The following is a 56,362-nucleotide window of genomic DNA, read 5'->3' as shown; positions in this document are numbered from 1 at the left end:
GTGCAGGAGCTGCTCGCCCGGGGAGCGCTTCCCGACCTGGTGGCGATCGCCGAATCGAAGGCGCAGGCGCCCGAAATGGCCGCGTGTTTGCGGGCGGTGCCGGCCGATCGCATCCTCTTCCTCTCCGACGCCCTGTGCACCCAGCTCTCCGATCTGGCGGCGCCCCCCGGCGTGCTCGCCGTCGCAGCGCCTCCCCGACCGCGCCTGCGGCGGGATCCCCCCGGCTTCCTGCTCCTGCTGGAAGACCTTCAGGACCCGGGCAACGTGGGCTCCATCTTCCGCACCGCCGCGGCGGCGGGCGTGGACTTGGCGGCGCTGTCGCCCGGTTGCGCCGATCCTTGGTCCCTCAAGGTGTTGCGGGCCGCCATGGGCGCCCATTTCCTGCTGCCCATACGGGAGCGGGCGGATTTGCTGGAGGCGGCACGCTCGTTTCCCGGCCAGGTGATCGCCACCAGCGCCGACGCCCGCTTAAGCCTTTTCGATCTGGACCTCACCGGTCCCACCGCCTTCGTCATCGGCAACGAAGGGACGGGGGTCTCGCGGCGCTTACGCGAGACGGCCCACGCGGTGGTCCGGCTCCCCATGCCCGGAGGCATGGAATCCCTCAACGCCGCGGCCGCGGCGGCCGTGTGCCTATACGAGCGGTTGCGGCAGCTGCAGGCGGTTGAGCGCCTTAGTAGATATGGCGGGTGAGATTGGCCTGGTGCAGGATGGTGGTGGCCATCTCCTCCACCGACATGGACGTGGCGTCGATGTAGGGTACCCCTTCCTGGCGCATGAGGGCCTCCGCTTCCCGCACCTCGAATTCGCAGTTGGCGAGATCGGCGTACTTGCTGCCCGGGCGCCGCTCGCTGCGAATCAGGTGCAGCCGCTCCGGATTGATGGTGAGACCGAAGAGCTTGCTGCGGTAAGAGGCGAGGGGCGCCGGCAGGCGCATGGAACCGAAGTCCTCGGGGGTCAACGGGTAGTTGGCCGCCCAGACGCCGAACTGCAGCGCCAGGTAGAGGGTGGTGGGCGTCTTGCCGCTGCGCGAGACCCCGATCAACACCACGTCCGCCTGGTGCAGGTCCCGGGTGGACACCCCGTCGTCGTGGGCCAGGGCGAAATTCACCGCTTCGATCCGGCGATGGTAGTCCACCACGTCCCGGGCGCTATGGGAGCGGCCCACCGTGTGGCTCGACTTCACCCCCAGCTCTTGCTCCATGGGGGTGATGAACACGTCCATGCAGTCCAGCACCAAGGCGTTGGCCTGGGCCACGATGCGGTTGATCTCGGGGTTTACCAGGGTGCTGAAGACCAAGGGGCGGGCACCGTCCTGCTCGGCGGCCCGGTTGATCTGCTCCACCGCCGACCGGGCCTTTTCGACCGTGTCCACGTAGGGCAGAGTGCGCTCGTTGAACTTGACCGTCTCGAACTGGGTGAGCAGGCTGTGGCCCAGCATCTCGGCGGTGATGCCGGTGCGGTCGGAGACGAAGAACGCCGTGCGCCTCATGGAACGACCTATAAAAAGGAACGGTCCGGCTGCGGGAACCGTGGTGACCGGTTAAAATAATCGCTTTTTGTTGCGATTACAATTCAGTGCGCGACGAGGCCGGGAAATGAGCGAACGGTACGTGCTGTGGTTCGACGAGGTGGGCTTGAAGGACGTGGAACGCGTGGGGGGCAAAAACGCTTCCCTCGGCGAGATGATCGGCCATCTCGCCCACGCCGGCGTGCGGGTGCCAGGCGGCTTCGCCACCACCGCCCAGGCGTACCGGGACTTCCTCGCCCAGGGCGGGCTCGACCGGCGCATCCGGGACGCCCTTGCCCGCCTCGACGTGGACGACATCGCCGCCCTCACCCGTACCGGCGCCCAGATCCGGGGCTGGGTCACGGAGGCACCGTTCCCGCCGGCCCTCGAAGCGCAGATCGCCGAGGCCTACCAGCGCCTGGCCGAGGAGGGCGGGCCGGAGCTTTCGGTGGCGGTCCGCTCCTCCGCCACCGCCGAGGATCTGCCGGATGCTTCCTTTGCCGGCCAGCAGGAGACCTTCCTCAATATCCACGGCCTGGATCGGGTCCTGGAAGCGGTCAAGCACGTGTTCGCCTCCCTGTTCAACGACCGGGCCATCGCCTATCGGGTCCACCAGGGCTTCGATCACGCCCGGGTGGCCCTGTCCGCGGGGGTACAGCGCATGGTGCGCAGCGACCTGGCCTCGAGCGGGGTGATGTTCACCCTGGACACCGAGTCGGGTTTCGACCAGGTGGTGTTCATCACCTCCGCCTACGGCCTGGGCGAGACGGTGGTCCAGGGCCAGGTGAACCCGGACGAATTCTACGTCTACAAGCGGGGCCTCAAAGAAGGACGCCCGGCCATCCTGCGCCGGACGCGGGGCTCCAAGGCCATCAAGATGGTGTTCGCGGACACCCGGGAGGCGGGCCGCTCGGTGCGCACCGTGGACGTGCCCGAGGAGGAGCGGCTGCGTTTTTCCCTCGATGATGACAATGTGATGGAGCTGGCCCGCTATGCCCTGGCGATCGAGGCCCACTACGGCCGCCCCATGGACATCGAGTGGGGCAAGGACGGGATCGACGGCAAGCTCTACATCCTTCAGGCGCGGCCCGAGACGGTGAAGGCGCGGGCCTCCCTGGATCGGATGCAGCGCTACCGGCTCAAGCGGCGCTCCCAGGTGCTGGTGTCCGGGCGGGCCATCGGACAGAAGGTGGGCTCCGGACCGGTGCGGCTGGTCAAGGACGCCTCGGAGATGCAGCGGGTCCAGCCGGGGGACGTGCTGGTCACCGACATGACCGATCCGGACTGGGAGCCGGTGATGAAGCGGGCGGCCGCCATCGTCACCAACCGGGGCGGGCGCACCTGCCACGCGGCCATCGTCGCCCGGGAGCTGGGCATTCCGGCGGTGGTGGGCACGGGGGACGCGACCCGGGTGCTGCGGGACGGCCAGGCGGTGACCGTCTCCTGCGCGGAAGGGGATACCGGCCACGTCTACGAAGGGGTGTTGGAGGTGGAAGTGGTGGATCTGGCGCCCCAGTCCATGCCGCCTTGCCCGGTGAAGATCGCCATGAACGTGGGCAACCCGGATCTCGCCTTCGAGTTCCAGCGGCTGCCCAACGACGGCGTGGGGCTCGCCCGGCTGGAGTTCATCATCGCCCGCATGATCGGCGTGCACCCGAAAGCCGCCCTGGAATATCCCCGCCTGCCGGCCGAGGTGAAGCAGGCCGTGGAGCGCCAGAGCGCGGGCTACGGGAGCCCGGCGGCGTTCTACGTGGAAAAGCTGACCGAAGGCATCGCCACCCTGGGGGCCGCCTTCTGGCCCAAGCCGGTCATCGTGCGCTTGTCGGACTTCAAGTCGAACGAGTACTCGAGCCTGATCGGGGGCGACCGCTACGAGCCGAAAGAGGAAAACCCGATGCTGGGTTTCCGCGGCGCTTCCCGTTACGTGGCGCCCTCGTTCCGGGACTGCTTCGAGATGGAATGCCGGGCGTTGAAGCGGGTGCGCGACGAGATGGGGCTCACCAACGTGGAGATCATGGTGCCCTTCGTGCGTACCCTGGAGGAGGCGCGTCGGGTGCTGGCGCTGCTCGCCGAGCACGGGCTCAAGCGGGGCGAGAACGGGCTGCGCATCATCATGATGTGCGAGATTCCCTCCAACGCCCTGCTGGCGGAACAGTTCCTGGAATACTTCGACGGGTTCTCCATCGGCTCCAACGACATGACCCAACTGACCCTCGCCCTGGATCGGGACTCCGGTTTGGTCGCCGAACTGTTCGACGAGCGCGATCCCGCGGTGAAGACCATGCTGCGCATGGCGATCCAGGCATGCCGGCGGGCGGGGAAATACGTGGGCATCTGCGGCCAGGGACCCTCGGACCACCCCGATCTCGCCCGCTGGCTCATGGAAGAGGGAATCGAAAGCCTGTCCCTCAATCCGGACACGGTGGTCGAGACCTGGCTCTACCTCGCGAACCAGGCGAAAAGCCCGAGCCCCGCCGCCGCTTGAAAGGCCGCCGTTCCCGGGATCTCGGCGGCCGAAAGTCCCTGCAAGGATGCGCCAGTCCGCAGGAGACGCGCGCTCGCAAGCTGTTGTCCCCAGGCGTTTTGAGCTATCATAGACTTCCATGACAAAGTTTGTCTTCGTCACCGGTGGCGTCGTCTCCTCCCTGGGTAAAGGCACCGCCTCCGCGTCCCTGGCAGCGCTTCTCGAATCTCGCGGCATCCGAGTCACCCTGATCAAGCTGGACCCGTACATCAACGTGGATCCGGGCACCATGAGCCCGTTCCAGCACGGCGAGGTGTTCGTGACCGAGGACGGGGCGGAAACCGATCTGGACCTGGGTCACTACGAGCGCTTCAGCCAGGCCAGGATGACCCGCCGCAACAACTTCACCACCGGCCAGATCTACGAAAGCGTCATCAAGAAAGAGCGGCGCGGCGACTACCTGGGCGGCACGGTGCAGGTGATCCCCCACATCACCGACGAGATCAAGAGCTTCATCCGTGCGGGGGCGGGCGATGCGGAAGTGGCCATCGTGGAGATCGGGGGCACGGTGGGCGACATCGAATCCCTGCCTTTCCTCGAAGCGGTGCGCCAGATGGCGATCCAGATGGACCGGCAAGACACCTGCTTCATCCATCTGACCCTGGTGCCCTACATCCCGTCGGCGGGGGAGATCAAGACCAAGCCGACCCAGCATTCGGTCAAGGAGCTGCGCGAGATCGGGATCCAGCCCGACGTCATCCTGTGCCGGGCGGACCGGCCGCTGCCGCCGGAAGAGCGCCGCAAGATCGCCCTGTTCACCAACGTGCCCGAGGAGGCGGTGATCTCGGCGGTGGACGTGGACAGCATCTACAAGATTCCCGCCATGCTCCATCGGCAGAAGCTGGACGACATCGTCTGCCGCCGCCTGGGATTGTCGGTACCGCCTGCCGACCTGAGCGATTGGGACAGATTGGTGGAGGCTCTCGAGCATCCCCTGGGGGAGGTGGACGTCGCGCTGGTGGGGAAGTACGTCAACCTCACCGAGTCGTACAAGTCGCTTTCCGAAGCGTTGATCCATGCCGGGATCCACACCCGCTCCCGGGTGCGCATCCACTACATCGATTCGGAGGCGATCGAGCGGGAAGGTACCGGGTGCCTGCGGGGCATGGACGCTATCCTGGTGCCCGGCGGCTTCGGCAAGCGGGGCGTCGAAGGGAAAATCCAGGCCATTCGCTACGCCCGGGAGAACAAGATTCCTTACCTGGGCATCTGCCTGGGGCTGCAGCTCGCAGTCATCGAGTTCGCCCGCCACGTGGCGGGCTTCGCCGGCGCCCATAGCACCGAGTTCGACCCGAATACGCCCCATCCCGTGATCGCCCTGATCAGCGAGTGGGTAAACCGCGATGGATCCCTGGAGCGGCGCAGCGCCCAGTCCGACCTGGGCGGTACCATGCGCCTGGGCGGCCAGGAGTGCGAGCTGCGGGAAGGCACGCTGGCGCGCAGGATTTACAATGCGCCCCGGATCGTGGAGCGCCACCGGCACCGCTACGAGGTCAACGATAACTACGTGCCCCAGCTCGAAGCCGCGGGGCTGCGGGTGAGCGGCCTGTCCGCCGCCGAGAGGCTGGTGGAAATGATCGAGCTTCCGGACCATCCCTGGTTCGTGGCAAGCCAGTTCCACCCGGAGTTCACTTCCACGCCGCGCGGCGGTCATCCTTTGTTCAATGCCTTCGTCCAGGCTGCTCTGGCATACAGGCGCCGCATGCGGGGCATCCCGGAGGAGCGGGCATCCGAGGCGCCGGTCGGGGTGGGCAGCGCGGTCTGAGATGGCATCCTCCATCGTGAAGCTCTGCGGTTTCGAAGTCGGCCTCGGCCAGCCTTGCTTCCTGATCGTGGGGGCGCCCGGACGCGGCGGCGCGGAGCGCCCGGGGCGGGGAGGGCGCCGGAGGGGCCCGCGTTGGGAGCGGAGGCGCTCGTGAAGCTCTGCGGTTTCGAAGTCGGCCTCGGCCAGCCTTGCTTCCTGATCGCGGGGGCGCCCGGACGCGGCGGCGCGGAGCGCCCGGGGCGGGGAGGGCGCCGGAGGGGCCCGCGTTGGGAGCGGAGGCGCTTGTGAAGCTCTGCGGTTTCGAAGTCGGCCTCGGCCAGCCTTGCTTCCTGATCGCGGGCCCCTGCGTCGTCGAGTCGCTGGCGCTCGCCATCGACACCGCCGGGCGTTTGAAGGAAATCTGCGGCAAGCTGGGCATTCCTTTCATCTACAAATCCTCTTACGACAAAGCGAACCGCAGCTCAGGCAAATCGTTCCGCGGATTGGGGATCGAGCAGGGCTTGAAGGTGCTTTCGGAGGTCAGGAGGCAGGTGGGCGTGCCGGTGCTCACCGACGTGCACACCGAGGGCGAGGTCCCCCTCGCGGCGGCGGCGGTGGACGTGCTGCAGACGCCTGCCTTCCTGTGCCGCCAGACGGACTTCATCCGCGTCGTGGCCTCCGCCGGCCGGCCGGTGAACATCAAGAAGGGACAGTTCCTGAGTCCCTGGGAGATGAAGAACGTGGTGGAGAAGGCGCGGGAAGCGAGCGGCCAGGACAACATCCTGGTGTGCGAGCGGGGCGTCTCCTTCGGTTACAACAACCTAGTCTCGGACATGCGCTCCCTCATGGTGATGCGGCAGACCGGCTGCCCCGTGGTATTCGACGCCACCCATTCGGTGCAGCTTCCGGGCGGCCAGGGGGATCGCAGCGGCGGCCAGCGGGAATTCGTCCCGGTCCTGGCCCGGGCGGCCATCGCCGTGGGGGTTTCGGGCCTGTTCATGGAGACCCATCCCGACCCGGACAGGGCCCTTTCGGACGGCCCGAACGCCTGGCCCCTGGATCGCATGCCGGAGCTGCTGGAGACGCTCAAAGAAATCGATGCCCTGGTGAAGGCGCGAGGATTTTCCGAGGAGCGCTATCTCGAGGAATCGGCGCTTCGGCCCCGTTGAAGAAAACCAAGATCCCAAGAACTGCCATGAGTGCCATCGTCGACGTTGTTGCACGCGAGATCCTGGATTCCCGCGGAAACCCCACGGTGGAGGCGGACGTGTTGCTGGAGTCCGGGTCCATGGGGCGCGCCGCGGTGCCCTCCGGAGCGTCCACCGGCCAGAAGGAAGCGGTGGAGCTGCGCGACGGCGACGCCCAGCGCTATCTGGGCAAGGGCGTGCTAAAGGCGGTGGAGAACGTGAATACCGAGATCTCTGAGGCGATCATGGGACTGGATGCCGCCGAGCAGAGCTTCATCGACAAGACCTTGATCGAGCTCGATGGCACGGAGAACAAGTCCCGGTTGGGGGCCAACGCGATCCTCGCGGTCTCCCTAGCGGTGGCCAAGGCCGCCGCCGACGAGGCGGGCCTTCCCCTTTATCGCTACCTGGGCGGCGTCGGTCCCAGGGCCATGCCGGTGCCGATGATGAACATCATCAACGGCGGCGCCCACGCCAACAACCGGCTGGATCTGCAGGAGTTCATGATCGTACCGGTGGGGGCCCAGAGCTTCCGGGATGCCCTGCGCTGCGGAGCCGAAGTGTTCTACGCCCTGAAAAAGCTTCTCCACGACAAGGGCATGCCCACCACCGTCGGGGACGAGGGCGGCTTCGCCCCCGATCTCCCCGGGAACGAAGCCGCGCTGGAGCTCATCATGCGGGCGATCGAGGCGGCCGGTTACCTTCCCGGGGCGGACGTGTCCATCGCCATCGACTGCGCCGCCTCCGAGTTCTACGAAGAGGGTAAATACATGCTCCAGGCTGAGAAGCGTAGCCTGAGCGCGGAGGAATTGGCCGCATACCTTTCCTCCTGGACGCAGAAGTACCCGATCCTCAGCATCGAAGACGGGATGAGCGAAACCGACTGGGACGGCTGGAAGCTGCTCACTCAGCGTCTTGGGAAAAGCGTGCAGCTCGTGGGCGATGACATTTTCGTCACCAATCCCCGCATCCTGGAGGAGGGGATCAAGCAGGGCATCGCCAATTCGATTCTCATCAAGGTCAATCAAATCGGGACCCTCACCGAGACCTTGGAGGCGATCGAGCTCGCCAAACGCTCCGGCTACACCGCTGTGGTATCCCATCGCTCGGGAGAGACAGAAGATACCACCATCGCCGACATCGCCGTGGCCACGGGCGCGATGCAGATCAAGACCGGGTCCCTCTCCCGCTCGGATCGCCTGGCGAAATACAACCAGTTGCTGCGCATCGAGGAGGATCTGGGCGAATCCGCCTACTATCCCGGCCGGGGGGCATTCTACCAGCTCAAGTGATGCGACTCCTCGCTCTCGTGCTGGCGGCCCTGATCGTGTTGATTCAATACCCCTTATGGTTCGGAAAGGGCAGCTGGTCGAGGGTGTGGGAGCTCAACAAGCAACTCGAAGAGGCTCGGGCGTCGAACGAGCGGTTGCGGCAGCGCAACGCTGTCCTGGATGCGGAAGTCCGCGACCTCAAGCAGGGCCTGGAGGCGGTGGAGGAACGGGCCCGGGCCGAGCTGGGAATGATCCGCCAGGACGAAATCTTCTTCCAAGTGGTGGATCCATCCCGGAGCGCAGTCTCGATTCCTGCCCCTTCGCCGGCAGGCGAGCCCCGGTAGCGGGATCGTTACCGTTCAACGCCGCCCAGGGGTGCCACGGGCCCTTGCGGAAGCTGACGGAATTCAAATCGACGGCATTCGCCGCCTGAGGCAAGACTTCAGTTGGGACCCGGTTTAGGGCAGTGCAGGAGCCCCGAACGAACCAGCCGTTCGCCGCCCACCGCCGTCACATTGCGGGAAAAGAGCCCCAGTACGATCAATACGAGGGCCACGGGCATGACGAGCACCGGCGCGAGCCGCCCTGCCGGCCCAGGTCCCATAGGGGCGTTTGCGGCGCCTTTTCATGGGCCCAGTCGCCCCCGCCAGAAAGACCAGGGCCAGGATCGAATACAGAACGAGGAACGCCGATTCGCCGGTGTGGGTGATGAGGCGGTTGCGGACGGGCGGGAAGGAGAGCAGGAAATGCCCGCCAACGAATCCGAGCATCGAGACCAATGAGAATGGGTTGGCCTCGCCATTCTACGGTGGATTTGCGCTCTGACGGGAGATCCGAGCCCTGGCCTGCCCAGATGGAGCGCCGGCAGCCAAGCCAGGGAGAGGGGCTTGCCCCGTAAGGGGACGATCCCCGCGGCAGTGGTGGCGTTCTTTGAATCGACCGACTTCGAGGACGCCGTGGGCAACGCCGTGGAGTTGATCATGGCTCCCCGAGCAGGACTCGAACCTGCGACCCGCGGATTAACAGTCCGTTGCTCTACCGGCTGAGCTATCGGGGAAGCGAGAAGGCCGAAATTTTACGGTCTCTATCAGGCCCGGGCAACCCCGGCCTGCAGCGGGCAGCCGGGGATCTACCGGATGACCTTGGCGATTGCGTCCGCCACGTAGTCGATGTTGCGAGAGTTGAGCGCCGCGACGCAGATGCGGCCGGTATCCACGGCGTAGATGGAGAATTCGTCCCGCAGCCGGTGAACCGCCTCCCTGGAAAGGCCGGAATAGGAGAACATGCCCCGCTGGCGCGCGACGAAGCTGAAGTCCGCCCCCGGGACCCGGGCGTGGATCTTCTCCACCAACTGGTTTCGCATCGTGCGGATGCGCTCCCGCATCTGGCCGAGCTCCTGCTCCCACAGCGCCCGCAGATCGGGGGAGGTGAGCACCCCGGCGACGATCTTTCCGCCGTGGGTGGGGGGATTCGAGTAGTTGGTGCGCACGACGCGCTTCAACTGGCTTAAGACCCGGGCGGCTTCGTCGGCCCCGCTGGTCGCCACGCTCAAGGCGCCCACCCGCTCGCCGTACAGGGAAAACGACTTGGAGAAGGAGCTGGAAACGAACAAAGGACCCTCGGTCTCGGCGAAACGCCGCACCGCCTGGGCGTCCGCGTCCAGCCCGTCGCCGAATCCCTGGTAAGCGATGTCCAGGAAGGGCACCAGGTCCCGGCGCCGCACGGTGGCGATCACTTCCTCCCACTGGCCGGGGGTCAAGTCCACACCGGTCGGATTGTGGCAGCAGGCATGGAGCACCACGATGGACTGGGCCGGCATATCGTGAAGGGCCTTCATCATTCCGGGGAAATCCACTCCATGGGTCGCCGGATCGTAGTAGGGGTAGGCATTCACCGTGAATCCTGCCCCCTCGAACAGGGCCCGGTGGTTTTCCCAACTGGGATCGCTGATCCACACCTGGGCGCCGGGGAGCAGCCGGCGCAGGAAGTCGGCCCCGATCTTAAGGGCGCCCGTGCCCCCCAGGGCCTGGAGGGTCACCACCCGGCCGTCCGCGACGGTGCTCGAGTCGGCGCCGAAGAGCAGGGTCTGGGCCGCGCGGTCGTAGGCGGGCAGGCCGTCGATGGGAAGGTAGTTGCGCGGAGCCGCCTGTTCCACCACCTGGCGTTCCGCGAGGCGCACGCACTCTAGCAGGGGCACCTGGCCGGTGTCGTCGCAATAAACCCCGACCCCCAGGTTGACCTTGGCCGGGTTCTTATCGCAGTTGAAGAGCTCGTTCAAGCCGAGGATGGGGTCGCGGGGCGCCATGGGAACGCCGGCAAACAAAGAAGGGCGCATGGATCGGCTCGGACAAAAGGGCAAAAATTGTTATTTTACCTCGATAAGGCTGCACGGTGAATAAAGCGGGGCAAGCATGGCGGGAATCCGACGCAGTGTGGGAAAATCTAAACCTTCGCCTTGACCGATACCGACCGAAGCTTCGTCCATCGAATGGCACGTCTCGCGCCTCCCCCGGCCGCCCGTCCGGCCCCCCGGGTGGAAACTTTTCCCGGGAGCCCTTTCCGGCTCCACCAGCCGTTTCCGCCGGCGGGCGACCAGCCCCAGGCCATCGCCCAACTGGTGGAGGGCGTGCGCGACGGGCTGATGTACCAGACGCTGCTGGGCGTCACGGGCTCGGGCAAGACCTACACCATGGCCAACGTCATCGCCCGCCTGGGCCGACCGGCCTTCATCCTGGCCCCCAACAAGACCTTGGCCGCCCAGCTGTACGCCGAGATGCGGGAGTTCTTCCCGGAGAACGCGGTGGAGTATTTCGTCTCCTACTATGACTACTACCAGCCGGAAGCCTACGTCCCTTCCCGGGATCTCTACATCGAGAAGGATTCCAGCATCAACGAGCACATCGAGCAGATGCGGCTGTCGGCCACCAAGTCCCTGCTGGAGCGGGACGACTGCGTGATCGTGGCCACCGTGTCCGCCATCTACGGGATCGGCGACCCCGTGGACTACCACGGCATGATTCTGCACCTGCGGGAGCGGGAACGGATCTCCCAGCGGGACATCATCAAGCGCCTGACGGACATGCAGTACCAGCGCAACGACCTGGACTTCCGCCGGGGTACCTTCCGCGTGCGCGGGGACGTAATCGACATCTTCCCCGCGGAGCACTCGGAGACAGCGCTCCGGGTAAGCTTGTTCGACGACGAGGTGGAAGAGCTCCACCTCTTCGATCCCCTCACCGGGCGGACCCTGCAGAGGGTGGGGCGGTTTACGGTCTATCCTTCGAGCCATTACGTCACTCCCCGCGGCACCACCTTGAGGGCGATCGAGGCGATCAAGCAGGAGCTGGCCGAGCGGATCGAATTCTTCCAGAAGGCCGGCCGCCTGGTGGAGGCCCAGCGCATCGAGCAACGCACCCGTTTCGACCTGGAGATGCTGAACGAGCTGGGCTTCTGCAAGGGCATCGAGAACTATTCGCGCCATCTCTCCGGCCGCGCGCCCGGAGAGCCGCCCCCCACCCTGATCGATTACCTGCCGACCAACGCGGTCATGTTCATCGATGAGAGCCACGTGACCATTCCCCAGCTCGGAGGCATGTACCGGGGCGACCGCTCGCGCAAGGAAAACCTGGTGGAGTACGGCTTTCGGCTGCCCAGCGCCTTGGACAACCGGCCGCTGCGGTTCGACGAGTTCGAACGGATGATGCGCCAGACCATCTTCGTCTCCGCCACCCCTGCGGAGTACGAGCGGGAGCGCTCGGCCCAGATCGTGGAGCAGGTGGTGCGGCCCACGGGGCTGGTGGACCCGGCCGTGGAAGTGCGGCCCGCTTCGACCCAGGTGGACGATCTCATGTCGGAGATCCATCTGCGGGTCGGCCGCGGAGAGCGGGTGCTGGTGACCACCCTCACCAAGCGCATGGCCGAGGACCTGACGGAATACTTCTCCGAGCACGGCATCAGGGTGCGTTATCTCCACTCCGACATCGACACAGTGGAGCGGGTGGAGATCATCCGGGATCTGCGCCTCGGGAAATTCGACGTGCTGGTGGGGATCAACCTACTGCGGGAAGGGCTCGACATTCCGGAGGTGTCCCTGGTGGCCATCCTGGACGCGGACAAGGAGGGCTTCCTGCGCTCCGAGCGCTCCCTGATCCAGACCATCGGCCGGGCGGCGCGCCATGTGAACGGCACCGCCATCATGTACGCGGACACGGTCACCGATTCCATGCGGCGGGCGATCGAGGAGACCGAGCGCCGGCGGCGCAAGCAGCTAGCTTTCAACGCCCAGCACGGGATCGTCCCGAGGAGCGTCTCGAAACGTATCAAGGACCTGATCGACGGCATCTACGAGCCGGAAAGCGCGAAGCCGTTGCTCAAGGCAGCCGAGGTCCGGGCCGGCTACCGCATCTTGTCCGAAGAGCAGTACGCGAAAGAGATCAAGCGGGTGGAAAAGGAGATGCTGGAGGCGGCGAAGAACCTGGAGTTCGAGCGGGCCGCCCAGCTCCGAGACCTGCTGCACAGCCTCAAGAACCGGCTATTCGTCGGTTTCGACCAGGGGTAGCTTTCCCTTTCCCTGGCCCCTTCGCTCAGAAGGCGATGCCGGCCCGCTCCAGAGCCCCGGCCATGGGGGAGTGGGCGAGGATCGGGCGGCAGGCTGGGTACCAGGCTTCCCGATCCCCTACGGCGCACAGCAGGTCAAGGCCGCCGAAAGCGAGGACGGTGGCCTCCACGACCTGCTCCCGATCCTCGGCAGCCGCACCTCCGAGGGGCGCTTCCAGGAGCGCCGGGTCCCCGCCCCCGCGGCAATCGGAAGCCGAAGCGACGACGCGCACCACGGCCGCGCCCAGCGCCAGCAGCCGAGGAACGAGGCCGGGGTCGTGGCGGTCGGCGCCCGGGGTCACCAGGGCGACCTGGCCCAGGAGCGGGCGCTCGCCCGCCGCCTCCCGTCGCAGCCGCTGCTCAAACCCTCCGTAGGCGAGCTCCGCCCACGCTATGAACTGGGGCGGCGCCGCCCGGTACGCGTCGTGGGCAGAAGCGCGGGTGATGATGGCGATGTCATGGAGATACACTTCCGCCGCGACGGCGGCGTAGCGGGCATCGACGCCCAGGGCGGCCAGTCCCAGCTCGGGATCCAGGACCACCCGGGGCGAAGGATCCAGGGTTCGGGCCTGCTCGGCGCCCAGGTAGCGGGTCAGGTACTCGGCGTAGGCTCGGGTATAGGAGGCCCCGTCCCGCCCGAGGAGGGGCAGGCGCCGGGTGAAAATGGCGTGCTGGGGCGTGGGCGGGCCCTGCTGGGACACGGTTTCCAGGTCCGCGCGCCGGGCGAAGGCCATGGCCACCGGCTCCCGGACCAGCTTGAGGATGAGGGGAAAACCCGCCGCGCGGGAGATGTCCCGGCGCAGCCGGGCGACCGCTTCCCGGTCCAAGGGGGGCGCTGCCGCTTCGGGCAGGTCCCAGGCGCCGTGGGCGGCGAGATAGTCTTCCGCCCGGGCCGCCAGGGCAATCATATTCTCATAGGATTCCCGGGCGGAGGGGCCGAAGGCCACCGCGCCGTGGAACTGGAGGATCAGGCCGATGGTGCGGGGCGTCGCCTGTCGGCGGAACACCTCGGCGCAGGCCTTGGCCAGCTCGAAGCCGGAGTGGCGGTAGGGCACCACCGGCGCCAGATCCCCGTACACCTCTTTCAACACCCGGTCGGCCGCGGCCACGTTGGCCACCGCCAGGATGCTGTCGGCATGGGTATGCTCCACGTAGGGAAAGGGAAGCGCCCCATGGAGCAGGGTCTCGATGGAGGGGGCCGGGGCGCCGGGGGAAAGCACCGCATCCTTGAGCCGCGCCAGCATCTCCTCGTTGTCGAGGGCCTCGCGCTCGAGGAGCGGGAGGACCCGGTCCAGATCCACCGGCACGAAGGCTCCCTCGTCTACCCGGGAGAGGTCCGCACCGCTGCCCTTCACGTAGAGCACCCGGCGACCCTGTTCTTCCACCTTGACCGAGGTGTTGCCGCCCCCGTGCAGGACCAGGGTGGGATCCTGGCCCAGTAACCGGGACGTGTAGATGCGGCTTCCCAGCGCTCCGGAAAACCGGGCGGCCTCTTGATCGTCCCAGCGGCTGCGGATCGGCATGGGGAAGGGGGGCGGGGCAGGCGGTTACAGGGTGAACTCGTAGGCTACCTGGCTTCCCGTCGCTCCGCGGGGCCCGAAGCTGCGCTCCACGAACTGAACCGTTCCGTCCCGGCCCACCAGCACGACGCTCGAGGAGCGGGTGCCATAGGTGTCGGAAGCGATGAAGGCGGCCGAGAGCAGCCGCTCCCATTCGAGCCCGATGCCGGTCTCGGGCAGCTCCCCGTCGCCGGGGCGGGAATGATCCGCCAGCATCCGGAAGAGCCCTTCCAAGAGGGCCGGGCCTTCCTGTTCCAGCAGACCGAACAGGGTCTCCTTGCTGCGCCGGACCTTGGGCCAGGGTGTATCCAGCAGATGGTTGCTGAGGCCGTACACCCCCTCCGTCAGGCGCCGTATTCCCTCGGCGCGGTTGGACTGGTACACCACCGCGGCCCCGTCTCCCACGATTAGGTTGTAGCCGTTGTACTCGCCGGCGCGGGACGCGACCTGCCTGGCGTAGGCCTCGGGGGCCTCGGCCCCGGTCAGGAAGTCGCTCACCAGGCGGCCCCGGGAGGGAGCTCCCTCACGCCGGGCACCTCCCTCCCGGTAGTTGGTTACCAGGGCGAACCGGCCGGTGCGGGTGATGCCGAGCCAGGTGCCGCCCTCCGCCAAGTCGCGCCCGGCCAAGACCTGGGGATGATCGGGCCAGAAGGCGGCGGGGGCCGTGGAACGATCGTAGAACTCGTCCCGGTTCGCCGCCACGATCAACCGGTAGCGAGGATGCGTATGGAGGGCGAGGAGGGCAAGGCACATGCCAGAGGCCGGGCTTAACCCATGACAAAGCACTCGACCCGCCGTTCGGCGCCGGGAGCGAGCAGGCTCCGCAGCCCCTTTTCCCCCACGAGCTGGGCGAGGGTTTCCTCGAAGCGAGCGGGGTCCTCCACTTCCTCGTAGACCTCCATCCACAGGTGGGGCTCATCCCGCTTCTTGAGCAGCCGCCCGGCCACCCCCGTGCGGCAGTCCAGAGCCGTCTGTAGCTCCCGGACCCGGGCTTCCGCCACGGCCGCCTGGGCCGGATCGACCCGGTAGTAGATGTAATAAGCCAGCATCACTGGGGCACCGGATAAGGCAGGGGCAGAAGCTCGAGTCGGGGCCCGTCGGGGGTTTTCCAGCGCACCTCCCCCGCCTGGACGCTCCCCTGCTGGACCACCGCCAGGAGGTCGTAGCCTCCCCCGGGGGCCGGGGCGGCGTTGACCACCATCCCGCTCGCCTGGCCCTCCGTCTCCGGGCCGTAGAGGGGATCTCCCGGCGCGGGGGTGGCTTCCCCGTCCAGATGGGCCAGGTAAAGGCGCCGCTTGAGCTTCCCCAGGTAATGGGTGCGGGCGACGATCTCCTGGCCGGGGTAGCAGCCCTTGCGGAAGCTCAACCCTCCCAGGGCGTCCAGGTTGGCCATCTGGGGCACCAGCTGGTCCTGGGTGGCCGCGGTCACCCGGGGGATGCCGGCCCGGATCTCGAGCCACTCCCAGCAGGAAAAGCCGATGGGGCGGGCGGCAGTCCTCAAGCGCTCCCACAGGCCTGGGGCCTGGTCCGGGAGACTCACCAGCTCGAAGCGTTGCGGCCCGAGCCGGAGGAGGGTTGCCTCTTCGGCCTGGGCCACACCGAGATCCACCTCCGGCAGGCTCCCGAAGCGGGCGGCGAGGAGCTGCCCGGCGTCGGGGCCCGCGACCCCCAGGCGCACCAGGGCGTCGCTCATGTCCTCGATCTGCACCTGGGCCCGGAGGATGAACAAGGCGAGGCGCCGGCGTATGGGCTCGGCGAGTTCCGTGGCGAGCTGCAAGGCGTAGTCTTCGCCCATGCGCCAGAGGAGGAAAGTAGCCAGCATCCTCCCTTTGGGGGTGTTGTAACTGCTGTGCTGGGCCCGGTGGGCGGGCAGCCCCCGCACGTCGCTGGAGAGCTGCCCATGGAGAAAGGCCTGGGCATCTGGGCCCGAGACCCGGAGCAGGCCGTATCCGGACAGATCGGCAATCACCGTACTCCGCCCGGTGGCTTCCCGTTCTCCGGACGGATCGCCGAAGTCGGCGACCCGATCCCCGCTCATGCGGGCGCCTTGGGATTCCAGGTAGGCTTTCCAGTCAGGATGCATGGCGACCCCCCCGGATTAGCCGCAGGCCCCCACCGCTCCGCAGGAGGTGCAGAACTCGCAGCCGTCCTTCTTGATCACCGTGCGGGCGCCGCATTCGTCGCACGGCTTTCCGGCCAGGGCCGGCTGAGCCACCAAGCCCGCCTCGCCCGCGAAGGCCTCCGGCACTGCCAACACCCCCATGTCCACTACCGGGTGTCCCTGTTCGGTGAGGATGCCCAGCATGGCGTACCGGTGGATCAGCAGCCGCGCCAGGTAAGCGATGGTGCTGGGGAAGTTCTCTTGGCGATCGGCATCGGGCACCCGGGCCATGAAATCGCCCCGGGGCTCGGAGTAGTTGAGAAGCTTGCGGAGCTTCATGCCGATCCAAGCCGGATCCACGACCCGCATGTCATAGGAGAGGAGTCGGCACAGGCCGTCCAGCACCCTGGGATAGAAGCCGGCAAGCCACATGCTGTAGGGCCGCCGCTCGCCCCCCGGCAGCACCAGCTCCTTGACGCCCAGGACGAAATCGTCCCCGGTGGCCGGATTGGCGATGTCCACGGTCCAGCTCAGGGTGCCGTCGGTGCCGGTTTTGGGCTCCCGGCGGGCGAAGAGGGCGTCCATCACCGGCGTGGGCTCGTCCTCCCCAGATAGCGCGCCGAGTTGCTCGCAGCGGTAGCGAACGATGCGGCCGAAGGCGGCCACCAAGCTGGGCGCCCACACCCGCTCGCCCCGGGGCGGCATGGCCACCATGAATCCGTCATCGCCCACGGTCTTGGCCAGCACGTCCAGCTTAGTGCGCAGCCAGACCTTGTCCTCCGCCCGCATGTCCATGGACAAAGTCTTCGCCAGCGCCCCGAGGCCCCGGGGTTGCTCGTTGCCGTTTACCCAGACCTCGAAGGGCTTCACTCGCCCGTCGGACTGGGTGATCTCCCCCACGAAGATGGCGAACTTGCCCAGGGGATGCTCCACCTCGTAGGTCCAGGCCATGTTGCCGGCGGGAAGCTGAGGCCGCCCGGGCCAGCGCAGGCTGGCGAGGGCCGGGGTCGGGGCCTTTTCCAGCACCAAGCGCTTGTCCACCTCGGAGAGCTGGATGTCCTGGGGCTCCGCCTTGTTCCGGGACTGGACCTCCAGGACCGCGCCCAGGGTCTCATTGGGACGGTAGGTGGTGATGCCCTTCAGGCCCGCCTTCCAGGCTTCCATGTACAGATCCTTGAATGCCTCGAAGGGATAGTCCTCCGGCACGTTCACCGTCTTGGAGATGGCGGCGTCGATGTAGGGTTGCACGGCCGCCGACATGCGCATGTGGTCCAAGGCGTGCATCTGCAGTGCGGTGACGAAGGCCTCGGGCAGCAAGGCGTAGCGCTTGCCTCCTTCCGTCCACACCTGGCCTGCAGGGATGCCCCGGGACGGGTCCCAGGGAAGCAGCGTCACATCCTCTCCGATGCCAGTGAGCCGCTTGTACAGCCGGTAGGCATGGTCTTCCACCGTGTACGGGCGGCGGCTTCCGTCGGGCATGCGCTTGTTGCGGATATAGGTCCAGGAGAAGGGCGGCTCGATGCCGTTGCTCGCGTTATCCGCAAAGGCAAGGGAGATGGTGCCTGTGGGGGCAATCGAGAGCAGATGGGAGTTGCGGATCCCGTGCTTGCGAATCTGGGCCTTGAGCTCCCTGGGCAGGCGCGAGGCGAAGCTCTCTCCATCCAGATACTTGTCTGGGTCGAAGGCCGGGAAGGCCCCTTTTTCCCTGGCCAGCTCTACCGAGGCAGTATAGGCGGCGTCTCGCATCTCCCGGGCGATGGAGGCGGCCATCTCCCGGGCCGCGTCGGTGTCGTAGCGCAAGCCGAGCATGATGAGGGCGTCGCCCAGTCCGGTGAAGCCTAGCCCGATGCGCCGTTTGCTGCGGGCCTCCTCCTGCTGCTGGGGCAGGGGCCAGTGGGTTAAGTCGAGAACGTTGTCCAGCATGCGTACCGCCATCGCGCAGGTGTCCCGGAACGCCTCCGTCAGGAACTGGGCTCGCTCGGTGAAGGGGTGGGCGATGAAGCGAGTGAGGTTGATAGAGCCCAGGTCGCAGCAGCCGTAGGGAGGTAGCGGCTGCTCGCCGCAAGGATTGGTCGCCTCGATCCTCTCGCAATACCAGAGGTTGTTGTCCCGGTTGACCCGGTCGATGAAGACCACGCCCGGTTCGGCGTGGTCATAGGTGGAGGCCATGATCTTGTCCCACAGGACCCGAGCCCGCATCCGCCGGTAAACCCACAAGCCGTCGGCTCGCTGATAGGCACCCCGCGCTTTGGCCTCGGCGCCCGGCTCAGCGGGATGGGTAAGCTCCACCTCGGCATCCGCTTCCACCGCTCGCATGAACGCGTCGGTCACCGCCACGCTCATGTTGAAGTTGTTGAGCCGGCCTTTCTGGTACTTGGCGACGATGAAGTCCTCGATGTCGGGATGGGTGCAATTGAGCACCGCCATCTGGGCACCGCGCCGGGCACCCGCGGATTCCACCGTGGCGCACATGGCGTCGAACACTTCCATGTAGCTCACCGGCCCGGAAGCGGAGCTGCAGGTGCCCCGCACCAGCGCCCCGCTTGGGCGGATCGCCGAGAAGTTGTAGCCCACGCCGCCCCCGCGGCGCATGGTCTCCGCTGCTTCGTTGAGAGCAATGAAGATGCCGGGCACGCCGTCGATATGGCCCGAGATGGAGTCGGCGATCGGCTGGACGAAGCAGTTGATGAGGGTCGCCTGCAGCGCGGTGCCCGCCGCGGAGTTGATACGGCCGCCCGGGATGAAGCCGTTGGCCAGGGCCTGGTAGAAGGGGCCCACCCAGCGCTGGGCTTCCGCTTCCGCCTGGGCGAGCCCCCGGGCTACTCGCAGCCGCACCTCCTCCACGGTGCGCTCGTTCCCCTTGGCGTATTTTTCCATCAGCACGTCGAGGGAACATTCCTGGGGAGCAATCAGCTCCTCCAGGACGGGATATGCCGCTCCGCGGCTCTTGCCGGGAGCATCCAGCGGTATGTTCATACGGGCTCTCTCAGGTAGACGGTTGAGATATCCTTCCCGTTCGGTGGGGGCGAAAACTCACCCTTTGTTATTTTCGCACGTTTCCCCGGGCGCCTGACTGGCGGCCGGGTTTATGGGCTGTCTGTGCAGTCGACCGGCCGTCCCGGGGAAGCCCCCTCTCCCTGAGTGAAGCTACCGCCCGGGATGGACCCTTCCGCGGTGGCGCCATCTGGGCTAACCTGTGCGGGCCGCGGCACCCGAAGAAAGGGCCGATAGCCCACGAGAGAGGAGGGTGGGGCAATGTTCAAGCATATCCTGCTGCCCACGGACGGCTCGGAGCTGTCCCAGATCGCCATCACCAAAGGAATCGCCTTCGCCAAGAGCATCGGCGCCCGGGTCACGGGCCTGCACGTGGCGCCGGAGTTCGAGCCCATCGCCTACGACGGGCTGATGCCGGTGGACCCCATCACCGATGAGCAGTTCGCCGAGGAGGCCCGGGCCCGGGGCAAGACCTATCTCGCCGCCATCGAACGGGCAGCCCAGGAGGCGGGGATCCCGTGCGAGACCGTCTTCACCACCGGCCACCACCCGTTCGAGGTCATCATCCGCACGGCCGAGGAGCGGGGCTGCGACCTGATCGTGATGGCCTCCCATGGGCGCCGGGGCATCGCCAGCCTGCTCCTGGGAGGGGAGACCATGCGGGTTTTAAGCCACACCAAGATTCCGGTGCTGGTGTTCCGCTGACCGGGACGACCGTGGAAAGGCCCGCCGCAGAGGTTTCCCTGCGCCCGTCCGCCGCGCTGGCCCTGGTGCTTTCGGCGGGACACGGGACGGCGGCGGCAACCCTCTTTCCCCTGGATTTGCCGGCGGCGGCGAAGGTCCTGCTGGGGCTCGCCCTCCTCGTGAGCGCCGTGGCCTCCGTGGCCCGGCACGCCTGGCTATGGGGTTCCAGGGCTTGGGTGAGGCTGCGGGTGGGCTCGGACCTGGGCGCGGAGCTGGAAACCCGGGCGGGGAAGAGAATCGCCGGGAGGGTACTGCCTTCGACCTTGGTCCATCCCTGGCTCCTGGTGGTCCGGGTGGCGCCGGAAGGGGGCGGGCGGGAGCGGGCGGTGGTGCTGCTCCCCGACTCGGCGGACGCGGACGGCCTACGGGCGCTGCGGGTGGTGCTGCGGTGGGGGACCGCCCCGCCGCCGGTTGCGAAGAAGGGCGCGGCGATCGATCAATAAAGCGGGGCCCGCTGCCGCAACGGGCGCCGGGGCGCGTCGGGCACCAGCACCGTATTGGAGGCGGTGGGGAGCGGCTGGGGGTAATCCCGGCTATAGTGCAGCCCCCGGCTCTCCCGGCGTAAGGAGGCGCTTTTCACGATCAAGTCCGCCGACAGCACCAGGTTCCTCAGCTCCAGCAGGTCGCTGCTCACCCGGAAGTTGGCGTAGTATTCCTCGATCTCCTCGCTGAGCAGCCGGATCCGGTGCCGGGCCCGCTCCAGCCGCTTGTCCGTACGCACGATGCCCACGTAGTCCCACATGAAGCGGCGCAGCTCGTCCCAGTTGTGGGAGATCACGATCTCCTCGTCGGCGTCCGTCACCCGGCTCTCGTCCCAGGCCGGCAGGGGCACGGCGGGCTGGGGTCCCTGGCGCAGGATGTCCTCCGCCGCCGCCCGGCCCATCACCAGGCACTCCAACAGCGAGTTGCTGGCCAGCCGGTTGGCGCCGTGCAGGCCAGTGTGGGCGGTCTCCCCGATGGCGTACAGGCCCGGCAGATCGGTACGCCCGGCCACGTCCGCCATTACGCCGCCGCAGGTGTAGTGGGCGGCCGGGACCACGGGAATCGGGTCCCGGGTGATGTCGATGCCGAGCTCCTTGCACCGGGTATAAATGGTGGGGAAATGGCTTTTCAGGAATTCGGCCGGCTTGTGGGAGATATCTAGATAGACACAGTCTAAACCCCGTTTCTTCATCTCGAAGTCGATCGCCCGGGCCACGATGTCCCGGGGAGCGAGCTCCGCCCGCTCGTCGTGCCAGGGCATGAAGCGGGTCCCGTCGGGCAGCCGCAGCACCCCCCCTTCCCCCCGCACCGCCTCGGAAATGAGGAAGGATTTGACATGGGGATGGTAAAGGCAGGTGGGATGGAACTGGATGAACTCCATGTTGGCCACCCGGCATCCCGCCCGCCAGGCCATAGCGATGCCGTCCCCGGTGGCGGTATCCGGGTTGGTGGTATAGAGGTAGACCTTGCCGGCGCCGCCCGTGGCCAGGATGACGAAATCGGCCGCAAGGGTCCGCACCTCCCCCTGCTCCCCGTCCAGCACGTAGAGGCCATGGCACCGGTTGCCCGGCAAGCCCAGCTTGGCGGCGGTAACGAGATCCACCGCCATGTGCCGCTCCAGCAGGGTAATGTTAAGATGCTCCCGCACCTTGGCCTCCAGCGTGGTCTGCACCGCCCGGCCGGTGGCGTCGGCGGCGTGGATCACCCGGCGCACGCTGTGCCCCCCTTCCCGGGTGAGGTGGTAAGCCCCTTCGTTTTCCTTGTCCCGGGTGAAGGGAACCCCCTGGTCAATGAGCCATTGGATGGCCTCCCGCCCGTGCTCCACCATGTAGCGGACCACCGTCTCGTCGCACAGGCCCGCCCCGGCCACCAGGGTGTCCCGAAGGTGGGATTCCAGGGAGTCCTCCTGGGACAGGACTGCCGCGATGCCTCCCTGAGCCCAGCTGCTGGCCCCGTCCAGGAGGGTTTTCTTGGTGATGAGACCGACCCGCTTGTGCTCCGCCAGATGCAAGGCGGCCGTCAGGCCGGCCAGGCCGGTGCCGATGATGGCGACGTCGAAGCGCAACAAGACCGATTCCTTCGCAGTTGAACCCGTGCTGGCCCCATTTTAGGGGCGTCCGCGTAAAATGTCCGCGCGAGAAAAATAACCCTGTAGCCGGCTGAACTAATGGCTCGCCTCCTTGTCTTTTGAAACAACGGAGTAGGGCGGCGTTCGTGAGGCCCGGGTGGGTTATACTAAGCGAGCCGCGCGAAAGGCGCGGTTTTTTTTGATAGCCCATCCTAGCTCAAGCCTCAGGAACTCCAGCCCATGGGTGACCGGGAGATCGACCAGACGTTGGTCGAGCGGGCGCAGCGTGGTGATAAGCACGCCTTCGACTTGCTGGTCAGCAAGTACCAGCGGAAGCTGGCCCGGCTCTTGTCCCGCTTCATCCGGGACCCCGCCGAAATCGAGGACGTGACCCAGGAAGCCTTTATCAAGGCCTACCGGGCCCTACCTTCGTTTCGGGGTGACAGCGCTTTCTATACGTGGCTGTACCGGATCGGGATCAACACCGCCAAGAACTACCTGGTGGCGATGGGGCGGCGGGCCCCCACCACCACGGAATTCGAGGCCGAAGAGGCGGAGACGTTCGAAGACGCGGAGCAGTTGAGGGACGTCAACACGCCGGAAGCGGAACTCATGAGCAAGCAGATCGCTCAGACGGTGAACGACTCCATGGCGGCGCTGCCCGAGGAACTGCGCACCGCCATCACGCTTCGGGAAATCGAAGGTTTGAGCTACGAAGAGATCGCGACCATCATGGGTTGCCCCATCGGGACGGTGCGCTCGCGGATCTTCCGGGCACGCGAGGCGATCGCAGCCAACCTGCGACCGCTACTGGGTACCAGCAAGGACAAGAGGTGGTGAAGTGAAGCAGGAGATCTCCGCGTTGATGGACGGGGAGCTCGAGGCCGACCAGGCCCGGATAGTGATCGGGCGGCTGGGCAGCGATTCGAGCCTTCGGAGCGAATGGGCGCTATATCACCTCATCGGAGACGCGCTGCGGGAACAGGCGTTCGCGGCCTTCGACGTTGAGGAGCAGGTGCACCGGCGGCTGACCGAGGAACCCACCGTACTCGCGCCGCGGCGCTCCCTGGCGAGAAGCGTGCGGCTCTACGCCCTGTCGGCGGCGGCTTCGCTCGCTGCGGTGGCGCTGGTGGGATGGGTCGTGCTCCAGGGGCAGTCCGAGAGCGAGCGACCCGCCTTTACCCGGCCCGCCTCGGTGATCGCCGGCGGCCCGTGGACCAGTCCCGCCCTGCAGGTCCCCCCGCCACCCCTGGGCAGGCTGAACGACTACCTGCTGGTCCATCAGGGCCATTCCCCGAGCACCCAGATCCAGGGCATGGCCACCTACGTCCGGGCGGTGTCCCATCCCGAGGCGGAAGCCCGTCCATGATCCGCTGGGCGCTGTTGGTTGCGCTGGCGCTGGGAGCCCTCCCTGCGGCGGCGGCCGACGGCGGCGACGGCCTCGCCTGGCTGCAGCGCGTCGCCAGCGCCGCGCGCACGGTCAACTATGTCGGCACCTTCGTCTATCAGCACGGCAACCGGGTCGAATCCTCCCGCATCATCCATCTGGTGGATGAGACCGGCGAACACGAGAAGCTGGAAACCCTGGACGGTCCGCCGCGGGAGATCATCCGCCACAACGACGAGATCTATTGCTACTTCCCGGAGGCGAAGCGGCTACGGATCGAAAAGGGGCTGCCCCGGAAGACCTTCCCAGCCTTGCTGCCGGATCAGCTCTCCGCGCTCGCCGAGAATTACCACGTGCGCCTGGGCGGGCGCGAGCGCATCGCGGGCTACGAGTGCCAGGTAATCCTCCTGGAGCCCAAGGACGGGCTGCGCTACGGGCACAAGCTTTGGGCCGACGTGGGATCGGGCCTGCTGATCAAGGCGATCATGTTCGACGACAAGGGCCGGGTGGTGGAGCAGTTCGCCTTCACCCAGGTGGAGATCGGCCGTCCCATCGATCGGGCCCTGCTTCAGCCCAAGTACGAGGCCCGCGCCCTGGTACAACAGGAGAACGTGATGACCGATGGGCAAGGCGCCGCCAAGCCATCGGGCTGGGTCATCCGGGATCCTCCGCCAGGCTTCAAAAAGGTTCTGGAAGCCAGGCGCATGCTGGGCGCGAAGCCACGCCCGGTAACCCACATCATGCTGTCCGACGGGCTAGTGGCGGTGTCCGTGTTTGTCGAAGCGGTGGAGACCAATCCGCCGGCGATCCACCGCCTGTCCAATCAAGGGGCCATCAACGTCGTCTCCCGGGTGGTGAACAACCACTTGATCACGGTGGTGGGCGAAGCGCCCGCCGTCACGGTGATGAAGATCGCCAATTCCATCGCCCATCAAGACCAGTAGACCGATGTTGGAATCCCGGGCACGGGTCATCGAACGCCGTGGAGAAGCCGCGCTGATCGAGGTCCTGGAGCAGGCGGGCTGCGGCGTCTGCGTAACGGGCAAAGCCTGCGGCACGACGCAGCTTGCCCGGTGGCTGTCTTGGCGTCCCCGGCAGCTCGAGGTGGCTAATCCGATCCAGGCCGGGCCGGGAGACGAGGTGATCGTGGCGGTGGAAGACGGAAAGCTCGCGCGCAGCGCGGCTGCGGTGTTCGCCCGGGCGTTGGGGCTGGTCCTCGTCGGGGCGGTGGTAGGTTTCCTGGCCGGCGGGGGAGGAGACGCCTTGGCCGCCGCCGGGGCCGCGGCCGGCCTGGCGGGAGCTTACGTTCTGATTCGCCGTTCGGGACGGACCCAGGTCCACGCCCACCAAGCGCCGCGCATCGTGCGCGCGGTGCGCGCAACAAATCTGTGATAATCGCCGTTTCCTGGAGGTCATCCGATCCATGTTGAGCCGCCTGACGTTTCTTTTTTCCGCATTGCTCCTCGCTTTTGCTGTAGCCGCGAAGGAGCTTCCCGACTTCACCGGCATCGTCGAGCAAAACGCCGCGGCGGTGGTCAACGTGAGCACCACCCAGACGGTCAAAAGCGGTGCACCTCAGTTGCCCAATATTCCAGAGGACGATCCTTTCTACGAGTTCTTCCGCCGCTTCGTACCCAACTTTCCCTATCTGCCCCGGGAATTCCAATCCCGCTCCCTGGGCTCCGGCTTCATCATCAGCCAGGACGGCTACATCCTCACCAACGCCCATGTGGTGGACAGCGCCGACGAGATCATCGTGAAGCTGGTGGACAAACGGGAGTTCAAGGCCAAGGTGATCGGCGCCGACAGGCGCACCGACGTGGCGCTGATCAAGATCGACGCCCAGGGGCTGCCCACGGTGCGCTTCGGCGATCCGAACAAGCTCAAGGTGGGAGAGTGGGTGGTGGCCATCGGCTCCCCCTTCGGGTTCGAGCATTCCGTGACCGCGGGCATCGTGAGCGCCAAAGGACGGTCGCTACCCCAGGAGAACTTCGTGCCCTTCATTCAGACCGACGTGGCCATCAACCCGGGCAATTCGGGGGGGCCGTTGTTCAACATGCAGGGCGAGGTGGTGGGCATCAACTCCCAGATCTACAGCCGCACCGGCGGCTTCATGGGATTGTCCTTCGCCATCCCGATCGACGTGGCCATGGACGTCGCCGACCAGCTCCGGGCCCATGGCAAAGTGCGGCGGGGAAAGCTCGGGGTGGTGATCCAGGAGGTCACCCGGGACCTGGCCGAATCCTTCGGATTGTCCAAGCCCATGGGAGCGCTGATCGCCTCGGTGGAGAAGGGCAGCCCGGCGGAAAAAGCCGGCCTGGAGGTGGGCGACATCATCCTCAAATACGACGGCAAGCCGGTTGCCTCCTCCAGCGACCTGCCGCGCATGGTGGGGTCCACCAAGCCGGGGACCAAGGTCACTGTGCAAGTCTGGCGCAAGGGGGCGACGAAAGACGTCCAGGTCACCGTAGGCGAGCTGCCCGAGGAGCAGGTGGCGAAGGCCTCGGGTCGGCAAGGGGAGCGGGGAAGCGCCGCTGCCGATCGCTTGGGCCTGGTCCTCTCCGATCTGCCGGCGGACAAGAAGAAGGAGCTGGGGGTCGACGGCGGCGTGCTGGTGGAGGACGTGAAGCCCGGCCCCGCCGCCCGGGCCGGCATCCGCCCGGGGGACGTGATCCTCGGCATCAATAACGAGGACGTGAAAAGCGTGGAGCAATTCCGCAAGATCGTCGGCGGGATCGAGAAGGGCCGCCACGTGGCGCTGCTCGTGCGCCGGGGGGAGAGCACCACCTTCCTGACGGCCAGGATCGATGGCTGAGACGATATCCCTCACCCTCTACAGCCGGGCCTACTGCCACCTGTGCGAGGAGATGGAACGGGCGCTGGCAGCCCTCGCCCCCGTCCTCGGGTTCCGGGTGGAGGTGGTGGACGTGGACGCCGATCCCCGGCTCGAGCGTCGCTACGGCGAGCGGGTGCCGGTGCTGGCGGCCGGCGAGCGGGAGTTGTGCTGCTACCGCCTCGACCTCCAGGCGCTTGATGCATACCTCGCGGAAATTCGCTAAAATTCACACCTTCCAATGACTTGGGCACTCGCGCGGTGCCCTTTTTTTAAGCCCGCGACCCGCGCCGGGGGCGGGATTCCGGTCGGGGCAGGCCCGGCTTTTTCCGGAACCGGATGCAGCACATTCGCAACTTCTCGATCATCGCCCACATCGACCACGGCAAGTCCACCCTCGCCGACCGCCTGATCCAGCTCTGTGGCGGGCTTTCGGATCGGGAAATGGAGGACCAGGTGCTCGACTCCATGGAGCTCGAGCGAGAGCGCGGGATTACCATCAAGGCCCAGACGGCGGCGCTGGAGTACACGGCCCGGGACGGCCGGCGCTACCTCCTGAACCTGATCGACACGCCGGGCCACGTGGACTTCTCCTACGAGGTGTCCCGGTCGCTTGCGGCGTGCGAAGGGGCGCTCCTGGTAGTGGACGCCTCCCAGGGCGTGGAGGCCCAGACCGTCGCCAACTGCTACACCGCCATCGAGCAGGGCATCGAGGTGGTGCCCGTACTCAACAAGATCGACCTGCCTTCGGCGGAGCCGGACCGGGTGATCGGGGAAATCGAGGACATCATCGGCATTCCGGCCCGGGACGCCCTGCGCTGCTCGGCCAAGAGCGGGGAGGGGGTGCCCGAAGTGCTGGAGGCGATCATCCGGCGCATCCCGCCGCCCGTCGGGGACCCGGAGGCGCCCCTGAAGGCCCTGATCATCGATTCCTGGTTCGACAACTACGTGGGCGTGGTCATGCTGGTGCGGGTGGTGGACGGGGTCCTGCGCCCGAAAGACCGGATCCGCTTCATGTCCACCGGCGCCGAGTACCTGTGCGAGCAGGTGGGGGTGTTCACCCCCAAATCCATGGCCAAGGACTGCTTGGGCGCGGGGGAGGTGGGGTTCGTCACCGCGGGGATCAAGGAGCTCACCGCGGCGCGGGTCGGCGACACCGTGACCCACGCCGCCCGGCCAGCCGCAGGCCCGCTTCCCGGCTTCAAAGAGGTGAAGCCCCAGGTGTTCGCCGGGCTCTATCCGGTGGACGCGGGCGACTACGGCGCCCTGCGCGACGCCCTGGAAAAGCTGAAGCTCAACGACGCGTCGCTCCACTTCGAGCCCGAGACCTCCCAGGCCCTGGGCTTCGGCTTCCGCTGCGGCTTCCTGGGCCTGCTGCACTTGGACATCGTGCAGGAGAGGCTGGAGCGGGAATACGGGATGAACTTGATCACCACCGCGCCCACGGTGGTCTACCAGGTGCTGCTGCGCGACGGCACCGAGCTGCACATCGAAAACCCGTCGCGCCTTCCGGAGTCCTCCAAGATCGAGGAGATCCGCGAGCCCGTCATCACCGCCCACATCCTCCTGCCCCAGGACTACGTGGGCCCGGTCATCACCCTGTGCGAGGCGCGGCGCGGGGTGCAGCGGAACATGCAGTACCTGGGGCGGCAAGTAATGCTCACCTACGAGCTGCCGCTCAACGAAGTGGTCATGGATTTCTTCGACCGGCTTAAGTCGGTCTCCCGCGGCTACGCCTCCCTGGACTACGAATTCAAGGAGTTCCGCGCCTCCGACCTGGTAAAGCTGGACATCCTGATCAACGGGGAGCGGGTGGACGCCCTATCGGCCATCGTGCACCGCTCCGGAGCCCAGGCCCGGGGGCGGGAGCTGGCGGCCAAGATGCGGGAGCTCATTCCCCGGCAGATGTTCGACGTGGCGGTCCAGGCGGCCATCGGCTCCCAGATCATCGCCCGGGAGACGGTCAAGGCGCTGCGCAAAAACGTGCTCGCCAAGTGCTACGGCGGCGACGTGACGCGCAAGAAGAAGCTGCTGGAGAAGCAGAAGGCGGGGAAGAAACGCATGAAGCAGGTGGGCAGCGTGGAGATTCCCCAGGAAGCCTTCCTTGCGGTGCTGCGGGTCGAAGGCAAATAAACCAACCCAGGAGACCGGATGAACTTCGCGCTGGTGATGCTGATCCTGCTCGTCGTGACCGGCGGGATCTGGCTGCTCGACCGGCTCGTGCTGGCCAAACGCCGGGGCCCGCACCGCAAGGAACCCTGGTGGGTGGAGTACCCGAAGAGCTTCTTCCCGGTGATCCTGCTGGTCTTCGTGTTGCGCTCCTTCCTGGTGGAGCCGTTCAAGATCCCCTCGGGATCGATGATCCCGACCCTGCTGGTGGGGGACTTCATCCTGGTGAACAAGTACACCTACGGCATCCGGCTGCCCGTAGTCAATTGGAAGATCATCGAGGTCAATTCCCCCCGGCGGGGAGAGGTCATGGTGTTCCGCTATCCGGAGAACCCCTCCCTCGACTACATCAAGCGCGTGGTGGGCCTGCCGGGCGATCGGGTCGTCTACCGCGACAAGCGGCTCATCATCAATGGCCAGCCGGTCAAGATGGTGAAAAACGGCGAGTACAGTTACGTGGAAGGCGGGCTCAACCTGGTGAGGGCCCTGCTTTTCACCGAGTATCTGGGCGGACATCCCCACGCGGTGCTCATCAACCCGTCCGCCCCGGACTTGCAGCTCGCCGGGGTGCGCCAGTTTCCGTTCCGCGACAATTGCACCTACAATGAGGATGCCATAAGCTGCACGGTGCCGCCGGGGCACTATTTCGTTATGGGCGACAATCGGGACAGCAGCAGCGACAGCCGCTATTGGGGGTTCGTGCCCGACAGCCACGTGGTCGGGAAGGCGTTTCTGATCTGGTGGAACTTCGGCGACTTCAAGCGGATCGGCACCGTGATCCGCTGAGCCGCGGGGGAGCCCGCGCGAGGAAAGCGTATGCACAGGCAGCAAGGCATCACTCTCGGTGGTTTTCTGGTGGTGGCGGTGATCCTGGCCTTCGGGGCGCTGCTCGCTTTCAAGGTAATCCCCCACTACATGGAATTCTGGGCCATCAAGAAGACCATGACGGCCACGGTACGCGACCCCACCCTGCAGGAGGCTTCGGTGGCGGAGATCCGCAGCGCCTTCGACAAGCGCGCCGACATCGACAACATCACGGCGGTGAAGGGCCGGGATATCGCGGTGAGCAAAGAGGGCGGCGCCCTGGTGCTCAGCGCCAGCTACCAGGTGAAGGTGCCGCTCTTCGCCAACGTGAGCCTGCTGATCGACTTCAGCTACTCGACCCGATGACCGCTGGTCCGCCCGCCGGCGCGCCCGCGGGCCGCAGGATGGATGTGGACGCGCTTTGCACCCTGCTTGGCTACGCCTTCACCGATCCGTCCCTGCTGCGCCAGGCGCTCACCCACCGCAGCCACAGCTCGCCCCACAACGAGCGGCTGGAATTCCTGGGCGACAGCGTCCTCAACCTGGCGGTGGCGCGGCTGCTGTATGCCCGCTTCCCCCAGGCCCCCGAAGGGGCCCTTTCCCGGCTGCGGGCCAACCTGGTCAACCAGCAGACCCTGAGCGCCCTGGCGGTCCACTTGGGACTGGGGGAGTTGATGCGGCTCGGGGAAGGGGAGGTGAAGAGCGGCGGCGCCAGGCGCCCCTCCATCCTGGCGGACGCCCTGGAGGCGATCTTCGGCGCCATCTACCTGGACGGGGGCTTTGAGCCGGCGGAGCAGGTAATCCGGCGCCTCTTCGAGCCCTTCCTGGAGCGGTTGGACCTCAAGACCCTGGGCAAGGACCCCAAGACCCAGTTGCAGGAATTCCTCCAGGGCCGGCGGCTCGCGCTGCCCCAGTACACCGTGGTGGCGACCCACGGCCGGGCCCACGAACAGCACTTCGTCGTGGAGTGCCTGATCGAGGAACTGGGCATCCGCTGTCTGGGCGAAGGGCCGAGCCGCCGCAAGGCGGAACAGGAGGCGGCCCGCCAGGCGCTGGCCCAGGTGGAAGGTGGTGAGCCCCAAGGACGCGAAGCCCGATGAGCGCGACCGCCCCTGGCTTCAGGAGCGGCTATGTGGCCATCGTCGGCCGGCCCAACGTGGGCAAGTCCACCTTGCTCAACTGCCTGGTGGGCGCCAAGATCAGCATCGTCTCTCCCCGGCCCCAGACCACCCGCCACCGGGTGCGGGGCATCCTGACCACCGGGGACGCCCAGCTCGTCTTCGTGGACACCCCCGGGTTCCAGACCCTGCACGGGGGCGCGCTCAACCGGGCCCTCAACCGCAGCGTGGTGCGGACGCTGGAGGACGTGGATGTGACCTTGGTGGTGGTGGAGGCGTTGCGCTTCAACGCGGGCGATCGCCAGGTGGTGGGACTGCTCAAGCGGGACCGGCCCGCCATTCTGGCGATCAACAAGGTGGATCTGGTCAAGGACAAAGGGCTGCTGCTGCCCTTCATCCAGCAGGCCGCCGAGACCTACCCTTTCGCCGAGATCGTGCCCGTCAGCGCCGAAAAAGGCGCGGGTGTCGAGGACCTGGTGGCGACGATACGGAAGTACCTCCCGGAAGGACCGCCCCTCTACGATCCGGGGGAGATGACCGACGCCAGCGAACGGTTTCTCGCCGCCGAGCTCCTGCGGGAGAAGCTGTTCCGGCTGCTGGGCGAGGAGCTGCCCTACGCCACCACGGTGGTGGTGGAGGAGTTCAAGGACGAAGGGGATCTGAAACGCATCCACGCGGTGGTCTACGTGGAAAAGGATTCCCAGAAGGCCATCGTAATCGGGCGCAAGGGCGAAAAACTCAAGGAGATCGCGAGCCTCGCGCGTCTCGACATGGAGCGGCTCTTCGGGACCAAGGTCTTCTTGGACGTGTGGGTAAAAGTGCGCCGGGGATGGTCCGACGACGAGAGGATGCTGAAGAGCCTCGGCTTCGAGTCCTAGGATGAGCGACACGGCGGGCGGGCGTCACCCGGGGGAGCAGGAGGCGGGGTTCGTGCTGCACACCTACCCCTACCGGGAGACGAGCCTCATCGTGGAGGCGCTCACCCGGGGCCACGGGCGCCTGCCCATGGTGGCGCGGGGGGCTCGCCGGCCCAAGTCCCAACTGCGGGGCCAGTTGCTGCCGTTTCAGCCCCTCCTGCTTTCCTGGACGGGGCGGGGAGAGCTCAAAACCCTGGTACGGGCAGAATGGGTGAGCGGCCAGCCGCCCCTGGAAGGCCAGGCCCTCATCTGCGGCTTCTACCTGAACGAGTTGCTGATACGGCTTTTGCCTCGGGAGGATCCCCACGAAGCGCTGTTCGACCACTACCGGGACGCCTTGGTGGCGCTAGCCCGGGGGAGCAGCATCGAAGGCATCCTGCGCCGGTTCGAGACCCGCCTGCTCAAGGAGCTGGGCTATGCCATGGTGCTGGACCGCGACGTCCAGACAGGCGAGGCGATCGACCCCGGCGGACGGTATACTTATCTGCCAGAGCGGGGCCCGGTGCCCCTTTCCGAAGGCGCGGGGGAAGAGCCGGTGCTTTCTGGCAAGACGCTCCTCGACATGGCCCAGGACCGCTACGACGACCCCCAGACCCAGCAGCAGAGCAAGGCCCTGATGCGCACCCTCATCAACCACCTACTCGGCGGCCAGCCGCTGCACACGCGGCAGTTGCTCAAGGAGCTGCAGCAGCTATGATCGAGCTCGGCGTCAACATCGACCACGTGGCTACTTTGAGACAGGCCCGCGGCACCCGCTATCCGAGCCCGATCGAAGCGGCACTGGTGGCCGAGACGGCCGGAGCGGACGCCATCACCCTGCACCTGCGGGAAGATCGGCGCCACATCCAGGACCGGGACGTGGAACTCCTGCGCCAGGTGCTGCACACCCGCATGAACCTGGAGAGTGCCGTCACGGCCGATATGCTAGCCTTCGCCGCCCGGGTAAGGCCCCACGACGTGTGCTTCGTGCCCGAGCGGCGCCATGAGCTCACCACCGAGGGCGGTCTGGACGTGGCCGGCCGCTTGGACGAGGTGCGGGAAGCCTGCGCCCGCCTTGCGGGGGAGGGGATTCGAGTGTCCCTGTTTGTCGATCCCGACCCGCGCCAGATCGACGCGGCGGCCCGGGCGGGGGCCCCGGTGATCGAGATCCATACCGGGCGCTACGCGGAGGCCCGGACGCCCGCGGAACGGAACCAAGAATTGGAGCGGGTCGCCCGGGCGGTGGTCCACGGGCTCGGGCTGGGCCTCAAGGTCAACGCGGGCCACGGGCTCAATTATCACAACGTCCAGCCCATCGCCGCCATTCCCGGCATTGCCGAGCTCAACATCGGCCACGCCATCGTGGCCCGGGCGATCTTCGTCGGGCTGGCCGAGGCCGTGCGCAGCATGAAGGCCCTCATGCGCGAGGCGGCGGGCCGAGGGACCGGGCCCCGGTGATTTACGGCATCGGCACCGACATCGTCGATACCCGGCGAATCGAGCGGCTGTTGGAGCGCTACGGGGAGCGCTTCGCCCGGCGCCTTCTCACCTCCCTCGAGTGGGAACGCTTCCAGGGCAGCCGCCGGCCCGCGGCGTACCTGGCGCTGCGCTTCGCCGCCAAGGAGGCCTTTTCCAAAGCCATGGGAACGGGGTTCCGCACGCCGGTGCTTCTGTCCCATATTTCCGTGGTCCAGGACCGCCTGGGCAAACCCAGGCTGGTCTTCCATGGAGCCCTGGAGGCCTACATGCGGGAACGCGGCATCGCCAGCCATCACCTGACCTTGAGCGACGAGGCGCCTTTCGCCTGCGCCGTGGTCGTCCTGGAGCGCTAAGCCCGGAGGTTCTCCATGTCCCTCGGTCCCCTCATGCTGGACGTGCAAGGCTCGATCCTCACTCCCGAGGACGAGGGACGGCTCGCCCATCCGGGCACCGGCGGAGTGATCCTCTTCAGCCGCAACTATCAGGACCCGGGCCAGCTTTCCCGGCTCACCGCCGCCATCCATGCACTGCGTGCTCCTCCGCTCTTGATCGCCGTGGACCACGAAGGGGGGCGCGTTCAGCGCTTCCGCGAAGGCTTTACCCGGCTTCCCCCGATGCGCAGCCTCGGCCGGCTGTGGGACCGCAATCCCCACCGGGCCCGGCTTCTCGCCGAGCAGACGGGCTACGTGCTAGCGGCGGAGCTGCGGGCGTGCGGGGTGGATTTCAGCTTTACCCCGGTGCTGGACCTGGACTACGGGGCGAGCACCGTCATCGGCGACCGGGCCTTCCACACCAATCCGGATGCGGTGGCCGAGCTGGCCCAGGAACTCGTGCGGGGCTTAAGGCGCGCCGGCATGGCCGCCGTGGGCAAGCATTTCCCGGGGCATGGATTCGTGGCTGCCGACTCCCATACGGAGCTGCCTACCGATGAGCGGCCGTTCGCCGATCTGGCCCTGGCGGACCTAGTCCCCTTCCGCCGCCTGGCGGAGCAGGGGCTTGCAGCCATCATGCCGGCCCACGTGGTCTATCCGGCGGTGGACGCCAGGCCTGCGGGGTACAGCAAGGTCTGGCTGCAGCGCATCCTGCGCCGGGAGCTGGGCTTCGAGGGCGCGGTCTTCAGCGACGATCTGTCCATGGCGGGGGCGGGGTGCGAAGGCGATCCGGTGGCCCGAGCGCGGGCGGCCCTCTCCGCCGGCTGCGACATGGTGCTCGTGTGCAACGACGCTCCGGCGGCCGAGGCCGTGCTGAAAGGGCTGAAGGACGAGCTCCCGGCGGTGAGCCTGGCCCGGCTGGCGCGCATGCACGGCCGTCCGGGGCCCGTCTCTTGGAAGCGTCTGCGGGAAAACGCGGACTACCTGGAAGCAGTCCGGGCGGTCTCCGCCCTGGCCGCGGAGGCGGCGGAGCTTCCCCTGCTGCCCGACCCAACGAGCCCTCCCGGCTGCAACGATTCGCCATGAGCCACGCCCATGGACATGGAAACCCACTTTCCCGCCTGGGCTGGGCCCTGGGGGTCACCCTGGCGTTCTCCGGCGTAGAGGCCGTGGGCGGCTGGTGGTCCGGGTCCCTGGCTCTACTCTCCGACGCAGGGCACATGCTCTCCGACGCCCTGGCTCTCGGCCTGGCGCTCCTGGCGGCCTGGGTGGCCCGGCGTCCCCCTTCCCGCCGCCATACCTACGGGCTCATGCGGGCCGAGGTGGTCGCCGCCCTGGCCAATGCGCTGCTCATGCTGGCGGTGGTGCTGGGCATCGCGGTGGAGGCGGTGGAGCGGACCCAGGACCCGCGCCCCGTGGCCGGGTTTCCCGTCATGGTGATCGCGGCAGTGGGGCTCCTGGTGAACCTGGGGGTGCTGTTCATCCTCGGGCAGTCCCACGGCGGGCTCAACGTGCGCGCGGCGGCGCTCCACGTGACAGGGGATCTGCTGGGCTCGGCGGCGGCGCTCACCGCGGGGGCGGTAGTGTACTTCACCGGCTGGACGCCCATCGACCCCCTGCTCGCCGTCGTGGTTGCCTGCCTTATCCTCGCCTCCACGGTTCAGGTGGTGCGGGGGGCGTTGACCATCATCATGGAAGGCGTGCCATCGGGCCTGGACCTGGAGGGGGTGGGACGGGCGATGACGGAGGTGAAAGGGGTGACCTCGGTTCACGACCTGCACGTCTGGACCGTGGGATCGGAGCAGGTGATCCTTTCGGCCCACGTCGTCCTCGACGACCTCAAGGAATGGCCCCGGGTGCTTGCCGAGCTGCAGCGGATGCTGCGCACCCGCTTCCGCATAGGACACGTGACTTTGCAGCCGGAGGTGCCGGTCCGGCCCGAGGCCGCCAGCGCGATGCGCATCCCGATCGTCCCCGCCGGCGGACGGCATTCCTGAAGCCGCGGCGCGGGGCGGATCAGCCCCGCTCCATGTACTCGCCCGAGTCGGTGCTGACCTTGATGCGCTCGCCTTCGGACACGAACTGGGGCACCATCACGGTAAGGCCGGTCTCGGTTTTCGCCGGCTTGAACGTGGCCGTGGCCGTGGCGGTCTTGATTCCCGGCTCGGTCTGCGTGACGGTGAGCACCACGGTGGGGGGGAGCTGGACGCCGATCGGCCGATCGTTGTGGAAATTGATTTGCACGTCGGTGTTGGGCAGCAGGAACTCCTTCTGACCTTCGAGCAGGTCTTCCGGAAGGGAGATCTGCTCGAAAGTCTCCTTGTCCATGAACACGTAGCTCGTCCCGTCGTTGTACAGGTACTCGAAGTCCCGGCTCTCGACGAAGGCGCGCTCCACTTTCTCGTCGGTGCGGAAGCGCTGGTTGGTCTTGGTGCCGCTTTCGATGTCCTTCATCTCCACCTGCATGAAAGCGCCGCCTCGCCCGCCCACGTGGACGTGGTAGGATTTGAGCACCCGCCACACGCGCTTATCCCACTCGATCAGGTTGCCGGCCCGGATTTCGGTCGCTAAAACTTTCGCCATGGGTCGTCCGTCCAAAATCAAATCTTTAATTTTACACCAGACGAAGACGCCCACAGGATGCCCGAGTGCACGGGACCCGTTCGTTTGACCTTTCCTGCCGCCGCTGCGCGCGGCTCGCCCGCTACTTGGACCGGGTGCGCCGGGAGCACCCGGCCTATCACGCCAAGCCCGTGCCTTCTTTCGGCGACGCCCGGCCCCGGTTGCTGGTGGTGGGCCTCGCGCCGGGCCTCCATGGCGCCAACCGCACCGGACGCCCGTTCACCGGCGATCACGCGGGCCGGTTGCTCTACGAAGCGCTCCACCGCCACGGCTATGCCAGCGCCCCGGTGTCGCGCAGCGGAGACGACGAGCTCACCCTCATGGGCGCCCGCATCACCAACGCCGTGCGCTGCGTACCCCCGGAGAACAAGCCGACGACCGGGGAAGTGGGCAACTGCAACTCCTTTCTCGCGGAGGAGCTAGCCCAGATGCCGCCGCGGCGGGCCGTGCTGGCCCTGGGCGTCATCGCCCACGGAGCGGTGCTCAAGGCACTCGGGCTGCGCCCAGGTGCATACCGCTTCGCCCATGGCGCCGTGCATGCCCTCCCCGGGGACACGACCCTCTTCGATAGTTACCATTGCAGCCGCTACAATACCCAGACAGGCCGCCTGACGCCCGCCATGTTCGACGCCGTCTTCCGCTCGATCGGAGAGTACCTGGCCGGGCTTTCGAAAGCTTCCGGCTGAAGCAGACCGTCCTCCGCCGCCAGTCTTGACTTCCGCGACGATCCCTTCCTTCGACCCGCAAGCGTTCGTGTCCGGGCTGCCCCATCTGCCCGGGGTGTATCGCATGCTCAACGCGGCGGGAGAGGTGATCTACGTTGGCAAAGCCCGGGATCTCAAGAAGCGGGTCACCTCGTACTTCACCAAGACAGCTCACGGGCCCCGCATCGCCCACATGCTGGAGCAGACGGCCGGCATCGAGATCACCGTGACCCGCTCCGAGGCGGAGGCGCTGCTTCTGGAAAACAACCTCATTAAAAGCCTCAATCCCCGCTACAACATCCTGTTCCGGGACGACAAGTCCTATCCCTACATCGTGGTCACCGGCCATGAGTTTCCCCGGCTCGCCTTCCACCGAGGACCGCTGGAGCGGGAGCACCGCTACTTCGGACCCTTCCCCAACGCCGGCGCGGTGCGGTCCAGTATCCAGCTACTTCAGAAAGTGTTCAGGATCCGCACCTGCGAGGACAGCGTGTTCGCCAACCGCAGTCGTCCTTGCTTGCTGCACCAGATCAAGCGCTGCACCGCCCCTTGCGTCGGGCTGATCGGCAAGGAGGCCTATCAGGAAGACGTGCGCAACGCCATGCTGTTCCTGGAGGGCAAGCAGGAGGAGGTGCTGCAGGCCCTCGCGCGACGCATGGAGGAGGCCTCGGAGCGGTGGGCTTTCGAGGAGGCGGCTGTCTACCGTGACCAGATCCAGGCACTCAGCCGGGTCCAGGAACGCCAGTTCATCGCCAGCGGCAAGGCAGTGGACGCCGACGTGATCGGGGTCACTTTCGCCGGCCTGGAGACGTGCGTCAACCTGGTCATGATCCGCAGCGGCATGCACCTGGGCGACAAGAGCTTCTTCCCCCAGAACGCCCAAGGCTACGATGCCGCCGCCACGCTGGAAGCGTTTCTCGCCCAGCACTACCTCACGCGACCGGCGCCGCCGCTCATCGTATTGGACGCGCCGGTGGACGTGGATGCGCTTTCGGCCGCGCTCAGCGAGCGCAGCGGCTATCCGGTGCAGATACAGACGCGAGCGACGGGCGAGCGCAAGGCGTGGCTGGAAATGGCGGTGCGCAATGCCGAGCTGGCCCTGGCCCAGCGCTTGGGGGCCCATGCTGCCCAGGAAGCCCGGGTTCAGGCCCTGCAGCAGGCCCTCGACCTGCCGTCGCCGCCGCGCCGCATCGAATGTTTCGACGTGAGCCACACCATGGGGGAGGCCACCATTGCCGCCTGCGTCGTGTTCGAGGACCACGCCATGAAGAGCGGCGAATACCGGCGGTTCAACCTCCACCCCGCGACGCCGGGCGACGACTACGCGGCCATGCGCGAGGTTCTCACGCGCCGTTACCAGAAGCTGGTGGCGGGGGAGGGCAAGATTCCCGACCTCATCCTCGTCGACGGGGGGCTTGGCCAGGTGAACGCCGCCCGGGAAGTACTCGCCGACCTGGGCTTGGGCGATCTCCCGGTGATCGGTGTGGCCAAAGGAGAAGGGCGCAAACCCGGCACTGAGGAGCTGGTTTTTCCGAAAGGGGGGAAGCGGATAAAATTGGCGCCGGACAGCGCTGCGCTCCACCTGGTGCAACAAATCCGGGACGAAGCGCACCGGTTCGCGATTCAGGGACACCGGGCCCGGCGCGGCAAGGCCCGGGCTTCCTCGCCCCTGGAAAAGATCCCTGGGGTCGGACCTAAACGCAGGCGGCGATTGCTCGCCCGTTTCGGAGGCTTGCGCGGGTTGCTCGCCGCCAGCGTGGAAGAGCTGGCCAAGGTGGAGGGCGTAAGCCGCGAGCTGGCCGAGCGGATTTACCGTCACCTGCACTGAGGTTGAGGCGCTTCTCCCTTCGCCCGATGACGCTCAATATCCCCAACCTCCTCACCTGGCTGCGGATCTTGCTGATTCCGGTGTTCGTGGGCGTTTTCTATTTTTCCAACTATACCCTGAGCCCCTACGCCAAGAACGTCGCCGCGACCCTGATCTTCGCCCTGGCGGCCGTTACCGACTGGCTGGACGGCTATCTCGCCCGGGCCTTGGGGCAGACTTCCGCTTTCGGCGCATTTCTGGACCCCGTCGCCGACAAGCTCATGGTGGCCGCGGCCCTCATCGTCCTGGTGGAGCTCGCCAGGGTCGACGCGCTCATCGCCCTCATCATCATCGGGCGCGAGATCGCCATCTCGGCGTTGCGGGAGTGGATGGCACGCATCGGGGAGGCGAGGAGCGTCGCCGTGTCCCTGCTCGGCAAGGTGAAGACCGCGGCTCAGATGGCAGCCATCCTGTTGCTACTCTATCAAGATCACCTGGTCCTCGGGGTCACCGGGCAGGGGCTGGGGACGGTACTCATCTACCTAGCGGCGGGTCTTACCCTATTGTCAATGGCCTACTACCTCAAGGTGGCCCTTTCCCGGGTGGTCGACCGGGTGTGAATAGGCGGTCTTCCGCTTGACATGCAAGGCACGCTCTTTATAATTTATTCTTGATTTTTCGCGGGAATAGCTCAGTGGTAGAGCACAACCTTGCCAAGGTTGGGGTCGCGAGTTCGAGCCTCGTTTCCCGCTCCAAGTTTTCCAGGGAAAGCGCGGGCTTTCCCTTTTTCATTGCCTAGCGTTATTCCACGGGCAATCCGGCGGGGTGGCAGAGTGGTTATGCAGCGGCCTGCAAAGCCGTGGACGCCGGTTCGATTCCGACCCCCGCCTCCAAGGAATTCAGTCACTTATAAGTGCCATCGTCCGTTCCGGTGGCCGGGAGTTGAGAAAGTACTTTCTCAACTCCCTCCGGCTTTGACGGGCTCACCGGGTCCACGAGCTCGCCCACGCGCTCGCGCACGTAGTCGGCCGTCTGCTTTTCGGTGGTGTGCCCCAGGAAGCGGCGGGTCTCGGCCATGCCGGCCTTGCGCTCTTTGTCGGTGGCGGCCTTGGGCCTCAAGTCGCGAAACTGGAAGGGAAACCACTCTAGCGCGAGCTCCTGCACGGCCGCCGTGCCGAGCTGCGCCGTCAGCCGCTCAATCGTCTCCTTGGCCTTCGCCCGGGCCTGGTGGAACCGGTAGCGGAATTTCCCCTGGAGCAGGATGCGCTGGCCCGCCTCGTCGCACAGGATGGTCTGGCCGACGATGCCGCGGGCCCGGATGCGCTCCAGCAGCAGCTTGAGGGGACCGGTGACCCGGATGCGCTTGATCCTGACCCCGCTTTTGGACGTCTTGGGCATCTTCACCCACAGCTCTTCGCCGCCTTCCGGCGACTTGTGCAGGTCGGCCCACTTGAGCGTCAACGCCTCGGTCGGCCGCAATCCGCAGAGCAGCGCGAGATCCATGCAGTCGCGCACCAACGGATCCGCGTGGCTGTAGACCAGCCAGTAGAGGGCATCGGAGACGTACACCTCCCGCCCTTCCTCGATCGGCAACTGCCGCAGAATCCCTTCGATCGGGTTCGGGGCGCGCATCCAGCCGCGCGCCCGGGCCCAGTTGCACAGGACAGAGACGAATTTCACCTCCTTCTTCGCCGACACCTTGGAGGAGCGGGCGTCGAAGTAGCGCAGGAAATGCTCGGGCAGCAGGGCGTCGATGGGGGTCTTGCCGAAGACCGGCCCCAGCGCCCGCCAGTAGGCCTGCCGGTCGCGCAGGGTGCGCGGCGAGAGCTTGCTCGCTTGCGTGTTTTCCGCCCAGGCCATGTAGCGCCGGTAGATGGCTTCGAGCGAGAAGTCCTCGGCGCTTAAGCCCGCCTTGTGCCGCGGGGTGTGTTCGAGCCTGGCCCACTCGACCTTGGCCCGCACCAGATCGGTGCCCAGGGGGATGAGGGGCCGCCTGCCGTCCGGCGCGGGCGGGCATTGATAGTAATAGGCCACGTGTACGCGCCCGCGGCGGTCGCGCCATTGCCGCGGGACCATCCTGGGGGGAAGGTCCGGGTATTTCTTCCTTGGGCGGGGCATGAGCATGAAGCTTACCTCACCTTGGAAAAATCGGGTGCGCCGACCGCCGGGACAAGGCGGGCGAGGTCGATGCCCGCGAGCTTGAACCGGGCGTAGAAGCGCCCCACGATCGGCTCGCCAGCCGCGTTGGTCTCGAAGCGCCAGCCCTTCTCTTCCAGCCACTCGATCTGGTCTCGGCTACGGGCGCGCCCGGTGATGCGCCTCAGCTCTTCGGGCGTGAGGGCTTCGCTTTCGATGGGAAGCTCGACCTGGATCGACCCCGTCATTTGCCCTCCAGCGCCCGCATCCGCCGCTCCAGCTCGTCGATCCGGCGCCGCAGAGCGGCGAGGCTCCCGCCTTGGCGGTGAAACCGGTTCCGGCACCCGACCGAGCAGAACCGCGCCCAGGGGCGCTTCGGCTGAAACTGGCCCTGGCATACGGGGCAGGTCCGGGGAGCGGCTACGGATGCATTAGAATGCATTTCGCTCGCCACTTGAGTCGGGGAAGGTGATTGGGGAAGCCCGCAGCGCCATCGCGCGCACGACCGCCCAGGCCACGGCGCGTCCCATGGCGAGCGGCACGCCGTTGCCGATCGCCTTGATCTTCCCGGCCACGGTCATGCCTGGCAGGTCGAAGTCGGGCGGCAGCCCCTGGGCGACGATCGCCTCGCGAAGATAGGCGGAGGTCTTGGCGCCGTAGATGTAGCCCGTTTCCGTCCGGCCGCCGACGCGGCGGATTTTCTTGCGCTTGGGCTCGCCGCCCCGGGTGACGCTCACCCAGCGCCCGCCGCTCGCGAGCACCGCAGGCAGCGGATCCGGGCGATGCAGCGCCTCCAGCTCCACGCGCAGCGGCCGACCGTCCGGGGTGCCGAAGGAAAAGCGCCGCAGGCGCATGGTCAGCCCGCCGCACCAGACGTCGCGGATCAACTGGTCGTGGACCGCATAGCCCGCGACCTTCGGCACGGGGCCTTCTGGCACCATCTCCATCAGGAACCACTGCGGCCGCGCTGCGGCGACGCAGCGCTCGAACTCTGGCACGAGGTCGGGCGCCACCTTCTCCGGGCCGTAGACGTGGCGCACCAGGTTCGCCAGGCGTGAGTGGGCCTGGCACGGCGGGCCGCCTATCACGCCATCGAAACGACCCGCCGGCGGGTGGAAGCGGCGGATGTCGCCGCCCCACAGCAGGTCCGGGCCTCTAACTACGCAAAAGCCCGCCTCCTCGAAAGCACGGTCGAGGAGCCCGATGCCGGGAAAGAGGGACAGGACCAGAGGGCCAGCCGAGTAGCGCCTCATTGCTCCGTCTCCTTTTTGCCCGCCCACCAGTCGCACCCGGGCGGATGGTCGGCTTCGAAGCCCGCTGCAATCGCAGCCTTGATGCCGCGTCCTTTTGCCGCTTGGTCAAGGAACGGCGCGAGCGCCTGTCGCGCGGCATATGCACGCTCGCTGCGCTCCGGGTCGATCATCCACAGGCAGCCGAAGGCGAACTCAACCGCCGTCTGCATCTCTGCCATCCGGCGCAGCGCAATCGTCTGCTCGTCCAAGCGTTCCGCCGCTTCGGTCAGGGCGGCATTGGCCACGCCGTCGCCGCTTTCTACGGTCCGCGCCAGTTCGTACAGCGCGGCGCTCAGGGTTTTCGTTTCACTTCGCATCTGTTTTCCTCTGCGGCATGCACGTCTCCCTAAATGCGCGCAGCATTTCCGCAGCCGCGCCATGCTCGACCCAATGGCCAATCGGGCAAAACGGATTGCTGTCGGCCTCGGCAATGAGCGCGGCGAGAGTGGCGCGCATCCACTCAATTTCCTCAGCAGCCTCAACGCCAACGGTCTGGTCGCAGTGGTGCGTCCCAATCGTGCGCAGGTTGTGCAGTAGCAAGTCCATGTCAATCCTCCTCTTGTGCTCCAGCCGCCCAACTATCGCCCGCAGCGGACCGGCCGCCTGCGGCGTCCGATCCGCTGAGACTGGCGTTGGGCGTCATTTCCGTATTGAGCCAGTCGCACAGCCGTGTCTTCCCGTGGCATCGCATGCACGATTTCGGATCGACGCCGCCGCATGTAGGGCATCCGCGTTTCTTGCTTGCGCTAAGCCTTTCCATTTGTCCTGTCCTTGTTTGGCGGCAGGCAGCTGGCTGACCGGAGTCGAACCGGCTTTTCCTCATGGAGACGGCTATCCCGGGGTCCATTCTCCACTTGGTGAGCTTCCTTTCTCCTCAGCCCGCGCCTGCCATTGATCTATACGCCTGGCTCTCGCTGCACCCTGTTGCGGTTCTTGAGCAGCTCCTCAAGGAGCACCGGCTTGCCGTTCACGACGTAACTCACCCGCTTGTATTTGTTGCGGGTGACCTTTTCTACGGTGCCGACCCAGGAGAGATCTGGGCTCATCAGCGGGCGCACCGTCACCTTGTCTCCCACGGCGAAGTACTGCCGGCTCCAATACAGCGGTCCCCGCTTTGGGAGCTTTTCTTTTTCCATCTCCGGCCCCCTCAAAAAAGGGCTAGGCGGCGCAGCTCCCGAAGGGTGTCAATGAAGGGTCGGATGCTCATTTCGGGTTCTCCTGTGTGGGTTGATTGGGTCACTTCTTTTCCCGCATGACGGTGAGGAGCACCGGCCAGTACTCGCCCTCCTCGAAGGCGAACATGAGGCCCAGGTGGTGGTAGCGGCCCTTTTTCACCCGGGCGCGGTCCCGCGCTTCCTGGGCGACGCGCACCAGCCAGGCGTGCAGACCCTCGTTCGGCAGCCGCGTGCGGATCCACGCTTCCATGGCGCAGTAGGAAGCCCGGTCGATGGCGTGGCCGGAGATGTCGATCCGCGGGAACGTGGTGCCGCGGCGCTTGAGCTCGGCCTCGGCGATCGCCGCCTTGGGGTGGAGCTTCAAGAACGCCGCGGCCTGTTGGAGGTCCAGGGTGATCATGGCCGTCCGTGGGGTGCTCGCTGGATCATGATCGCTTGTCCCTCCGTGCGGATTGCCGCTCACTCGGGCGAACCGTAGAGAATCTTGATCCCGGTGGCCTGCTCGATCCGCTGCCAAATGTCCTTGAAGGCCACCTCCAGCACTTTTTGCGGGCGGATGAGCTCGTACCAGATGGAGAGCTGCCCCTCCTGGAGCCGGTAGCGCAGCCGCGCTTGGATGGGGTATGTCGTGGCCTCCAGCCCGGAAAAGACCGGGATGCGGAGGGTGAACTGCTCCGGGATCTTGATCTTGCCGGCATCGCCCCGGCCGGCGCTGCCTTCCATCAGCCGGTAATAGGTGAACTCGGTATGACCGTCGGTCAGGCGCACCGCCTTGTCGAAGCTCACCCGCTCGGCGACCCGGAAATTGACCGCCATTTCCAGCATCGCCGCGCCCGCCGGGGACTCGAAGTCGGGTAGGTTGTCCTCCACGAACAGGGCGAAGTCGATCTGCGTCATCTTCTGCTTGTGCTTGCTGTGCCAGGCGGACCACTCGTCGGAGTAGGCGCAAACGAAAACGGCCCGGTGGTCCCGGAAGCCCGGCTCCTTCGCGGTGTGGTCGTTGAACACCGCAACGAACTGGGCGGGCCGCAGGCTCCCGTAGATCACGCTGTCCGCCTGGTGGCGCTGGAAGTAGGCGACGAAGCTCGCCTCGTCGTGGAGCTTTACCGTCCCGCTCTTGCGGTGGGGGCGGGTGAGTTGCTTGTCGAGCAGGTGAAAGTCGTAACCCTGCGGAACCAGAGCATAGGGCAACCCGTCGGCCAGCGGGTTCTTCTTCGCTTCGCCGAGCGCGGCGCCCGCGGCAAGGAGGGCGGCCGCATCTTGATGTTCCTTGAGATCAGTCATCAGGCGGCTCCTTTCTGGTTGTCCACGGCGACCGTCACGCCCGGCAGGTCGGGCTGACGCTGCTGGTGGCGGGACAGGTTGCCTTCTGGGGTGGCGAAAAAGACGGTGGACTCGCGCTCCCCCTTGGGGAGCTTGAGGGCGATCTCGTCCTCCACCAGGATGGGCGCCTCCGCGAGCCCCCGGGTGGAGAAGGGTTTAATCGTGAGGATGAGCTTGAGCTCTGCGGCCTTGCCATGTTCCTGGACGGCGGCCACGGCCTCGTGGAGCTTGACCGCGAGCTCGTCCAGGGTCTGGCCGCCGCGCAGCTCCCGAAGGGTGTCAATGAAGGGTCGGATGCTCATTTCGGGTTCTCCTGTGTGGGTTGATTGGGTCACTTCTTTTCCCGCATGACGGTGAGGAGCACTGGCCAGTACTCGCCCTCCTCGAAGGCGAACATGAGGCCCAGGTGGTGGTAGCGGCCCTTTTTTACCCGGGCGCGGTCCCGCGCTTCCTGGGCGACGCGCACCAGCCAGGCGTGCAGGCCCTCGTTCGGCAGCCGTGTGCGGATCCACGCTTCCATGGCGCAGTAGGAAGCCCGGTCGATGGCGTGGCCGGAGATGTCGATCCGCGGGAACGTGGTGCCGCGGCGCTTGAGCTCGGCTTCGGCAATCGTCGCCTTGGGGTGGCCAGAGTTCACCATCCACCGCAGGTAGGAGACCGGGAGCCGGGTATAGGGCACCCCCGCATGGCGCCCGAAGTCGCAGATGAGGTTATGGGTGTTGATGTCGTTCATCGTGCCCATGGCCCGTCTCAGAAGGGGATGTCGTCCTCGAAGTCGTCGAAGGCCGATCCGGTGGCCTTGGGCTTGTCTGCGCTTTCCGCTTGCTTCGCTTCTCTGCGCTCGGCCGGTTCGGCCTCGCCGCGCTTGGCTCCGAGCATCTGTAACCGCTCGACCACGATCTCGGTGGTGTAGCGGTCCTGGCCCTCCTTGTCCTGCCACTTGCGGGTGCGGATCTTGCCCTCCGCGTACACTTGGCTGCCTTTCTTCAAGTACTCGCCGGCGATCTCGGCAAGCCTCCCCCAGGCCTGGCAGCGATGCCACTCGGTGCGCTCCTGCTTCTCGCCGCTCTTGTCCTTCCAGGTCTCGTGGGTGGCGAGGGAGAAGGAGGCGACCGGCGAGCCGTCGGGCAGGTAGCGAAGCTCAGGGTCGCCGCCCAAGTGACCCAGCAGAATGACCTTGTTGACCGATGCCATGCTCTCTCCTTTGTCGTGCCCAGCGCCGCCGCTGGCCGGCGGAGCGGGCGGTGAAATGAACTCTGCGGGCAATCGCCTGGCGGTCAACCCCATCCTTCAGTTCACCGGCACCCGGCTCGGCCCGGCCCCGCGCCTGGAGCGCGGCCCGCTGGAGGGCGTGACCGACATGATGCCCGCCCCGAAGGTGGCGCAGAAGCGCTGGGACGACCTCAAGGAGGGGGAGCGGGCGCTGTGGCTCGGCTATCACCTCGCCGAGCAGGCCCCTCAGATCGCCGGGTTCTTGACCGCCGCCTTCGTGCCCCGGCTCGCCACGGCCTATCTCATGACCCTGGGGGCGGGCTCCGCCGGTCAAGCCTACGACGAGAGCCTGCGCGAGAAGCTCGATCCGGATCGGGCCATGGCGACCGCCTGGACGGAAGGGGCGCTGGAGGTGCTCTCCGAGCGCTTGCCGCTGGAGGCCTTCGCCAAGATCCACAAGTGGGTGAAGGCCCTGCCGCCAGAGAAGGCGGCCGGGTTCCTCGGCAAGGCCCTGCGCGCGGCGGGCCTCACAGTGAAGGGGGCCACCGCCATCGGAGCGCAGGCGGGGGTGGAATCGGCCGAGGAGGTGTTCGCCCAGATCACCCAGAACCTCTCGCGGCGCTACATCGGTGGCGACGAGCGGGTGAAGTGGGACGATGGCGTGAAGGAAGCGGCCATCATCGGGGCGGCCGCCGGCGGCGTGATGGGAACCCCCCACGGGGTGGCTGTTGCGCTGGCGCCCGCCGAGCGCACTGAGACCAAGCCCGCCGATCAAGCCAAGAAGGGCGTCAAGCCCCGGGTCGAGCCGGTTTCTGCCGAGGACGTGCTCAAAAAAGGTGCGACCGTACCCAAACCCGATACGGGAGCAGCGGCAGCCGCCCCGCACGAGCAACCCGGCGCCACGGTGAGCGGCGCCCCCATCCCGGTCCAGGCGGGCCCAGGCTTCGGTCCCCTCGACGTGATGGCCCATCGGGCGGCGACCAGCCCCCGGAACGAGCTGCCCGAGCCCACCGACGCCCAGAAGGAGGCGGGCAATTACCCGAAAGGCCGCCTCAGAGTCGCAGGGCTCGACATCTCCGTGGAAAACCCGGAAGGGTCCCAGCGCTCCGGCACCGATCCAGAAGGAAACCCCTGGTCGGTGACGATGCGGGCCCACTACGGCTACATCCGCCGCACCGAGGGCAAGGACGGGGATCAGGTGGACGTCTACGTGAAGCCCGGCACCCCTGAGGACTTCGCCGGGCCGGTGTTCGTGGTCAATCAGGTCGATCCCGAGACCGGCCGCTTCGACGAGCACAAGGTGGTGCTGGGCGCCGAGAACCAGGCAGAGGCGCAAGCGCTCTACGACGCCCACTTCTCCGACGGCTCCGGGCCGAAGCGGCGCGGGAGCGTGGTGGCCATGCCGCTGGAAGCGTTCAAGCGCTGGCTCAAGGAAGGCGACACGCGCAGGCCGGTCGAAGCGCTCAGGGCCCAGTGGGATTTCCAGACCACTTTCCCGGTGCCCGCGGAGGACTCTGCCTATTACGGCGATCTCACAGGCGAGGATGGGGAGGCGGACCCGGCGCGCCTCAAAGCCTTCCACGACGAGGTCCGGCGCGATCTCGTGAACACCACCGCCGCGGCCCAGGCCATCGAGCGGTCCCTGAAAGACGAAACGCTCACCGACAAGCGGCGCAAGCAGCTCCGGGAAGAGCTCAAGAGGGTCCGAGCGCTGGCCGACGGCATCGCCAGCGAATACGCCATGGCCTTTGGCCGGGAGGCCGCCGAGGCCTTCATCAAGCCGGCCCTCCGGGAGGGGAAAGCGCTCGGTCGCGCCCCCAAGATCGAGACGGGGCGGGCGGAGGAGCGGAAACCGGGGCAGCGCAAGTCCAGAAAGGAAGGAGGCCGCGATGCCGGCACGGTACGAAGCGATCAGGGACAGCCTGATCAAGCGCGGGGTGAGCGTGAAGAAGGCCAAGGCGATCGCGGCCCGGACCTACAACAAGACCCGAAAACCCGGGGAGCCCAAGCTCAGCAGCAAGCACCGGACGAGCGCGGCCGAGCTCGCCCGGCGGGGGATCAAGCCGAGGTAGCCGAAACGCAAGAACAGACCGCCAGACCGAAACCTCCGAAGCGACCCGCCGAAGTGCCGCAGTGGGCGAAGAGCCTCGGCCTGGAAGACGGCGGGCGGGTTCGCCTACTCAAGGACTTCGACTACCTGAGCGGCGGTACCGAATACACGGTCACGTTCACCAAAGACTCCGCCCATTTCAAGAGGGACAGCGGTAGCGGCACCTTCCTCAGAGCGTTTGAGGTCACGCGGCTGGTCAAATCCGGCAACCTGATCAAGGTGCAAGCAGAAGTGCCCGCTTTCGGCGCCGCAAACAAGGTCTTCACCCGGGAGCGGGCCGAGCGGGCGCGGGAGATCCTCAAGAGAAAGCTCGGCCAGCTCAACACGGGCCTCGACCCCGAGATGATGCAGGCGGGCATCGAGCTGGCGGGCTACTACATCGAAGGAGGGGCCCGGAAGTTCGCCGACTACGCGGCCAGGATGGTGGAGGATCTGGGCGAGGCGGTGCGCCCGTACTTGAAAGCGTGGTATCTGGCCGTGCGCAACTGGCCCGGGTTCGACGCGAGCGGCATGGAGACCGAGGCCGAGCTGGAGGCCCAGGCGGCGCCAGCGAAAGCCAAAGGCCCGTCCGAGAAGCAGCTTGCCGTCCGGGAGCGCCTGAAGAGGAAGGCGGCGGCGAGGAAGCGGATCGATCCGCAGACCGATTCCATCATCCCGGCCGCCATCAAGCTGGGCGGGATCACGATGGACGCGCGCCTGGACATCACGGGCGACGCCCGGGGAAACCGTCAAGTGCCCTTCGTGGGGGCCCTGTTCCGCAGAGACGGGCTCTCGCTCGACGACATGGCGAGCCAGTTGGGTCAGTACGGCTACCTCACCCGGGAGGAGCTGGAGGACGTGGACGGGGGCGTCCAGGCGCTGCGTGACAAGATCCGGGACGAATGGGATGATATCCGCAGGCACTGGTCGATCCACCGTCGCGAGGAGGCCCTGGCCCGGGACGCCGGGCTGTTGCCAGAGGAGCCCTTCGTCCCCGAGATCCTGGAGGCGGAGGGGCTAGAGGCCACCGAGGAGAACCTGATCGACGCGGAGCTGGTGGCGCGGGCCGCGGCGATCGACGAGGCCGCGGTGGAGCGGCTGGCCGTGCAGCATGAAGGGGACGACGCGGCCTTCATGCGCGCCATCGAGGAGCTGATCAATGAACGAGAGCAGGGTCAAGAAGCTGGCGCGGGCCGGGATCGCGATCGCGCGGAGGCGTCGCCAATCCTCGAATCCTACACCCTGGACGAGCTCAAGCGACGCCAGGACGAGCGGGACGCCGCAGAGCGGCAGCGAGCGGAGGACGAACGCCAGGAAGACCTGAGGGCCCAAGCAGACCGTGAACGGGAGAATTTCCGGCTCACCGGCTCCGACCGGGAGGCCGACCAGCAGGCGGCGGCAGGCCAGAGTGCCCTGTTCGGGTCTGCTACAATAGAATCAGGAGAAGACCGCGATGCTCAACGCCCACCACGTGCTCAAGCCCGAGACGATCAAGGGGATCGAGCGGCTCGGCCCGACCGCGGAGAAGATCGCGGACCGCTGGACGCTGGGCTGGCCGAAGGAGACCCAGACGCTCGAAGCGAAGGGTCTGCTCCTCGCTCGCCTGGAGGAGCAAGCCGAGCGGGAGGCGAGCCTGCTCGGCGAGGCGCGGAGGGGGGGCGAGAACAGCCATCTCGCGGACCACGAGATCATGGCGCTGTACGGGATCGACCCGGCTCCTCCCGCGTAAACCCGCCCACCGACTACGCCATCACCGATGCCGACCGCATCGGCGAGGGCGGCCCCAAAGCCAAGTACCGCGATAACATCGCCGCGATCCGGCTGCTGAAGGCGCTGGAGGCGGAAGGTCGGCGCGCGTCCCCGAAGGAGCAGCGGGTCCTGGTCCGCTACGTGGGCTGGGGCGGGCTCAAGGGGGTGTTCGACCCGGAGAACCGGGAGTGGGCCAGGGAGCACACCGAGCTCAAGGAGCTCCTGACGGAAGAGGAGTACGAGCGGGCGCGGCGCTCCATCCTGGACGCCCACTACACCTCCGTCCCCGTGGTGCGCGCCCTCTGGCGAGCGATGGAGCGCATGGGCTTCGATGGTGGGCGGGTGCTGGAGCCCGCCATGGGAGTCGGTCACTTCTTCGGCCTGATGCCCGGCGAGATCCGTGCGAGGAGCACACTCTTCGGGGTGGAACTCGATCCCATTACAGGCAAAATCGCGCGCCAGCTCTACCAGAAGGCGGACATCGCCACGCCCGTGGGCTTCCAGGATGTGGCGATCCCGGACGGCTATTTCGACGTGGCCGTGGGCAATCCCCCCTTCGGCAACCAGCAGCTCTACGACCGCAATCACCCCGACCTCTCCAAGTTCTCGATCCACAACTTCTTTTTCGCCAAGACCCTGGAGAAGCTGCGCCCGGGCGCCCTCATGGGCATGGTGGTGTCGCGCTACTTCCTGGACGCCCAGGACGCGGCTGCGCGCACATGGATCGCCCAGCGGGCCGAGCTGATCGGCGCCGTGCGCCTGCCCAACACGGCGTTCAAGGGCAACGCCGGCACCGAGGTGGTCACCGACGTGCTCTTCTTCCAGAAGCGCGAAAAGCCCCTCTCCCCGGAGGAGGCCGCCCGGGAGCCCTGGGTCCAGGTAGCGGAGGTGGACCTGGAGACAGGAGACGGCGGGCGCCAGACGGTCACCCGCAGCCGCTACTACAGCGAGAACCCCCAGCACGTGCTGGGCCGGGAAAGCCTCGCGGGCAGCCTGTACCGCGCGGGCGAGTACACCGTGCTGCCGGAAGGCGAAGGCTTCGAGCCGCGCCTGGCGCGGTTCGTCGAGCGCCTGCCGGAGAAGCGCTACGCCCCGCCGGCGAAGCGGGTGGAGGTGCTGGTCGATACCGATGGACTCGTCCCCGAGGACGTGAAGGTGGGGGGCTATTTCCTCCTGCCCGACGGGGCCATCGCGCGCCGCCTGGAGGACGCGCTGGGCAAGCGCCGATTCGAGCGGATCGAGCTGGCCTCGGAGATGGGGGCGGAGCGGGTGAAGGGGCTGGTGCAGGTGCGCGACGCGCTGCGCCGGCTCATGCGCGCGGAACTCGCCGAGGACTCCACGGAGGCGGAGCTCGGGAAGCTGCGGCGGCAGCTCAACGAGACCTACGATCGTTTCGTCCGCAAGTACGGCTTCATCAACGCGCTGGCGAACCGGCGCGCCTTCCAGGAGGACCCGGACCTGCCGCTGCTGGAATCCCTGGAGCCCGGCTACGATCCGGGCCTCTCCCGCGAGCTCGCCAGGAAGCGCGGGCTGGAACCCAAGCCGCCGAGCGCGGATAAGGCCGACATCTTCCGCAAGCGGGTGCTCCAGCCCTATAGCCGCGTCGCCCATGCGGAGAGCCCCCAGGACGCCTTGGTCGCCTCCTTGAACGAGCGCGGGGGCGTGGATCTCGCCTACATGAGCCAGATCACCGGCACCGATCCGCAGACCCTGACTCGCGAGCTCAAGGGCCTGATCTACGAGAACCCGGAGGGCGGGTGGGAGAGCGCCGACCAGTATCTCACCGGCAACGTGAAGGCGAAGCTCGCCCAGGCGAAGGCCGCGGCGGAGCGGGATCCCCGGTTCAAGGAAAACGTCGAGGCCCTGGAGAAGGTGCAGCCGCCCGACGTGGACGCGCTGGACATCAGCGTGCGGCTGGGAAGCCCCTGGGTGCCGGCGGACGTGGTGGAGGCGTTTGCCGAACACCTGCTGGGCGGCCGGGCGGTGGTCTCCTTCGTCCCGGCGGTGGGCCGCTGGTCGTTCCGGGCGCCGGGCGGCAGCGACACGGCGCGCACGTCCACCTGGGGCACCCAGCGGATGCCGGCGGACCAGTTGATCGAGGCGCTGCTCAACCTGCGCAAGATCGAGGTCAAGGACAATATCGGCACGAGGGACGAGCCGAACTACGTGGTCAACGAGGAGGAGACCCGGGCCGCCCAGGGCAAGGCCGAGGACATCCTGCGGGCCTTCAAGGACTGGGTGTGGCAGGACCCCGCCCGGCGCGAGCGGCTGGTGCGCATCTACAACGACACCTACAACACGCACCGCCCGCGCACCTTCGACGGCTCGCACCTGAGGCTGCCGGGCATGAACCCGGCGATCGAGCTGCGCCCCCACCAGAAGGACGCCATCTGGCGCGTCATCCAGGACCGCACGACGCTGCTCGACCACGTGGTGGGGGCGGGCAAGACCTATACGATCATCGGCGCCCTCATGGAGCTGCGCCGGCTGGGGGTCATCCGCAAGCCCATCCTCACCGTGCCCAATTACCTGGTGCGGCAGTGGCGGGACGAGTTCTACAGGCTCTACCCCAACGCCAACGTGCTCGCCGCGGTGGAGAAGGATTTCGAGCAGGCAAACCGCCAGCGGCTGTTCGCCCGCATCGCCACGGGCGACTGGGACGCGGTAATCGTGCCCCACTCCTCGTTCAAGAAGATCGGCATGCCGCCCGAGACCGAGCAGCGGATCCTGGGCGAGATGCTGGGGGACTTGACCGGCGCCATCGAGCAGATGAAGCGGGAGCGGGGCGATCGCAACGTGATCCGGGACATGGAGCGGATCAAGGAGCGGCTTGAGCGGAAGGTGAAAAAGCTCAAGGACAAGTCCGGGAAGAAGGACCGGGTGGTCACCTTCGACGAGCTGGGGGCGGACGCCCTGGCGGTGGACGAGGCGCACCTCTTCAAGAACCTCTTCTACTTCTCCTCCATGCAGAACGTGGCGGGGCTCGGCAACCCGACCGGCTCTGGCCGCGCCTTCGACATGTTCGTGAAGGTGCGCTACCTGCAGGAGCGCTTCGCCGAGCGCGGCGTGGTGGTCTTCGCCACCGGCACCCCGGTGTCCAATTCCCTGGTGGAGATGTTCACCATGCAGCGCTACCTCCAGTACGGGGAGCTGAAGCGCCGCAACATCCACCTGCTCGACTCCTGGGCCCGGGTCTATGGCGACGTGCAGCAGGTGTACGAAGTCCACCCCTCCGGCAACGGCTACCGCCTGGCCACCCGCTTCGCCAGGTTCGTGAACCTGCCGGAGCTCATGGGCCTGTACAAGTCCTTCGCCGACGTGATCACGATGAAGGACCTGCAGGCCCAGGCGAGGAAGCAGGGCAAGCGCTGGCCGGTGCCCAAGCCCAAAAGCGGCAAGCCCATCCTGCATGTGGCCGAGCGCAGCCCGGAGCAGGTGCGCTTCTTCGGGGAACCCGAGTTCGAGCGCAGGGACGGCAAGATCGTCTTCAAGCACGACGCGCTCCAAGTGCTGCCGGCGGAGGAGCTGCCGAAGCCGCCCCAAGGGGAGCGCAAGCCCGGCCTCTATGTGGCGACGCCGGGCAAAGGGGTGATGGCCGGACCTTTTGAAAGCCCCCAGGAGGCGGAGGCCGAGCGAGTGCGGCTGCTGTCCGAGCCGGTGGTGGCCTACAACACGGGCTCGATCCTCTGGAAGTTCGAAAACCTCAAGCGGCTCACCAAGGAGACGGACGGCAAGGTCAACGCGCTTTCCATCACCAACGAGGCGCGCAAGGCGGGCCTGGACTACCGGTTGATCGACCCCAACGCCCCGGACTTCCCCGGCTCCAAGATCAACCTGGCCGTGGACGAGGTGGTGCGCATCCACCGGGAGTGGAGCGCCGACCGGGGCACCCAGCTCATTTTCTGCGACCTCTCCATCCCCAACTCCGCGCGCTCGAAGCTCGCTCGCGAGCTCGCCCAGCAGCAGGCCAAGGAAGACACCGACTCCCTGGAGTCTGCGCACGAGGAGCGCGAGCAGGAAGAGGCGCCCCAGGAGGAGGAGCAGAAGGTCAGCGTGGATCAGCTCCTGGCGCTGCAGTCGCGCCACTCGGTCTACGACGACGTGAAGGCGAAGCTGATCGCCAAGGGCATCCCCGAAAAGGAGATCGCCTTCATTCACGACTACGACACGGCGGAGAAGAAGGCGAAGCTCTTCAAGGCCATGAACGCGGGGGAGATCCGCGTCCTGATGGGCTCCACCGAGAAGATGGGCGCGGGCATGAACGTGCAGGAGCGGCTGGTGGCGATCCACCATTTGGACGCCCCGTGGCGGCCTTCGGACCTGGAGCAGCGCAACGGCCGCGGCTTCCGCCAGGGCAACAAGCTCTACGAGCGGGACCCCGAGGGCTTCGCCCTGGAGGAGCACCGCTACGCCACCCGCCAGACCTACGACACGCGGATGTGGCAGATCATCGAGCACAAGGCGAACGGGGTGGAGCAGCTGCGCCACGCCGACGAGGCCGCCCGCACCATCGACGACATCGCCGGGGAGGCGGCGAGCGCCGCCGACATGAAGGCGGCGGCCTCGGGCAATCCCCTCATCCTGGAGGAGATCAAGCTGCGCAACGAGGTGCAGAAGCTGGAGGCCGAAGAGGCCCATTACCAGCGCGTCCACTTCGAGCTGCAGCGCAAGGAGCGCTGGCTGTCCGAGGCCCCCAAGCGCAGGCAGGCGGCCCTGGAGGAGCTGGAACCCTGGCTCGTCACCGCCGAGCGGCATCCGCCCATGGACAAGGAGGCGCTCACCATCGAGGTGGGCGGGCAGAGGATCACCGACCGGCAGAAGCTCCTGGAGCCCCTGCTCTCGGAGGTGAAGAAGGCCCTCGCCCGGGGCAAGGGGGCGAGCGCGGAGGCGGCCGGCCGCTATCGCGGCTTCTACTTCGGGTTCTCCACGCCGATGACCGGCAAGGAGCTCTACGGCGAGTGGAGCCTGGACGGAAAGAGCTGGAAGGTCTTCGCCGTCTATGCCGAGGGCGACGACTTCAAGCCCGCGGGGCTCATCCAGCGGCTGGACAACGCCATCGGGCACCTGCCGCGGGAGCGGGACGCCATCGAGGAGCGGGAGCGCCAGGAACTGGCCGAGCTGGAGAGGGTGCGGGCCGAGCTCGCCAAGCCCTTCGCCAAGAAAGCGGAGCTGGAGCGGGCGCGGCGCGAGCATAGCGAGGTGGTACGCAAGCTCCAGGCCCAGGGCGGGGCCATCGAGCTCACCCCGGCCATGCGCCGGGAGCTCGCCGAAGCGCTGCGGGCGCGGGGGATCGAGCCAAGGTTTTCCCGCGGCCGGGCCAGCGTCTTCGGGATGGCCGCGGAGGACGTGCGGGCGCTGGTCGAGGCGCGCACCCGCTCCTGGAAGAACCGGCCCAACATCCATGTCCTCGCCCGGATCGAGGACGCGCCCGCCGAGCTGCGCGACGAGATCCGGCGCCAGGGCGCGGATGAGGACACGGCGGGCGCGTTCCACGACGGCGACGTGTATCTCTTCGCCGAGAACCTGCAGGACGAGGCCCACGCCGAGTTCGTGCTGCTGCACGAGGCGACCCACCGCGGGCTCCGCGCCCTGCTGGGCGAGGCCCTGGATGCCGTGCTGATGGAGATCTACCTGGCGAACGCCCGCGTGCGCCGGCGGGCGGAGCAGCTGCGCGCCGCCGATCGCCATCTCAGCAAGGTCCGGGCGGTGGAGGAGGCGCTCGCCGACCTGGGCGGTGAGAACCTTTCCGACAGCGTGTGGGTGCGGCTGGTGGCCGCCTTCCGCCGCTTCCTGCGGCGGCTGGGGTTCAGGCTCAGGATCTCCGACACCGAGGTGCGGGCGCTCGTCGCGCGCGCCTTGCGCTACTCGCGGGAGCCGGCGCCGACGGCCCACCTGTTCAGCGCATCGGCGACGATGGTCCTTTCCCGGACCGGGGAGGACGACGCGGCCGAGTTCGCCGCCACGGAGCGGGCCTACGGGGGGCGCGAGGCCTACGAGCGCGAGCGGGCGGCCGGCAGGACCAAGCTCGCCTACGCGCAATGGGTCCGGGTCCGCACGCCCCAGTTCAAGGCACGGTTCGGGGATTGGGAGCTTGCCGCCCTGGAAAAAACCCTGCGCCGTGTGCGCGGCTCCGATCAGGTCAAGGCGTTACGGGGCGAGCTGGTCGGCAAGCCCATGACCAATCTGGAGACCGGCATCGTCGCCACCGTCTCAGGCGAATCGTTTGCCAAGATGCTGAGCAAGTCGGTGGTCGAGCGTTCGGTGTCGCCCCAGGCCCACTATCAGGCGCTGGGCAACCTGGACACGCTTTTCCGTCTGGCGACCAAGCGGTTGACCCGGCCAGGAAAGCAAGCGGCAGATGCCAGGAGCGTTGGTGCCATTCATCACTTCGACGTGCCGATGCCGTTCGATGGTGAGGTGCTGCGCGTGAAGATCATGGCGAAAGAATTCGCGGCTCCCGCACAAGGCACGCGCCTCTATCTCGTGCAGGCGGTGGAAATAGAAAACGCCGGGGTAGTAGGCCAGGACCCTGGTGTGTCCGGTCAATTCCGGCGCGACGAACCCGTCGCGTCCCAGCCGCCGCCCGACGTCAATGAAAGATTCGCACGCATGGTGGCCGCTGTCAAGGGGGAGGGCGTCTCTCAGGCCGTCGATCCGGACACGGGCGAGCCGCAGGTCGCGAGCATCCGGCTGTCCCGGAACCGGTCCGATGCCGCGTTGCGCGAGCGCCGCATGGTGGAGCGGCCCAACCGGGCCGGGCTGCCCCAGTACCACAACCGGGAGATTGCCCTGTGGCGCCCGGTGGTGCGCGAGGAGGACGCCGAGACCCGCAGAATCGCCTTCGACATCCTGGACATGGCAGCGACCGCCCGAACCGGGAAGCCGGTGACGGTCGGCCAGGCGCTCCTCTCCCAGG

At 67.1% G+C, this 56,362-nt stretch carries 50 protein-coding genes, 3 tRNA genes and 1 pseudogene (2 of these 54 running past the window's edge); 31 read left to right on the top strand and 23 right to left on the bottom strand.

Annotated elements, in window-relative coordinates; genetic code table 11:
- Positions 1–693 carry the 3' portion of a TrmH family RNA methyltransferase gene (locus ACUVYZ_RS06980; RefSeq protein ID WP_439933682.1) on the top strand. 123 nt of this gene lie to the left of the window's left edge, so only the last 693 of its 816 coding nucleotides appear in the window; the start codon falls outside the window, past its left edge; its stop codon occupies positions 691–693.
- On the opposite strand, the gene ppsR is transcribed toward ACUVYZ_RS06980, so the two are convergent.
- On the bottom strand, positions 674–1,492 hold the full coding sequence (gene ppsR, locus ACUVYZ_RS06975; protein ID WP_439933683.1) for a posphoenolpyruvate synthetase regulatory kinase/phosphorylase PpsR: 819 nt from the start codon (positions 1,490–1,492) through the stop codon (positions 674–676). The two genes, ACUVYZ_RS06980 and ppsR, sit on opposite strands and share 20 nt — an antisense overlap.
- A gap of 106 nt (positions 1,493–1,598) precedes the next feature.
- On the opposite strand from ppsR, the gene ppsA reads away from it, so the two are divergent.
- From ppsA to ftsB, 5 genes are all read left to right on the top strand, one after another.
- Positions 1,599–3,995 (top strand): phosphoenolpyruvate synthase, encoded by a 2,397-nt coding sequence (gene ppsA, locus ACUVYZ_RS06970; RefSeq protein WP_439933684.1) that lies wholly within the window; start codon positions 1,599–1,601, stop codon positions 3,993–3,995.
- Positions 3,996–4,113: 118 nt separating this feature from the next.
- Positions 4,114–5,799, top strand: coding sequence for a CTP synthase (locus ACUVYZ_RS06965; protein WP_439933685.1), 1,686 nt, complete (start codon positions 4,114–4,116; stop codon positions 5,797–5,799).
- Positions 5,800–6,083: 284 nt separating this feature from the next.
- Complete coding sequence (kdsA, locus tag ACUVYZ_RS06960) at positions 6,084–6,947, top strand: 3-deoxy-8-phosphooctulonate synthase (RefSeq protein ID WP_439933686.1); 864 nt, start codon at positions 6,084–6,086, stop codon at positions 6,945–6,947.
- Positions 6,948–6,973: 26 nt separating this feature from the next.
- Entirely contained in the window at positions 6,974–8,257 is a 1,284-nt protein-coding gene (eno, locus tag ACUVYZ_RS06955; RefSeq protein ID WP_439933688.1) for a phosphopyruvate hydratase, read from the top strand.
- Entirely contained in the window at positions 8,257–8,580 is a 324-nt protein-coding gene (gene ftsB, locus ACUVYZ_RS06950; protein ID WP_439933689.1) for a cell division protein FtsB, read from the top strand. The genes eno and ftsB overlap by 1 nt, the downstream gene beginning before the upstream one ends.
- Before the next feature lie 98 nt (positions 8,581–8,678).
- Here the strand turns inward: ftsB and ACUVYZ_RS06945 are convergent, their stop codons facing one another.
- The 4 genes and pseudogenes from ACUVYZ_RS06945 to ACUVYZ_RS06930 form a co-directional block, all read right to left on the bottom strand.
- Positions 8,679–8,840 (bottom strand): hypothetical protein, encoded by a 162-nt coding sequence (locus tag ACUVYZ_RS06945; protein ID WP_439933791.1) that lies wholly within the window; start codon positions 8,838–8,840, stop codon positions 8,679–8,681.
- A gap of 16 nt (positions 8,841–8,856) precedes the next feature.
- Positions 8,857–9,006: pseudogene (locus ACUVYZ_RS06940) on the bottom strand (NnrU family protein); the annotation flags it as partial.
- Between the two features lie 211 nt (positions 9,007–9,217).
- A tRNA-Asn gene (locus ACUVYZ_RS06935) sits at positions 9,218–9,293 on the bottom strand.
- A 72-nt stretch (positions 9,294–9,365) separates the two neighbouring features.
- A complete protein-coding gene (locus tag ACUVYZ_RS06930) occupies positions 9,366–10,571 on the bottom strand; it encodes an amino acid aminotransferase (RefSeq protein ID WP_439933690.1) in 1,206 nt (401 codons plus the stop codon).
- Between the two features lie 153 nt (positions 10,572–10,724).
- On the opposite strand from ACUVYZ_RS06930, the gene uvrB reads away from it, so the two are divergent.
- A complete protein-coding gene (uvrB, locus tag ACUVYZ_RS06925; protein ID WP_439933691.1) occupies positions 10,725–12,794 on the top strand; it encodes an excinuclease ABC subunit UvrB in 2,070 nt (689 codons plus the stop codon).
- 25 nt (positions 12,795–12,819) lie between these two features.
- On the opposite strand, the gene ACUVYZ_RS06920 is transcribed toward uvrB, so the two are convergent.
- Genes ACUVYZ_RS06920 through ACUVYZ_RS06900 form a run of 5 tightly spaced genes read right to left on the bottom strand, consistent with a single transcriptional unit; the run spans position 12,820 to position 19,468 of the window.
- Positions 12,820–14,355 carry a class II aldolase/adducin family protein gene (locus ACUVYZ_RS06920; RefSeq protein ID WP_439933692.1) on the bottom strand — a complete coding sequence of 512 codons (1,536 nt, stop codon included), beginning with the start codon at positions 14,353–14,355 and terminating at the stop codon, positions 12,820–12,822.
- 24 nt (positions 14,356–14,379) lie between these two features.
- On the bottom strand, positions 14,380–15,144 hold the full coding sequence (locus ACUVYZ_RS06915; protein ID WP_439933693.1) for an NRDE family protein: 765 nt from the start codon (positions 15,142–15,144) through the stop codon (positions 14,380–14,382).
- A 14-nt stretch (positions 15,145–15,158) separates the two neighbouring features.
- Complete coding sequence (locus tag ACUVYZ_RS06910; RefSeq protein WP_439933694.1) at positions 15,159–15,440, bottom strand: DUF4936 family protein; 282 nt, start codon at positions 15,438–15,440, stop codon at positions 15,159–15,161.
- Positions 15,440–16,474 (bottom strand): CAF17-like 4Fe-4S cluster assembly/insertion protein YgfZ, encoded by a 1,035-nt coding sequence (ygfZ, locus tag ACUVYZ_RS06905; RefSeq protein WP_439933695.1) that lies wholly within the window; start codon positions 16,472–16,474, stop codon positions 15,440–15,442. Before ygfZ ends, ACUVYZ_RS06910 begins: the two co-directional genes overlap by 1 nt.
- A gap of 15 nt (positions 16,475–16,489) precedes the next feature.
- Positions 16,490–19,468 (bottom strand): adenosylcobalamin-dependent ribonucleoside-diphosphate reductase, encoded by a 2,979-nt coding sequence (locus ACUVYZ_RS06900; RefSeq protein WP_439933696.1) that lies wholly within the window; start codon positions 19,466–19,468, stop codon positions 16,490–16,492.
- A 279-nt stretch (positions 19,469–19,747) separates the two neighbouring features.
- Between ACUVYZ_RS06900 and ACUVYZ_RS06895 the strand changes: the two genes are divergently transcribed.
- Both ACUVYZ_RS06895 and ACUVYZ_RS06890 read left to right on the top strand, forming a co-directional pair.
- Positions 19,748–20,191: a universal stress protein gene (locus tag ACUVYZ_RS06895; protein WP_439933697.1), complete on the top strand. Its 444-nt coding sequence runs from the start codon at positions 19,748–19,750 to the stop codon at positions 20,189–20,191.
- 11 nt (positions 20,192–20,202) lie between these two features.
- Positions 20,203–20,673 (top strand): protein YgfX, encoded by a 471-nt coding sequence (locus tag ACUVYZ_RS06890; protein ID WP_439933698.1) that lies wholly within the window; start codon positions 20,203–20,205, stop codon positions 20,671–20,673.
- Here the strand turns inward: ACUVYZ_RS06890 and nadB are convergent.
- On the bottom strand, positions 20,667–22,277 hold the full coding sequence (gene nadB / locus ACUVYZ_RS06885; protein WP_439933789.1) for an L-aspartate oxidase: 1,611 nt from the start codon (positions 22,275–22,277) through the stop codon (positions 20,667–20,669). The two genes, ACUVYZ_RS06890 and nadB, sit on opposite strands and share 7 nt — an antisense overlap.
- A 243-nt stretch (positions 22,278–22,520) precedes the next feature.
- Between nadB and rpoE the strand changes: the two genes are divergently transcribed.
- The 16 genes from rpoE to ACUVYZ_RS06805 all read left to right on the top strand — a co-directional run bounded on the left by rpoE (position 22,521) and on the right by ACUVYZ_RS06805 (position 35,334).
- Positions 22,521–23,120 carry an RNA polymerase sigma factor RpoE gene (gene rpoE / locus ACUVYZ_RS06880; protein ID WP_439933699.1) on the top strand — a complete coding sequence of 200 codons (600 nt, stop codon included), beginning with the start codon at positions 22,521–22,523 and terminating at the stop codon, positions 23,118–23,120.
- Between the two features lies 1 nt (position 23,121).
- Entirely contained in the window at positions 23,122–23,649 is a 528-nt protein-coding gene (locus ACUVYZ_RS06875) for a sigma-E factor negative regulatory protein (RefSeq protein WP_439933700.1), read from the top strand.
- Positions 23,646–24,611 carry a MucB/RseB C-terminal domain-containing protein gene (locus ACUVYZ_RS06870; RefSeq protein WP_439933701.1) on the top strand — a complete coding sequence of 322 codons (966 nt, stop codon included), beginning with the start codon at positions 23,646–23,648 and terminating at the stop codon, positions 24,609–24,611. The genes ACUVYZ_RS06875 and ACUVYZ_RS06870 overlap by 4 nt, the downstream gene beginning before the upstream one ends.
- A 4-nt stretch (positions 24,612–24,615) precedes the next feature.
- Positions 24,616–25,059 (top strand): SoxR reducing system RseC family protein, encoded by a 444-nt coding sequence (locus tag ACUVYZ_RS06865; protein ID WP_439933702.1) that lies wholly within the window; start codon positions 24,616–24,618, stop codon positions 25,057–25,059.
- Between the two features lie 31 nt (positions 25,060–25,090).
- Entirely contained in the window at positions 25,091–26,482 is a 1,392-nt protein-coding gene (locus tag ACUVYZ_RS06860) for a DegQ family serine endoprotease (protein ID WP_439933703.1), read from the top strand.
- The gene (locus ACUVYZ_RS06855; RefSeq protein WP_439933704.1) at positions 26,475–26,726 is read left to right on the top strand and encodes a glutaredoxin family protein; all 252 of its coding nucleotides are present in this window, start codon (positions 26,475–26,477) and stop codon (positions 26,724–26,726) included. The genes ACUVYZ_RS06860 and ACUVYZ_RS06855 overlap by 8 nt, the downstream gene beginning before the upstream one ends.
- A gap of 113 nt (positions 26,727–26,839) precedes the next feature.
- Entirely contained in the window at positions 26,840–28,633 is a 1,794-nt protein-coding gene (gene lepA, locus ACUVYZ_RS06850) for a translation elongation factor 4 (protein ID WP_439933705.1), read from the top strand.
- 18 nt (positions 28,634–28,651) lie between these two features.
- The gene (gene lepB / locus ACUVYZ_RS06845) at positions 28,652–29,455 is read left to right on the top strand and encodes a signal peptidase I (protein WP_439933706.1); all 804 of its coding nucleotides are present in this window, start codon (positions 28,652–28,654) and stop codon (positions 29,453–29,455) included.
- A 30-nt stretch (positions 29,456–29,485) separates the two neighbouring features.
- Positions 29,486–29,839 (top strand): DUF4845 domain-containing protein, encoded by a 354-nt coding sequence (locus tag ACUVYZ_RS06840; RefSeq protein WP_439933707.1) that lies wholly within the window; start codon positions 29,486–29,488, stop codon positions 29,837–29,839.
- Between the two features lie 38 nt (positions 29,840–29,877).
- Positions 29,878–30,573 carry a ribonuclease III gene (gene rnc / locus ACUVYZ_RS06835; protein WP_439933790.1) on the top strand — a complete coding sequence of 232 codons (696 nt, stop codon included), beginning with the start codon at positions 29,878–29,880 and terminating at the stop codon, positions 30,571–30,573.
- Positions 30,570–31,469: a GTPase Era gene (gene era / locus ACUVYZ_RS06830; RefSeq protein ID WP_439933708.1), complete on the top strand. Its 900-nt coding sequence runs from the start codon at positions 30,570–30,572 to the stop codon at positions 31,467–31,469. Before rnc ends, era begins: the two co-directional genes overlap by 4 nt.
- Before the next feature lies 1 nt (position 31,470).
- Positions 31,471–32,205 (top strand): DNA repair protein RecO, encoded by a 735-nt coding sequence (gene recO / locus ACUVYZ_RS06825; RefSeq protein ID WP_439933709.1) that lies wholly within the window; start codon positions 31,471–31,473, stop codon positions 32,203–32,205.
- Positions 32,202–32,945, top strand: coding sequence for a pyridoxine 5'-phosphate synthase (pdxJ, locus tag ACUVYZ_RS06820; RefSeq protein ID WP_439933710.1), 744 nt, complete (start codon positions 32,202–32,204; stop codon positions 32,943–32,945). Before recO ends, pdxJ begins: the two co-directional genes overlap by 4 nt.
- On the top strand, positions 32,942–33,319 hold the full coding sequence (acpS, locus tag ACUVYZ_RS06815; protein WP_439933711.1) for a holo-ACP synthase: 378 nt from the start codon (positions 32,942–32,944) through the stop codon (positions 33,317–33,319). The genes pdxJ and acpS overlap by 4 nt, the downstream gene beginning before the upstream one ends.
- 15 nt (positions 33,320–33,334) lie before the next feature.
- Positions 33,335–34,423: a beta-N-acetylhexosaminidase gene (gene nagZ, locus ACUVYZ_RS06810; protein ID WP_439933712.1), complete on the top strand. Its 1,089-nt coding sequence runs from the start codon at positions 33,335–33,337 to the stop codon at positions 34,421–34,423.
- A complete protein-coding gene (locus tag ACUVYZ_RS06805) occupies positions 34,420–35,334 on the top strand; it encodes a cation diffusion facilitator family transporter (RefSeq protein ID WP_439933713.1) in 915 nt (304 codons plus the stop codon). Before nagZ ends, ACUVYZ_RS06805 begins: the two co-directional genes overlap by 4 nt.
- A gap of 19 nt (positions 35,335–35,353) precedes the next feature.
- Here ACUVYZ_RS06805 and efp read toward each other — a convergent pair whose 3' ends face one another.
- The gene (gene efp, locus ACUVYZ_RS06800; protein WP_439933714.1) at positions 35,354–35,920 is read right to left on the bottom strand and encodes an elongation factor P; all 567 of its coding nucleotides are present in this window, start codon (positions 35,918–35,920) and stop codon (positions 35,354–35,356) included.
- Between the two features lie 65 nt (positions 35,921–35,985).
- Between efp and ACUVYZ_RS06795 the strand changes: the two genes are divergently transcribed.
- From ACUVYZ_RS06795 to ACUVYZ_RS06775, 5 genes are all read left to right on the top strand, one after another.
- Entirely contained in the window at positions 35,986–36,645 is a 660-nt protein-coding gene (locus tag ACUVYZ_RS06795) for a uracil-DNA glycosylase (RefSeq protein WP_439933715.1), read from the top strand.
- Between the two features lie 25 nt (positions 36,646–36,670).
- Entirely contained in the window at positions 36,671–38,491 is a 1,821-nt protein-coding gene (gene uvrC, locus ACUVYZ_RS06790; RefSeq protein ID WP_439933716.1) for an excinuclease ABC subunit UvrC, read from the top strand.
- A 26-nt stretch (positions 38,492–38,517) separates the two neighbouring features.
- Positions 38,518–39,090: a CDP-diacylglycerol--glycerol-3-phosphate 3-phosphatidyltransferase gene (pgsA, locus tag ACUVYZ_RS06785; RefSeq protein WP_439933717.1), complete on the top strand. Its 573-nt coding sequence runs from the start codon at positions 38,518–38,520 to the stop codon at positions 39,088–39,090.
- 60 nt (positions 39,091–39,150) lie between these two features.
- Positions 39,151–39,225: transfer RNA gene (locus tag ACUVYZ_RS06780), tRNA-Gly, on the top strand.
- 64 nt (positions 39,226–39,289) lie between these two features.
- Positions 39,290–39,363: transfer RNA gene (locus tag ACUVYZ_RS06775), tRNA-Cys, on the top strand.
- Positions 39,364–39,373: 10 nt separating this feature from the next.
- On the opposite strand, the gene ACUVYZ_RS06770 is transcribed toward ACUVYZ_RS06775, so the two are convergent.
- The 11 genes from ACUVYZ_RS06770 to ACUVYZ_RS06720 form a co-directional block, all read right to left on the bottom strand.
- The gene (locus ACUVYZ_RS06770) at positions 39,374–40,594 is read right to left on the bottom strand and encodes a hypothetical protein (protein WP_446033048.1); all 1,221 of its coding nucleotides are present in this window, start codon (positions 40,592–40,594) and stop codon (positions 39,374–39,376) included.
- Between the two features lie 5 nt (positions 40,595–40,599).
- Positions 40,600–40,854 (bottom strand): DUF4224 domain-containing protein, encoded by a 255-nt coding sequence (locus ACUVYZ_RS06765; protein ID WP_439933719.1) that lies wholly within the window; start codon positions 40,852–40,854, stop codon positions 40,600–40,602.
- Between the two features lie 183 nt (positions 40,855–41,037).
- Complete coding sequence (locus tag ACUVYZ_RS06760; RefSeq protein ID WP_439933720.1) at positions 41,038–41,859, bottom strand: DNA cytosine methyltransferase; 822 nt, start codon at positions 41,857–41,859, stop codon at positions 41,038–41,040.
- Positions 41,856–42,215, bottom strand: coding sequence for a hypothetical protein (locus tag ACUVYZ_RS06755; RefSeq protein WP_439933721.1), 360 nt, complete (start codon positions 42,213–42,215; stop codon positions 41,856–41,858). Before ACUVYZ_RS06755 ends, ACUVYZ_RS06760 begins: the two co-directional genes overlap by 4 nt.
- The gene (locus ACUVYZ_RS06750; RefSeq protein ID WP_439933722.1) at positions 42,205–42,444 is read right to left on the bottom strand and encodes a hypothetical protein; all 240 of its coding nucleotides are present in this window, start codon (positions 42,442–42,444) and stop codon (positions 42,205–42,207) included. The genes ACUVYZ_RS06755 and ACUVYZ_RS06750 overlap by 11 nt, the downstream gene beginning before the upstream one ends.
- A gap of 350 nt (positions 42,445–42,794) precedes the next feature.
- A complete protein-coding gene (locus ACUVYZ_RS06745) occupies positions 42,795–43,034 on the bottom strand; it encodes a hypothetical protein (RefSeq protein ID WP_439933723.1) in 240 nt (79 codons plus the stop codon).
- Between the two features lie 100 nt (positions 43,035–43,134).
- The gene (locus ACUVYZ_RS06740; RefSeq protein ID WP_439933724.1) at positions 43,135–43,473 is read right to left on the bottom strand and encodes a hypothetical protein; all 339 of its coding nucleotides are present in this window, start codon (positions 43,471–43,473) and stop codon (positions 43,135–43,137) included.
- Positions 43,474–43,532: 59 nt separating this feature from the next.
- Entirely contained in the window at positions 43,533–44,357 is an 825-nt protein-coding gene (locus tag ACUVYZ_RS06735; protein WP_439933725.1) for a DUF2303 family protein, read from the bottom strand.
- A complete protein-coding gene (locus ACUVYZ_RS06730) occupies positions 44,357–44,698 on the bottom strand; it encodes a hypothetical protein (protein WP_439933726.1) in 342 nt (113 codons plus the stop codon). The genes ACUVYZ_RS06735 and ACUVYZ_RS06730 overlap by 1 nt, the downstream gene beginning before the upstream one ends.
- Positions 44,699–44,727: 29 nt before the next feature.
- Positions 44,728–45,138, bottom strand: a complete 411-nt coding sequence (locus ACUVYZ_RS06725) for a putative quorum-sensing-regulated virulence factor (protein ID WP_439933727.1) — start codon at positions 45,136–45,138, stop codon at positions 44,728–44,730.
- An 8-nt stretch (positions 45,139–45,146) separates the two neighbouring features.
- Positions 45,147–45,590, bottom strand: a complete 444-nt coding sequence (locus ACUVYZ_RS06720; protein ID WP_439933728.1) for a single-stranded DNA-binding protein — start codon at positions 45,588–45,590, stop codon at positions 45,147–45,149.
- A gap of 55 nt (positions 45,591–45,645) precedes the next feature.
- On the opposite strand from ACUVYZ_RS06720, the gene ACUVYZ_RS06715 reads away from it, so the two are divergent.
- Positions 45,646–56,362: the 5' portion of an LPD3 domain-containing protein gene (locus tag ACUVYZ_RS06715; protein ID WP_439933729.1), read on the top strand. Its footprint extends 2,918 nt past the window's final position; 10,717 of the gene's 13,635 nt are visible here — the first part of the coding sequence; the start codon lies at positions 45,646–45,648; its stop codon lies off the right edge, out of view.

This window comes from Pelomicrobium sp. P1, assembly GCF_052805615.1.
The sequence above is the reverse complement of the archived record's forward strand: the minus strand, read 5'-3'. Positions and strand labels throughout refer to the sequence as shown.

What these genes read in the sequence shown, in the direction of transcription:
- rnc (WP_439933790.1), top strand. Translation starts at nt 29,878, where the DNA reads ATGGATGTGGACGCGCTTTGCACCCTGCTTGGCTACGCCTTCACCGAT.
- lepB (WP_439933706.1), top strand. Translation starts at nt 28,652, where the DNA reads ATGAACTTCGCGCTGGTGATGCTGATCCTGCTCGTCGTGACCGGCGGG.
- ACUVYZ_RS06750 (WP_439933722.1), bottom strand. Translation starts at nt 42,444, where the DNA reads ATGGACTTGCTACTGCACAACCTGCGCACGATTGGGACGCACCACTGC.
- recO (WP_439933709.1), top strand. Translation starts at nt 31,471, where the DNA reads ATGAGCGACACGGCGGGCGGGCGTCACCCGGGGGAGCAGGAGGCGGGG.
- ACUVYZ_RS06740 (WP_439933724.1), bottom strand. Translation starts at nt 43,473, where the DNA reads ATGATCACCCTGGACCTCCAACAGGCCGCGGCGTTCTTGAAGCTCCAC.
- ACUVYZ_RS06765 (WP_439933719.1), bottom strand. Translation starts at nt 40,854, where the DNA reads ATGACGGGGTCGATCCAGGTCGAGCTTCCCATCGAAAGCGAAGCCCTC.
- ACUVYZ_RS06945 (WP_439933791.1), bottom strand. Translation starts at nt 8,840, where the DNA reads ATGGGACCTGGGCCGGCAGGGCGGCTCGCGCCGGTGCTCGTCATGCCC.
- ACUVYZ_RS06900 (WP_439933696.1), bottom strand. Translation starts at nt 19,468, where the DNA reads ATGAACATACCGCTGGATGCTCCCGGCAAGAGCCGCGGAGCGGCATAT.
- rpoE (WP_439933699.1), top strand. Translation starts at nt 22,521, where the DNA reads ATGGGTGACCGGGAGATCGACCAGACGTTGGTCGAGCGGGCGCAGCGT.
- ACUVYZ_RS06720 (WP_439933728.1), bottom strand. Translation starts at nt 45,590, where the DNA reads ATGGCATCGGTCAACAAGGTCATTCTGCTGGGTCACTTGGGCGGCGAC.
- ACUVYZ_RS06745 (WP_439933723.1), bottom strand. Translation starts at nt 43,034, where the DNA reads ATGGAAAAAGAAAAGCTCCCAAAGCGGGGACCGCTGTATTGGAGCCGG.
- ACUVYZ_RS06910 (WP_439933694.1), bottom strand. Translation starts at nt 15,440, where the DNA reads ATGCTGGCTTATTACATCTACTACCGGGTCGATCCGGCCCAGGCGGCC.
- ACUVYZ_RS06930 (WP_439933690.1), bottom strand. Translation starts at nt 10,571, where the DNA reads ATGCGCCCTTCTTTGTTTGCCGGCGTTCCCATGGCGCCCCGCGACCCC.
- ACUVYZ_RS06760 (WP_439933720.1), bottom strand. Translation starts at nt 41,859, where the DNA reads ATGAGGCGCTACTCGGCTGGCCCTCTGGTCCTGTCCCTCTTTCCCGGC.
- ACUVYZ_RS06920 (WP_439933692.1), bottom strand. Translation starts at nt 14,355, where the DNA reads ATGCCGATCCGCAGCCGCTGGGACGATCAAGAGGCCGCCCGGTTTTCC.
- ACUVYZ_RS06735 (WP_439933725.1), bottom strand. Translation starts at nt 44,357, where the DNA reads ATGACTGATCTCAAGGAACATCAAGATGCGGCCGCCCTCCTTGCCGCG.
- ACUVYZ_RS06860 (WP_439933703.1), top strand. Translation starts at nt 25,091, where the DNA reads ATGTTGAGCCGCCTGACGTTTCTTTTTTCCGCATTGCTCCTCGCTTTT.
- ACUVYZ_RS06840 (WP_439933707.1), top strand. Translation starts at nt 29,486, where the DNA reads ATGCACAGGCAGCAAGGCATCACTCTCGGTGGTTTTCTGGTGGTGGCG.
- ACUVYZ_RS06730 (WP_439933726.1), bottom strand. Translation starts at nt 44,698, where the DNA reads ATGAGCATCCGACCCTTCATTGACACCCTTCGGGAGCTGCGCGGCGGC.
- ftsB (WP_439933689.1), top strand. Translation starts at nt 8,257, where the DNA reads ATGCGACTCCTCGCTCTCGTGCTGGCGGCCCTGATCGTGTTGATTCAA.
- era (WP_439933708.1), top strand. Translation starts at nt 30,570, where the DNA reads ATGAGCGCGACCGCCCCTGGCTTCAGGAGCGGCTATGTGGCCATCGTC.
- ACUVYZ_RS06770 (WP_446033048.1), bottom strand. Translation starts at nt 40,594, where the DNA reads ATGCTCATGCCCCGCCCAAGGAAGAAATACCCGGACCTTCCCCCCAGG.
- ACUVYZ_RS06755 (WP_439933721.1), bottom strand. Translation starts at nt 42,215, where the DNA reads ATGCGAAGTGAAACGAAAACCCTGAGCGCCGCGCTGTACGAACTGGCG.
- ygfZ (WP_439933695.1), bottom strand. Translation starts at nt 16,474, where the DNA reads ATGCATCCTGACTGGAAAGCCTACCTGGAATCCCAAGGCGCCCGCATG.
- efp (WP_439933714.1), bottom strand. Translation starts at nt 35,920, where the DNA reads ATGGCGAAAGTTTTAGCGACCGAAATCCGGGCCGGCAACCTGATCGAG.
- ACUVYZ_RS06965 (WP_439933685.1), top strand. Translation starts at nt 4,114, where the DNA reads ATGACAAAGTTTGTCTTCGTCACCGGTGGCGTCGTCTCCTCCCTGGGT.
- uvrB (WP_439933691.1), top strand. Translation starts at nt 10,725, where the DNA reads ATGGCACGTCTCGCGCCTCCCCCGGCCGCCCGTCCGGCCCCCCGGGTG.
- ACUVYZ_RS06855 (WP_439933704.1), top strand. Translation starts at nt 26,475, where the DNA reads ATGGCTGAGACGATATCCCTCACCCTCTACAGCCGGGCCTACTGCCAC.
- lepA (WP_439933705.1), top strand. Translation starts at nt 26,840, where the DNA reads ATGCAGCACATTCGCAACTTCTCGATCATCGCCCACATCGACCACGGC.
- pdxJ (WP_439933710.1), top strand. Translation starts at nt 32,202, where the DNA reads ATGATCGAGCTCGGCGTCAACATCGACCACGTGGCTACTTTGAGACAG.
- ACUVYZ_RS06870 (WP_439933701.1), top strand. Translation starts at nt 23,646, where the DNA reads ATGATCCGCTGGGCGCTGTTGGTTGCGCTGGCGCTGGGAGCCCTCCCT.
- ACUVYZ_RS06915 (WP_439933693.1), bottom strand. Translation starts at nt 15,144, where the DNA reads ATGTGCCTTGCCCTCCTCGCCCTCCATACGCATCCTCGCTACCGGTTG.
- ACUVYZ_RS06805 (WP_439933713.1), top strand. Translation starts at nt 34,420, where the DNA reads ATGAGCCACGCCCATGGACATGGAAACCCACTTTCCCGCCTGGGCTGG.
- ppsA (WP_439933684.1), top strand. Translation starts at nt 1,599, where the DNA reads ATGAGCGAACGGTACGTGCTGTGGTTCGACGAGGTGGGCTTGAAGGAC.
- ppsR (WP_439933683.1), bottom strand. Translation starts at nt 1,492, where the DNA reads ATGAGGCGCACGGCGTTCTTCGTCTCCGACCGCACCGGCATCACCGCC.
- ACUVYZ_RS06725 (WP_439933727.1), bottom strand. Translation starts at nt 45,138, where the DNA reads ATGGGCACGATGAACGACATCAACACCCATAACCTCATCTGCGACTTC.
- ACUVYZ_RS06895 (WP_439933697.1), top strand. Translation starts at nt 19,748, where the DNA reads ATGTTCAAGCATATCCTGCTGCCCACGGACGGCTCGGAGCTGTCCCAG.
- eno (WP_439933688.1), top strand. Translation starts at nt 6,974, where the DNA reads ATGAGTGCCATCGTCGACGTTGTTGCACGCGAGATCCTGGATTCCCGC.
- nagZ (WP_439933712.1), top strand. Translation starts at nt 33,335, where the DNA reads ATGTCCCTCGGTCCCCTCATGCTGGACGTGCAAGGCTCGATCCTCACT.
- pgsA (WP_439933717.1), top strand. Translation starts at nt 38,518, where the DNA reads ATGACGCTCAATATCCCCAACCTCCTCACCTGGCTGCGGATCTTGCTG.
- ACUVYZ_RS06865 (WP_439933702.1), top strand. Translation starts at nt 24,616, where the DNA reads ATGTTGGAATCCCGGGCACGGGTCATCGAACGCCGTGGAGAAGCCGCG.